The organism is Streptomyces sp. NPDC059142 (assembly GCF_042755665.1).
Lineage (GTDB): Bacteria > Actinomycetota > Actinomycetes > Streptomycetales > Streptomycetaceae > Streptomyces.
On sequence record NZ_JBHZDA010000029.1, the window covers coordinates 1 to 47,125 of the forward strand.

Sequence of the window (47,125 nt, forward strand, 5' to 3'; positions counted from 1 at the left end):
GGTCACGACCTGCCCGGCGATCCGCCCTTACGCGCGTCCCCTGCCGTAAGGGAGGGCCGTCAGTCCGCGGTGGACTCGCGCCGTACCGACAGCAGATCCTCCAACTGCTCCTCGCGCGCCTGCGCCGCCACGAACAGCAGCTCGTCGCCGGCCTCCAGCGTCTCCTCCGGATGGGGCGTCAGCACCCGCGTCCCCCGGATGATCGTCACCAACGAGGTGTCCTCCGGCCAGTTCACCGCACCGACCTGGGTCCCCGTCACCGCGGACTCCGGCGGCAGGGTCAGCTCGACGAGGTTGGCGTCGCCGTGGCTGAAACGCAGCAGCCGTACGAGATCACCGACGCTCACCGCCTCCTCCACCAGGGCCGACATCAGCCGCGGCGTCGAGACGGCGACGTCCACGCCCCACGCCTCGTTGAAGAGCCACTCGTTCTTGGGGTTGTTGACCCGGGCGACCACCCGCGGCACCCCGTACTCCGTCTTGGCGAGCAGCGACACGACCAGATTGACCTTGTCGTCACCGGTCGCCGCGATCACCACGTTGCAGCGCTGGAGCGCCGCCTCGTCCAGTGAGGTGATCTCGCAGGCGTCCGCCAGCAGCCACTCGGCGAGCGGCACCCGCTCCACCGAGATGGCGGTGGGCGCCTTGTCGATCAGCAGCACCTCGTGCCCGTTCTCCAGCAGCTCCGCCGCGATGGAACGGCCCACCGCGCCTGCCCCGGCAATCGCGACCCGCATCAGTTCCCGCCTCCGTCCGGGCCCTCGGCGAACGCCGCCTCGACCTTCCCTATGTCGTCCGTACGCATCATCACGTGGACGAGATCGCCCTCCTGGAGCACCGTCTGCGAGGTCGGCAGCATCGCTTCGCCCAACCGGGTGAGGAAGGCCACGCGGACGCCCGTCTCCTCCTGGAGCGTGCTGATCTTGTGACCGATCCAGCTCTCCGACGTATGGACCTCGGCGAGCTGCACCCCACCGCTCGGATCGCGCCACAACGGCTCCGCGCCGGACGGCAGCAGACGGCGCATCATCTGGTCGGCGGTCCAGCGGACCGTGGCCACGGTCGGGATCCCGAGCCGCTGGTAGACCTCGGCGCGGCGCGGGTCGTAGATCCGGGCCGCGACGTTCTCGATGCCGAACATCTCGCGCGCCACCCGGGCGGCGATGATGTTGGAGTTGTCACCGCTGCTCACCGCGGCGAACGCGCCCGCGTCCTCGATCCCCGCCTCGCGCAGGGTGTCCTGGTCGAAGCCGACACCGCTGACGCGACGCCCGCCGAAGCCGGAGCCGAGCCGGCGGAACGCCGTGGGGTCCTGGTCGATGACGGCGACCGTGTGCCCTTGCTGCTCCAGGGTCTGCGCCAGTGCGGCGCCCACCCGGCCGCAGCCCATGATGACGATATGCACGGCGTTACACCACACTCCCCGCAGGCCATCTGACCTGCGTAAATGTCCTGCTCATGTCTCTCTTTCGGCTCGCCGGGCTACACGGGGACCGGTTCACGGTCCGCCAGGCACCATCATGCCGGTGGTCCCCGGCGCGCTCCCCTCCCGGGGACCTCGACGGCGCCCGCGGCAGCCCGGGTCCAACGTATCGGTAAGCACCGACGGACCGACGCCGGGCCGGTGGCCGACGCGGGCCGCGGAGCCCGGCGGGAGGCGACACCGTACGGCGCCGTACGGCCGCCGGACCCCGGGCGGAGGACCGCCCGGACACCCCGCGCGGCGCCGCGCACCGGATGGGGGTGGTGCCCGCACACGTCACTGTTCGAACGCATACGATCCCTTCGTGTCCAAACTGACCGACGTGCCCAAACGCATCCTGATCGGGCGGGCGCTGCGCAGCGACAGGCTGGGGGAGACCCTTCTCCCCAAGCGCATCGCCCTGCCCGTCTTCGCCTCCGACCCGCTGTCCTCGGTGGCGTACGCGCCGGGAGAAGTCCTCCTGGTCCTCTCCATCGCGGGGGTGTCGGCGTACCACTTCAGCCCGTGGATCGCCCTGGCCGTCGTCGTCCTCATGTTCACGGTCGTGGCCTCGTACCGGCAGAACGTGCACGCCTACCCGAGCGGAGGCGGCGACTACGAGGTCGCCACCACCAACCTCGGCCCCAAGGCCGGCCTCACCGTCGCGAGCGCCCTGCTCGTCGACTACGTGCTGACCGTCGCCGTGTCGATCTCCTCCGGCATCGAGAACCTCGGCTCCGCGATCCCCTTCGTCGTCGAGCACAAGGTGCTCTGCGCCGTCGCGGTCATCGTGCTGCTCACCCTGATGAACCTGCGCGGCGTACGCGAGTCGGGCAAGCTCTTCGCGATCCCCACCTACGTCTTCGTCGGCGGCGTCTTCATCATGATCGCCTGGGGCGCCTTCCGCGGGCTCGTCCTCGGCGAGTCCATGCAGGCCCCCACCGCCGACTACCAGATCAAGCCCGAGCACCAGGGTCTCGCCGGGTTCGCGCTCGTCTTCCTGCTGCTGCGGGCCTTCTCCTCCGGCTGCGCCGCGCTGACCGGCGTCGAGGCCATCAGCAACGGAGTCCCCGCCTTCCGCAAGCCCAAGAGCCGGAACGCGGCGACCACGCTCGCCCTGATGGGCGCCCTCGCCGTCACCATGTTCTGCGGCATCATCGGGCTGGCCATGGCCACCGGCGTGAAGATGGCCGAGAACCCGGCCACCGACCTGTTCAACGGCGGGGTCCCGGTCGGCTCCGGCTATGTGCAGAACCCGGTGATCTCCCAGGTCGCCGCCGCGGTCTTCGGCAGCGGGACGTTCTTCTTCGTCCTCCTCGCCGCCGCCACCGCGCTCGTCCTCTTCCTGGCCGCGAACACCGCGTACAACGGCTTCCCGCTGCTCGGCTCGATCCTGGCCCAGGACCGCTATCTGCCGCGCCAGCTCCACACCCGCGGCGACCGGCTCGCCTTCTCCAACGGCATCGTGCTGCTGGCCGGGGCCGCCGCCCTGCTCGTCGGGGTGTACGGGGCCGACTCGACCCGGCTGATCCAGCTCTACATCGTCGGGGTGTTCGTCTCGTTCACGCTGAGCCAGACCGGCATGGTCCGGCACTGGAACCGCCATCTGCGCACCGAGCGGAACATCGCCAAGCGCCGCCACATGATCCGCTCCCGGGCGATCAACACCTTCGGGGCGTTCTTCACCGGACTGGTGCTGATCGTCGTCCTCGCCACCAAGTTCACCCACGGCGCCTGGGTCGCCCTGCTCGGGATGGTGATCTTCTACGGGACGATGACCGCGATCCGCCGGCACTACGACCGGGTCGCCGCGGAGATCGCCGCCTCCGAGGACTCGGCCGCCGACACCGTACGGCCCTCGCGCGTCCACTCCATCGTGCTCGTCTCCAAGCTCCACAAGCCGACGCTGCGCGCCCTCGGCTACGCCAAGCTGATGCGCTCGGACACCCTGGAGGCGCTGTCGATCAACGTCGACGCGGCCGAGACGAAGGTGCTCAAGGACGAGTGGGAGCGGCGCGGCATCAACGTACCGCTGAAGATCCTCGACTCCCCGTACCGGGAGATCACCCGGCCGGTCATCGAGTACGTACGCGGACTGCGCACCGAGAACCCGCGCGACGCGATCAGCATCTACATCCCCGAGTACGTCGTCGGGCGCTGGTACGAGCACCTGCTGCACAACCAGAGCGCCCTGCGGCTCAAGGGACGGCTGCTCTTCACGCCGGGCGTGATGGTCACCTCGGTGCCGTACCAGCTCGAATCCTCGGAGCTGGCGAAGCAGCGGGCGAAGCGGCGCGGGGTGTACAACGCGCCGGGCGCCGTCCGCCGCGGTCCGGTCGACGCGCGGCCGAAGGGCCCCGGCGCGGGGGAGTGAGGCGGGCGGTCCCGGCCGGACACGGGGGCCGGGACCGCCACGTAGACTGGTGGGCTGTCGTCCGGTCGGCCGGCCCGTACCCCCTTGATCTTTTGGAGCCACCCCGTCATGAGCACAGAACCGCAGGCTTCGCTGATCGGGGAGGAGTACGAGGTCGAGGTGGGCCCCGTCGCCCATGGCGGCCACTGCATCGCCCGTACCGACGAGGGCCGGGTGCTCTTCGTACGGCACGCGCTGCCCGGCGAGCGGATCCGCGCCCGGGTGACGGAGGGCGAGGCGGACTCGCGCTACCTGCGCGCCGACGCCGTGGAGATCCTGGACGCCTCCAAGGACCGCGTCGAGGCCCCCTGCCGCTACGCGGGCCCCGGCCGGTGCGGCGGCTGCGATTGGCAGCACGCGAAGCCGGGCGCGCAGCGCCGCTTCAAGGGCGAGGTCATCGCCGAGCAGCTCCAGCGGCTCGCCGGACTCACTCCGGAGGAGGCGGGCTGGGACGGTACGGTCATGCCCGCGCCCGGTGACAAGCTCCCGGCGGGCGAGGTGCCGGCGTGGCGCTCGCGCGTGCAGTACGCGGTCGACGAGAAGGGCCGCGCGGGACTGCGCAAGCACCGCTCGCACGACGTGGAGCCGGTCGACCACTGCCTGATCGCCACGGAGGGCGTCAGCGAACTGGGCATCGAGAGCCGGGAATGGCCGCAGATCGCCACGGTCGAGGCCATCGCCGCCTCGGGCTCCGGCGACCGCCAGGTCGTCCTCACCCCGCGCGAGGGCGGCCGGCTCCCGCTGGTGGAGCTGGACAAGCCGGTCTCCGTCCTGCGCGTCGAGGAGCACGACGGCGGCGTGCACCGCGTCCACGGCCGCGCCTTCGTCCGCGAACGCGCCGACGGCCGTACGTACCGCGTCGGCATGGGCGGCTTCTGGCAGGTCCACCCGCAGGCCCCCCAACTCCTGGTGGAGGCCGTGATGCAGGGCCTGATGCCGCGCAAGGGCGAGACCGCGCTCGACCTGTACTGCGGGGTCGGCCTCTTCGCCGGGGCGATCGCGGAACGCGTCGGCGAGAGCGGCGCGGTCCTCGGCATCGAATCCGGCAAGCGCGCGGTCGAGGACGCCCGCCACAACCTGAAGGACCTCCCGAGGGTCCGCGTCGAACAGGGCAAGGTCGACCAGGTCCTCCCGCGCACCCGCATCACGGAAACGGACCTGATCGTCCTGGACCCGCCCCGCGCGGGCGCGGGCAAGCAGACCGTCAAACACCTGACGGGGCTGGGCGCCCGCCGCATCGCCTACGTCGCCTGCGACCCGGCGGCGCTGGCGCGGGACCTGGCGTACTTCCGGGAGGGCGGGTACAAGCCGCGGACGCTGCGGGCGTTCGACCTGTTCCCGATGACGCATCACGTGGAGTGCGTGGCGATTCTTGAGCCTGCTGTAAAGGGCGTCTGACCTGCGGTTTCGTGAGCGGGAGGCTTCCGCGGGCGACGTTTTCTGAGGGGCGTTCGGAGATAGTTGACGCTCGCAGTGGAAGCCTCAGGCGCACCTCCGCAGACGCCGCAAGCCGCCATCCTTGGCCCACATTGCCAGGGGCGAGGATTGACCGCGACCGAAGTGATACCGGCCTGGTATCATGACTGTATGGCGATGACACTCCGACTCCCCGACGACCTTGACGCGAAGCTGTCCGAGAGGGCTCGTCGGGAGGGCCGCAGCAAGCAGGAACTTGCCATCGAGGCCATTCGTGATGCCCAGGACCGGGCCGAGCTGAAGGTCGACGACGTTCTGGCCGAGTTGATGGACAGCGATGCGGAGATTCTGGACTATCTGAAGTGACGGACGTGCGCTACCTCCAGATCGACGAGATCCTGGCCATCGCCCGCACGGTCAACGGCACCGAACACAGTGTGCGTGACATGGGCCTTCTGGTGTCGGCGATCGAGCGGCCCCGGACGAACGTGTTCGGGGCCGAGTTGTATCCCACTCTGCACGAAAAGGCTGCGGCACTGCTGCACTCCGTCGCTCGCAATCACGCGCTGATCGACGGCAACAAGCGCACCGCCTGGCTCGCGATGCGTGTCTTCCTGCGGTTCAACGGCGTGAGCGCCGGTGCTGTTCCGCCACCCGTCTCTGTGGCCGGCCCGTTCGTCGAGGATGTCGCACAGGACAACATCGAGGTACCAGCCATCGCCAAGCGTCTTTCGACATGGTTCCCCGTTTCCTGAGGTTCGACGAGGTGAGGGCGCATCATGTGGATTGCGTAGCCATGCTGGAGCTGGCTGCAAAGGGAATCCGACCTGCGGGTTTGCAGGGGTTGCTCGGGCGTAGCCGGGCGTGCTCACACTTGCTTCCTGATGTGCGCGAAGTGGAGCACGCCGCTGCCGGACCAACGTCCCTGGCCTTCGGTTCCGATTTGTGACGGGAAGACAAGGGAGTGTCGCCACTGGTCTTCGTAGAATCGCGGAAGGTGGCCCTGACACTCGCGTGATCACCGCTTTGATGCAGTGTCATCTTGTGCTTGAGGTCGGTATGCGGCCTGTGCGTCGAGATGCACGGAGCGCGGCAACGGGCGCCCACATCAGGAACGGCCTGGTGCGGGGCCGACTGGCTCGTCCCGGGTGGTAGGAGCTTCACCGCTGCGGCAGGTGGCGGCGCTGGTGCATCGCTCCGGCCGGGCCGTGATCGCGGCGTTAGCGCTCCGGTTCTACGGTATCCGCCAACGCGTTGGGCGGGTTCGATCGTCGTGGGCCTTCACGAAGTGACGAAAGTGCCACAGGAAACCCAAGGATGGGCATATTCTGCGGGAATCACCGCAGTTGGGCCGAGGCGACCTGTAGGCGGCGGAGGTGTCATGGGTGGGGACTTGTATGTGTCAGCAAGAGGGGTCGGAGGACGTGAGTGGACGGGGGTGCCGGATCCGTACGGTGACCAGGCTCTCCTGACCTCTGCCATGACGGAGGGTTACGGCGCCGTCCCCGGTCATGAACGTAGTCGCCTGCAAAGCTATCTCGAAGTTGTTGTCGCGACCCGCACGGCGCCGGTGCACTCCGCGGTCGCCTTCAACGCCGTGTACTTCGGGTACGAGCTCGGTGGCGACGGTTATGGCGGAAGCCCGCTGTGCCTCGATGACTTCCCCGTCATCACCTCCGGTGAGTGCGCTCCCGTGCTCCCGGTCGGTGCCATGGTGTGTGTCGCCACCGGGTCGGACCCGCTGTACGCCGAAATCGTCTATCGAGAGGGCGCGCACCCGGAGGTGGGCGCGCTCGGTGACGTACCGGCTTGGGTGTCGGGGGCTCCCGCGGGTGCCGAGGGCTCGGGCAGGCTGGGTGCAGACACCGAACCACGGCGCAGGGAGCTGCTGATCCCGGACCTCCACGCCTTCGGACCGGCACTGAGTCTGTCACCGGCCCAGCTTCATCGCTTACGCACGCGCGGGCGATGGATCAATGAGGACGGGCATGTCGTCGTCGAGGTGTGCTATCCGTCCTCGCAAGCCGCCCAGGGCGACGATCTGACGGCCTACGCGGATCATCTCCTGACGACGGCTCGGAAGCAGCTTCTCAGCCCTTTCGTTCCTGTTTCCCTTGCATCCCTGGTGGGCAGCACGCACGACGATGATCTGCGGGCGGGACTGCTCGGGCTCCTCGACACGGTGCGGGGCGTCCTCAACTCCAGCGCAGTGTTGCGCACCTGGGGCCACTACGCCATGACCCGTACCTCCCTCGCGGACTGCTGGCGGGACACCGGACCGCTGGGTGGCGACGACCTCAGGTCTCTCGTGGCCGCGGTCGAGCGCGCGGCCACCCCGGCGAGGCGGCGACACGGCCTCATCGCTCCGAGCACTGTTTACACAGCGGTCGGACCACGGCTTCGCGATTTCCCGGGGGCTGCGGAGCGGCTCAGGGGAGCGGGGTATGCCGCTGCGGTGTGTCGGGCGAACGTGGCGCTCGCCGACGTGGTCCAAGGGGACAGTGACCATGGTCTGTTCGGCAATGGCTCCCGGATCACGCTTGACGATGCCTTCGAGGGGGGAGGGGTGTGGCGGTCCCACCATCCCGGTGACGCAGAGGCACCCGGAGACCCCTTGGTCCCGGCCGGGCGCGGATGGAACTCCACTCTGGACGCACTGCCGGGGCCAGAAACGGAAGTGGAGCTGGAACCGGTAGATGCGCCTCTCGCCGACGAAGACGGCCTCGGCACCGGCGATCTCCTGCGAAGCGACGCCCAGGAGATCGTCTGGCGGGCTCCCCTGCGGCTGGCCCATCTCATCGGAGGCTGGTTTCCCCTGCACCAGTTCGTCGCGGAGGAGCTTCGCCGGCCCCACAGCGCGCACCCCACGCTTCACCTTGAACTTGATCACGCTGGTGAGACGTTGAGTGCGAAGGAGGCGGTGCAGGAAGTCGCGGTCGAACTCGGGGACGACTCAGGTCGGTTGACGGGAGTCGCCTGGCCCCGCGACTTCTTTCCCGGCCTGATGCTGGAGCTGCGCCGACTTCGGGGCGACACCGTGATCCGCCTCGCTACGACACGGCTGCAGGAACGCGTACAGGCCGGTGACCGTGAGACGGGCCACTGTTACGACCCTCGTGTGCTCACTAGGGAGGACGTGCCGGGCAGCAGCCGTCACGGTGACAGCGCGATCGGGCTGGGTCCCCGGCAACTGGTGATACGCACAGTGCGCCGTTGCGGTCTGCTCACCCTGGACGGTCATGCCCTGATGGATCGGTCGGTCCTGCCGAGCGCGGTCTATGGGTGCCGGCCCGCCCGGTCGCAGGCCGCCGCCCTGGACTCAGCCGTCGCGGAACTGCTCGCGGAACGTCTTTTGGAGCGGGCCCTCGGCAGCCGCGATGCCTGGGGGCAGCCGCACTTCCCGTCGCGTCACGGACAGCGGACCATTCCCCTCATCGGCTACCGCCCGGCCAGGCCGCGGGTGATACGTCCGTGGGGCGGTGGCGAACCGGGCGGTGAGGGACTGCGCGGCGCTCAGTTCGTCGCAGGTCATCTTCGTCGCCTGCGGCCGGGGTGCCTGCCCAGCGACGTTCAGCGCGCGGCCTTCCAGGAGTACTGCCGCAGGCTCGGCAAGGCGGACGGCTGGGAACTGCCGTACGGCTACACGTTCGTGACCGAGCACACGCGCGGCCGCTGACCTTTCACTGCCTAGCGTGTCCATTGCTCCGGCCTCTCTCTTCTTCCCGTCATCCACAGGCTTCTTTCCGTCACCCATTGAAACGGAGTGCGTGTACATGCAGGACCGCTACCGCGTCACAGGGCCGCCGTGGTCCCCGCCGAGCGTCTCGGCCGAGGACTTGGAATGCCTGGCCGCCGCGCTCAACGCCTTGGAATTCCCGGCCGCAGCCGCCCTGAACGACCTGACGGCGGACATGGTGGAACTCGCCTTCAACTCCCTGCGGCCCAAGCAACGTCAGGAGCTGCTCACCAGTCTGGGCATCCGCATGTCGGCTCCTCGACGGGTGAGCAGTGCCCTGTGCCGGGACGTCCTCACCAGGCTGCGACGCGAGTCGCGGCAGCACACCTGCACATGCGGAATCAAGGGACTCACGGTCACCGTGATGAACCAGGTGGGCGCCTTCGTCCTGGCGCACGACGGGGAGCCGGTTCCCGACCCTGTTGCCCGGTGGGGCGCCACGCTGGTCCGGGCCACCGTGTTCGCGTGGTGCAACGCCTCCGTCGCTGACGCCCACATCCTTGCCTGGGCGGCGGACCAGGAGTGGTTCGGCGCGACGGCTGACGACGAGGAGACGGCCCGGCTCGCCGCCGTCGCTGCCGCGGCGCGGCCTCTCGTGGAGGCGTACCCGGATTTCACCTTTGGAGCGGCGGAAGACGACGGGCTGGCGCTCGCGGAGGACAGTGAACCAGGGGGCGTTGCCGTCGCCAATCGGCCGGGCATCAGCGCCCCTGCACCGGAGACCGCGGTAGCGGACCCCGGCACTTCGCATCAGAAGACCGCTGCCGCGTCCGACAACACCGGGACCAACGCGGGAACAGCTCCCGAGGAGGCATGTCGGCAGCTGGAGTCCGCCCTGGTGGGGGCCCGCCAGGCCGCGGAGAAGGTCACCAACGCGGTCATGGACGGCCGCCCTCCGCAAGACGCGGACCTCGCTCTGCTCGCTGCTCTGAGCGCTGTTTTCAACGACGTGGAGGTGGTGTTCCAGACCGCTGGGATCGAGGGGGTGTCTCGTCGCCTGGAGGACATGACGCGCGCCGCATGCGCACACCGGGTAGCGCGGGAGCGAGACCTCCAGGCCCGCGAGCCGCTGCGGGAACTGCTGGGTGTCGCCTGTTGCCCGGACAGCTCCGCCGATGCCGCCGCTGCCGCTGAGGCCGTGCGCGGTGCGGCCCGCCGCCTACTGGACGTGCCGGTGTGGGCGGAGCCGCATCGGGAGGAGAGCGCCGCGCTCGCCGCCCTGGCCCGGCTCATTAGATTGGGACGACAGACCGATGCCGCGACGGAGATTCTGGCACTGCAGACGCAGGTTGTACGGGTCCTGCCCACCTTCGCCATGGCGGTGCTCATCGCTCCCGAGCTGACGCTGGACCAGCCATTGGACGGTGACCCGCACCCTGCCGGGACCGACAAGGCGCACGGCACCGCCGAGCCCGCCGACGCCGAGACGACAGCAGAACACGGGACCGTACAGCCGACCGCACCGACCGAGGGGATCGAGCCCCAGACCGCCGCCGAGCCGAAAGCCACGACGACCGCCGAGCTGGTCCACGCCCCCGACGCGGGCGCCGCGCCGGCCGCCGACGGTGGCTCGGCGCCCTCCACGTCCGCTGACGCGTCTGTTCGGGAACCCGCCGCACTCACGTTCTCTCCTGTGCAGGACATGCCCGTCCGCGAAGCGGGCCCGGCGACGGACGACGCAACCGATGAGGCCACGGTCGAGGGGGCCCTGGCGCAGCTGGTCCTGGAGCGGCGCTTCGGACTCGCCCACCATGTGGCGAAAGCCGCTGGCCACCCCGAGCCCCAGGCGGCGGCGATCCGCCTGGCTGGTGCCGCCGCGCTGCTCATCCCCGGGGACAGCCAGAGTGCCCGGCTGACGGCGGACCTGCTCCAGGAGTACGGCGGATACGCGGGCCAGGACAGTGAGGGCAGCGAACTCCTCCTGCTCCCTGCTCTGCTGCGCGCCGCGCTGATCACCGGCGACCATGCTGCGGGCGCTCAGCTCAAGGCACTGGTGCCCCGGCTCCCGGTCCGGCTGGGGGAGGCGGCGGCCGCCGTTGCCGACCGTGCCCTCAGCGGCGCCTTGTTGATCGCCTCGCCGCTCGTCGCCGACGTCTCCGAAACGGAGGCCCGGCTGCGGGAGCTGCGCGAGCAGAGCCGTCTCCTGCTCGCGCCGCAACGGCTGCGGTTCGCACGGGCGACGGAGATCGCCAAGCGTTGGCTTGCCCCCGACGACGGGATGCTCGGGTCGCTGCTCAGGACCGTCGTCGGTGACGACCACCACGCGCTGCAGCAGGTGCGGGAGCAGGCCGATCGGCTGTCGAAACTGGCCGAGGTCAACAGCGAGATCGACCGCATGGACCGCAAGTACCGCTCGTCCAGCGGCAAGCCGCTTCAGGGCTCCGGGCGGCAGGACCTGGTGCATCTCGTGGAGCGGGCCGTCAGCCTGGTCAAGGAGTGGTGCCTGGCGGTTGACGGCACCCGTCGCGGCGACCGTTCCGACGGCAACCGGGCGGTCAAGGAGATCTCCTCACTGCGACAGTCCCTGCTGGAGGGCAGGGAAGCGGCGCTGGACGAACTGGAGCGGTTGGCGCAGCGCCCGGACACTCCCTCGGGCGCGATGGCCTGGGCGGCCCACGCCTCGATGCAGGAGCTGTTCACTTTGCTGGCCGGTGACACCGTGACCGCGCGTTCCGGCGTTCCCGTCGACCCAGCGCTCGTGCTGGACGCGGAGCTGCTGAAGGTGTGTGACACCCGCGACGAGCGGCTGTCGTCCGCCGAACTGCTGACCGCGGTTGACCGGAGTTGGCAGGAGGCTTTGGGGGAGCGGCTCTCCCACGACGCGTTCACCGCGGCCCGTGACATCGTCGAGCTGGCCGGACGAGGGTTGCTGCCTGCCGTCGGGGCGGGGGAGTTCGTCCCGCCCACGGAAGTCGAAATCAACGACAGGGAGAACGCCCGGCGTGCACAGCTGCGGAAGGCACACGACGCACTCGTCGCCGAGCTGCACCGCGCGCAGGCCGATGGCGCCGTGACCGAGGACCAGGACCTCGGTCTTCAGGAGTTGCTTGCCGACGCCCACAACCGCCTCGAAAGCGCCGACCGAGATGACCTGCTGCATGTGCGGCGGGCGCTCGACACGGTACGGAGTGGCCTGCCAACCTTCCGGGAGCAGGCGGCGGACCGGATCCGGGCTCGGCTCGACGCCCTGGACCCCTCCGTGGACGAGCGGGCCCAGGTCCTGCGGCGTTTGGAGACGAACGACCTGGCCACCGCAGCTGACCTCGTCTACTTCCTGGAGATCGGCGAACCGGTCCCCGAGATCGAGGGTGGCGAGTCTCATCTGACCGAGTTCTTCCTGGCTGTGCCCGATGGCTTGCCTGGAGGAATCGACCACGAGCTCGTCGAGCTGGTCCGATCCGGCGGCAAGCATCCGATGGTCCCCATCCTTGACTACGGCGGCCTGTCCACCGACGAGGCGGCACTCGCGGCCGACGCGCTCGACGAGTGGCGCGCGCTTGCCGCCACCGAGCGGAAGGACCGGCTCCAGGTGGCTCCGACGCGCCAGGTGCCGCCTCTACTCAAACTCCTCGGCTACGACGCCAAGAGCGCCAGGCCGCTCGACGACCGATCCCAGCACCGGCAGGAATACCGTCTCTTCGAAGCGACCGGAGTGGAGATCAACGGCAGGGCGAAGGCGCCCGCGTTCGGCTCGCAGATCAAGGAGCAGGGCGGCAACCTGAGGGTGATGATGGTCTGGGGTAGACCGCCCGCCAAGGTCGTCATGAGTTGGGCGGAGCGGGATACCAGCGGAGCGAGCCTTCTCGTGGTCTACTTCGGCACGCTGAGTCGTGAGGCCCGTGTCGAACTCGCCGCCGGTTCCGACCGGTTGCAGCCGCTGCTCGTGGTGGACGACGCGGCCCTCGCCTATCTCGCGGCACGCGGCAACCGCCAGGTCAGCGCCGCTACGCAGACCCTGCTGCCCTTTTCCGGCGTCAACCCGTACATCAGGGAGAAGCGCGGCCGGATCGGCGGCGAGATGTTCTACGGCCGCGACGCAGAACGCAAGAGCATCCTCGACCCGCGCGGCACTCAGGTCATCTACGGCGGTCGGGGCCTGGGCAAGTCGGCGCTGCTCGCCGACGCCGGGGAACTGTTCATGGAGCAGCGCCCCGGCTATCACCAAACGGTGTACGTCAACCTCGACCAGGAGAACATCGGCAAGGGCAGCTCGCGCGGGCCGGAGGCGCTGTGGAGCGTTCTGCTGAGGGAGCTGACCGTGGCTCAGGTGGTCGATGACCGGCCGCAGGGGCGCGGAAAACGACAGGAGGCTTCCGAGCGGGTGCGTGCCGGTATCCGGACCTGGCTGGTCGGGGACTCTCGTCGACGACTGCTGATCCTGCTCGACGAGTGCGACCAGTTCTTCGAGGCCGACGCCCCGCGGTTCGACCAGACCAAGAAGCTCAAGGGCCTCGGGTCCGACACCAAGGACGCGGCGAAGGTCGTCTTCGCAGGACTTCACTCCGTGCAGCGCTTCTCGAAGCTCGCAAGCAACGGGCCGTTCGGCCACCTCGCTCAGACCCCGAAGGTGATCGGCCCGCTGGCTCCTCAGTCGGCTGCGGAACTGCTGGTCGAGCCGATGCGGGCGCTCGGGTTCGAGTTCAAGGATCTGGATCTCGTCAACCGTGTGCTCGGCTACTGCTCGTATCAGCCCTTCCTGCTGCAGATGTTCGGGCATCGGCTGGTCGAGCTGATGCACCGGAAGCGGACGCGGCGCGGTGCCGGGGAACCCCCTTACGAGGTGAAGGTGACCGACATCGAGGTTGTGGTGTCGGACGCCGCGCTCCGGGACGGCATCTCGGCGGCCTTCAAGGACACGCTGAGCCTCGACCACCGCTACGACGTCATCGCCAACGTGCTGGCGTATCACGCCCGCCATCACGGCCTGGAGGTGCGGCTGAGCGACACCGAGTTGCGCGAGGAGTGCGAGACGTACTGGCGCAAGGGGTTCGAACAGCTCGACACCGAGGGTTTCCGCGCCTATCTCTCCGAGATGGTGGGTCTCGGTATCCTCGCGCCCAACCACGACGGACTGGGCTGGCATCTGCGCGGTCCCAACGCCCTGCGCATGATCGGTACGTCCCACGAGGTGGAGGCACGGCTGCTCAGGGCCGAACAGGATTGTGAATTGCAGGAAAGCATCGTGCAGGAGGGCCGCCCCGAGCTGCCCGACGGGCGGCCGGCTCCGTTGACCAACACCCAGCTCGACGACCTCTTGGGCGAGCGGTCCAACCGGACCCGAGTCGTGCTCGGCAGCACTGCCACCGGAGTCACCGACGTCGCCCCGACCTTGCGCACAATCGCCGGACCGATCGACGGCTGGACACTGCCACCCGTGGGCAAGCCCAGCGTCTACAAACAGGAACTCACCGGCGGACGCCCCCGAGAACGACGGGTCGTCATCAGCGACTTCGTCAACTACCGGGAGCCGGTCCGGCCCGAGACCTGCCGCGAAGCCGTCGACCTGGCCGAGACGCTGCTGCCCGCCACTCCGGGAGTCACCCGCGCGGTCGTCCTCGTCACCGACCCCGCTCAGCTCGCCCTGTGGCGTCCCCTGCTGACGGGAACCGAACCCACCTCGGCCGCCCCGGTGGTGCTGCGTAGGCATGACCACCGCAGCCTGCGTGGTTGGGTCCAGCGCGTCAACATGTTCCATACGGAGGGCCGCCTGGACCGTCTCCACGAACTGACCGGCGGCTGGCCGCTTCTGGTGGACCGGGCCCACCGCCTGCACGAGGAATTGGGGGACCCTGACGAGGTGTTGCGACGCCTGGCCGGCCTTCGCGCGGACCGGGCTCAGGCCCGCGCGTTCGCCGAGGCGACGGGCGTGTACGCGGACCAGCTGCTAGCCGCCGGATACCGAGCCCTCACCGAGGAGTTCAAGGACGACCTCTTCGACCTGGAAGGCGCGGTGACCGCGGTCGCGCTCAAGATCGATGACGAGGACGAGGACGAGGCACGGTGGATCGTCGACTTCCTCGACGCCCTCCAGGTCTTCGATCGCGAGGAGGCCCAGCTGCGCCTGGAGCCGGTGCTGCGGGAGTGCATGGCGCTCAACGGGTGACAGAGCGGCTCCTGCATCGTGACCGGACATGACCGTGGCGATCGCGGGCATTCCGGTCACGGTTCCGCAGTGGGCGGAGGACCTGTTGCGCCGACGAGATTGCAACGTGTCCAGGCGAGTTCAGGAATCCTGGTAGACCGTGCGTTCTCCTCCGTGCTGCTCGGGGCTGAACAGACTGCGGCAACCGGACCACCCGAGGGATCGCACTCGCTGGTCCGCGAGGCCGGGTGGCTCGACATCGACCTGGCACTGGCCGCCGTGACGCTCTGGCCCCTTCAAGCTGCACATGCAACCGAGGTAGCGGCTCCGACCTGGTCCTTTCAGAGAATCAATCAGGCCGACATCTTCCCGATGACGCACCATGTGGAGTGCCTCGCGATTCTGGAGCCGGTGGGGAAGGGCGCCTGACCTGCGGGTTCGAGTGGTGTGTGTGATGTGCGGTGTGCCCGTCCCGGGTATCCCGCGCGACTCCCCGCACATCCTGGACGCGCTGCTGAGCCTGACGGAGGGGGTGGGCAGTGTCGGGCCCGTGAGGGGGAGAAGCGCGGTGTCCGCGTAGCGCGTCGCGGTCCCACCGGCTCGCGGAACTGTACGTCGACGGCTCAGTTGTGGTTCTCGTCGATGGTGACGGCGATGCCGCGGTCGACCTTGACGACGATGTCGATGCTCTTCTTGGCGGCGGCTTCGAGCTCGTCCTCGCTGCACTGCTCCATCTGTTCACGGTCGCCGCAGATCAAGCCGGCTCCGTTGATGACGGTTTCGGTGGAGGTGACGAAGGCCCGCTCGCCCTCGTCGTTCACGACGGTGTACTTCCCCGGAGCCAGGTACGCGAGCTTGCCGCTCCAGAGGCCGGACGTCTTGTCCTGGTCGTTGCCGGAGCGGTCCTCGACGACGCTGACGGCGATACCGTTCTTGAGCTTGACGGTGGCGGAGACGCCGTCCTTGGCGGCCGCTTCGAGCTCGTCCTCGTCGCAGGGCGTGGCGGCCTGGCCGGCCGCGTCGCCGCAGATCTTTCCGGCGCCCTGGATGCTGGTGTCGGTCGAGGTGAAGAACTGCTGCTCGGTGTCCTTGAGATCGGAGACGGTGTACTTGCCGGGGGCGAGATAGGAGACCGTACCGAACCAGGTGCCGGTCACCTTCTTGCCGTCGGACTTGCTCCCCGCGGTGTTGTCGGACGGTGCTTCCTCACCGCCGGAAGCCTGGTTGTCGCCGCCGGACATCTTCTTCGCGTCCGAGGCCGAGTCCGAGGCCGAGGCTGAAGAATTGGACGCGTTGGTCTTGTTGCCTTCCGAGTCGCCGTTCTGGCAGGCCGTGAGCAGTGTGGTCGTCGCAATCAGGGCGGCGGCGGTGAGGACGGTCTTGCGCCGGCTGTGAAGCATGTGGGATCTCCCCGTGGGTGTGTTCCTGGTGTCTGGTCGGCCGGTTGGTCCGGCTCTCTGCTCGGTCGATCAACACCCTGCCTGCCGCCGTGATCGCGATGGAAGAGCAGTTACGAGCTGATGACATGCCTGATGTACGCACGGGACGCACGGGCACAAGCAGGTCACAACCCGACCTGCCCGGGCACACTTTCCACTGGAATTCCGTCACGGGGCCCGGCGGCCCCTGCTCCTGCGCGCCCAACGGGAGAACGCGGTGCAGTTGCTGACGGGCGTATGGTCCGGCCGGCTCCATCCGGTTTCCGAGACGAACAGTCGGCCCACTCGGGCACCGGAAATCGCTGTCGGATGTCTGCGTGCGGCCGGTGCGGCGGTCCCGCCCCCTCCTGCGTGACCTGGGGGGGCGAGGGTGTGTCGCCGTCGGATCATGTCCGGGCCGGCACCCGCGAGGCCCGCGCCGGGCAGGTCAGAAACCGTCGATGACGGCGTTGGCATGGAATGCCTCGGGAGGCTCCGTGAAGAAGGGCGCCATCGCGCCGGCGAACTTGACGAACCCCTCGGTCTTCGTGAACACCTCGGTGTGGTGCTCCATCGACTCCCACTGAACGCACAGCAGGATGGCTCCCTCCTTGTCGATGGCTCGGAACATTTTCACGTCCAGACAGCCGCTGTCCTCCTTGAGGAGCGGCAGATACGACCGGACGACCGATGCGAATTCGTCCTGCTTGCCTTCGGAGACCGTTATCCGGACGATTTCCCAGACTGCCATGTGACTACCTCCTGAAGTGAGTTCATTGGCTTCCCTGCCCTCGATCAGGCGCTCCAAGGGGGTGCCGTAGGGATACGCGACCTGGTCGTGCTGCTCCGGCAGGAGGACGTGGGGGAGCCGCCGGGCAGAGTGAGGAATACGCGGGCGTTGCTGACTCCGCGCGAGCGAATGCCGGCTTCGGCCGAGGAACCGTCCGCCCCTGTGGTCACGTCTTTCCCGCCGATAGGTAAAACATGCTCACATTCGTGAAGCCGGGTGTTTAACACCACCCGGGAAGGGGATATATGAGTGCCGCACAGCCGCTCGACAATCTGGCCCGGGGCCTTGCCCAACGGCTGGGAAGCGACCGCGTGTTCCGGCAGGGCGACGGCCCCTACGCCGATGCCTCGAATGTGTGGAACGGTGCGGTGGCCGTGCGCCCCGCCTTGGTCGTACGACCGCACAGCGATGAGGAGGTCGCCGCTGCCGTGACCATGGCCCAGCAGTGTGGAGTGGGCTTGTCCGTACGCGGCGGAGGACACGACTGGGCCGGCAGGTCCCTGTGCGACGGACTGGTGATCGACCTCGAAGCGATGCGTGAGGTGAGCGTCGTCGACGGCACCGCGGTGGCGGGAGGCGGAAGCCGCGCCGGTGACGTCGTCGCGGCCGCCGCACCGCACCGCATGAACGTCGCCACGGGAACCGCCGGGGTCGTCGGTATGGCGGGCCTCACCCTCGGCGGCGGCTACGGCCCCTTGCTGGGCACCACCGGTCTGGCCGCCGACAACCTGCTCGGTGCCCGGGTCGTACGCGCGGACGGTCAGGTCGTCTCGACCGACGACGACCCCGAACTGCTGTGGGCGCTGCGCGGCGGAGGCGGAAACTTCGGTGTCGTGACGTCCATGCGCATCCGGCTGCACCCGGACCGCGGCCTCACCGGCGGAATGGTGCTCTTCCCCTGGGAAGAAGCGGCGACGGTTCTCGCGGGCTGCGCTGAACTGTTCGCCGGTGCGCCGGACGGCCTGGGGCTCCTCTTCGAGATGACCGTGGTACCCGATGTCGGGCCGTGCCTGCTGGCCGTCCCGGTCTGGTCGGGTGAGCCGCATCGCGCCGAGGCCGCCCTTGACGAGGTGATGCGGCTCGGCACGCCGCTGATGAGCACCGTGGCTCCCACGACGCTCAAGGACCTGCTCGCCCAGTTCGACCAGAGCGTGCCCCACGGCATGCACTGGGACCTGCGCACCCGTACCGTCCCCGCGCTCACGCCCGAGATCATCGACGTACTGAAGGACGCCGCCGAGGCACGCCCCGGCCCGGGGGCCGGTATCGGGCTGCGCCGGTTCCACGGCGCGGCCACCCGCGTGGGAGCGGACGACACCGCCTTCGGCCTGCGCACCGCACACATGGTCGTCGAGATCTCCGCCGGCCGCGGACCGCACGAGCCGTCCGGGGCCTACCGGGACTGGGCCGATGCCGTCAGCACCGCGTTGACGCCCTACGCCCTGCCCGGCGGCTACCCCAACTTTCTGGCGCCCGGCCAGGACGAACAGATCGCACACGCCTATGGCACACACGCGCCTCGCCTGGTCGCGGCGAAGCGGACCTACGATCCCCAGGGCATTTTCACGGCCACGCCGATCCCGAACCGCGAACTGCTGGAGACGTATCCGGCGTGAGCCGGACGTCAGCCTTTGCTCAATTCGGCTGCGTGGAGGGCGACTTGGCTGTCATGTGAGGGATCGGGGGATCGGGCGACATCCGTCTCGATCGCCCGGACGGGTGACTCGGGCGAGGTGTGGTGCGGTGTCCACCCGAACGGTCGCGGACCTTCGCCGGGGGCCGGGGAAGGCATAGTCCTCATGAGCGAACGAACGATTGCGCTGGTCACCGGCGCGAACAAGGGAATCGGCTACGAGATCGCCGCGGGCCTGGGCGCGCTCGGCTGGAGTGTCGGCGTCGGCGCCCGCGACGATCGGCGCCGTACGGACGCGGTGGAGAGACTGCGCTCGGCCGGCGTCGACGCGTTCGGTGTACCGCTGGACGTGACCGACGAGGCGAGCGTCACCGCCGCGGCACGGCTGATCGAGGAACGGGCCGGCCACCTCGACGTGCTCGTGAACAACGCGGGCGTCACCGGCGGAATGCCGCAGGAGCCCACCCGGGTCGATCCCGCCACCATCCGAACGGTCGTGGAGACCAATGTGATCGGTGTCATCCGCGTCACCAACGCGATGATGCCGCTGCTGCGCCGGTCCGCCTCGCCGCGGATCGTGAACATGTCCAGCAGTGTCGGTTCCCTCACCCGGCAGTCGGGGACGACCGCCGAGCAGGCGACGGGCCCGGTGTCCGTGGCGTACGCGCCGTCGAAGACGTTCCTGAACGCCGTCACCCTCCAGTACGCCAGGGAGCTGAGCGGCACGAACATCCTGATCAACGCCGGCTGCCCCGGCTACGTCGCGACCGACCTGAACGGCTTCCGGGGCGTGCGCACCCCCGAACAGGGCGCGGCGATCGCCATCGAGCTCGCGACCTTGCCCGACGACGGCCCGACCGGCCAGTTCTTCGAGGACGCAGGCGTCGTGCCCTGGTGACGCGTACGGGGGCCGTCACCCGACCCGTACGGATCCCGGTACTGCTCCGCGCGGTCCGGCCGGAGGACCGGGCATGCCGCCTTACACCCGGCGGTAGCCTCCTCCCATGACCGCACAGAGCAACCCCGCACAGGGCGGCGAGCCGGTGCCCGGCCCCCCGGGGGTCGATGAGGGGCCGCAGATCACCTATGCCGAATGCCGGCGGTGCGGTACGCAGATCGCCGGGCTGGACGGCCGCTACAGCTGCGGGGTGTGCGGCTGGGTCAACCACCACTCCGAAGGCCACCGCGCACTGCCCACCGCCGAGGACGACACCGACGCCGTCAACCGTCTGGCCTGACCCGCCGCGGCCGAATCCCGCCGGGTCAGGCGCTGAGGGGGTGTCCGGTCGTCGAGTCCACGTGGCCCGGGATCTCGTCGTGGCGATCGCCCACGGTCGGTGTCCCGGTGGGTTCGAACATGAGGATGGCGGCGCCGGTCGGGGCGTACGGCTTGTGCTCGATGCCCCGGGGGACGGTGAAGGCCGTCCCCCGGGGGAGCCGGACCGTACGCTCCCCGTCGGGCTCGCGCAGGGAGATCCGCAGCTCGCCGTCGAGTACCAGGAAGAATTCGTCGGTGTCGTCGTGCACGTGCCAGATGTGTTCGCCCTCGACCTTGGCGACGCGCACGTCGTAGTCGTTGACGCGCGTGACGATGCGGGGGCTCCACAGGGCGTCGAAGGAGGCCAGAGCCTCCTTGAGGGAGATGGGTTCGCTGCTCATGGGCTCATCCTGAGCCGTTCCGCACGGTCGGTGTGAGTGCTAGGAATCGCATATGACGAAAGAATCCTCGCACCCGGTTCGCGGGGCGGGCGTGCACCGGGTCGTGGTGATCGTGGACGAGAACTCGAACCCCTTCGAGCTCGGCTGCGCGACCGAGGTCTTCGGTCTGCGCAGACCGGAGATCGGCCGTGAACTCTACGACTTCCGACTCTGCTCGCCCGAGCCCCGCACCCTGATGAGAGACGGATTCTTCACGCTCACGGGAGTCGCCGACCTGGCGACGGCCGACGCGGCGGACACCTTGATCGTCCCCAACCGCCCGGACATCGAAGTGCCCCGCCGCCCCGCCGTACTCGATGCCGTGCGCCGGGCACACGCCCGCGGTGCGCGCCTGGTCGGCTTCTGCAGCGGCGCCTTCACCCTGGCCGAGGCCGGGGTCCTCGACGGGCGGCGGGCCACCGCGCACTGGCAGTGGGCGGACTCCTTCCGGGCCCGCTTCCCTTCCGTCCAGCTCGAATCGGACGTGCTGTTCGTGGACGACGGCGACATCCTCACCGCCGCGGGCAGCGCGGCCGCGCTCGATCTCGGGCTGCATGTGGTCCGCCGCGACCACGGCGCGGAGATCGCCAACGCGGTGAGCCGGCGCCTGGTCTTCGCCGCGCACCGGGACGGCGGACAGCGGCAGTTCGTGGAGCGCCCCGTCCCCGACCTGCCGGACGAGTCCCTGGCCCCGGTCCTGGCCTGGGCCCAGGAACAGTTGGGCTCGCCACTCACCGTCGCCGACCTCGCGGCACGTGCGGCGGTCAGTCCGGCGACGCTGCACCGCCGCTTCCAGGCGCAACTGGGCACGACGCCGCTGGCCTGGCTGACGGGGGAACGGCTCGCCCTGGCCTGCCGGTTGATCGAACGAGGTGAGCCCCGGTTCGAGGTGGTCGCGCGCCGCAGCGGGCTGGGCACCGCCGCCAATCTGCGCACACTGATGCGCCGCCGGACCGGGATCACCCCCTCGGCGTACCGGCACCGGTTCGGGCCACGGGCGGAGTGACGCCGGGTGCCGCGGCCCCTCGAACACCGCCCGCTCTTCCGTTCCGTGGGGTCGTAGGCGGCGGCCGACAGGCCGCCGCTCCTCAGCCGTGAAGTCCTGGCCGCAGGACCGCCGACCGGCTGCTTTACTCTTCTGCCGTGGCGAAATGGTGGCGGTCTCCGGCTGATGCGTTCTGGATGCTCGACAAAGCTCTGGGCGGGCAGCAGCGTCCGACTCGCTTCCAGAAATGGATGGGCCGACACCCGGTCAAAGCCGGTCTGTCCGTGGCCCTGTCCACAGGGATCTTCTTCGCGCTCTTCTTCTGGGTGCTGTCGGACGACGAGGAGCCCGACAGCTTCCTGTTCGCCGCGATCATCGGGCTGCTCCTGGGGCTGGTCCTCGGCTTCTTCACCGTCGTTCCGGAGCGGCTCCGGCAGCGTCGGCTCAAGCGTCTGGGGATCTGGGACGGATCATGAGGGGCCCGGGCCCGAGGTCCGGGGCCCGAGGTCCGGGAGCCCGAAGGGTTCGTCGGTCCGCGTTCGGCCGGCCGGTCGCAGCCCGCGTATCACTTCACCGTGATCCGTGATCCGTGATCCGTGATCCGTGATCCTCCTCCGTGATCTGTCAGCGCGGATCCTTCAGGTCCTCGTGTGCGTCGCGGTCCGCGGTCACCGGCCCGGGAAGCGGGCGCCCCAGGGTTCCTCTTCCAGGAGGAGGCCGTTGGCGAGGTAGCTGATGGTGCGGTACCAGCCGGCCAGCACGAGGAGTTCGAGAAGCTGGCCGTCCTCGTAGTGCACACGCAGGGCGTCCCAGGCGGTCTGCGAGAGCCGCGCCGTGTCGTGCAGTTCGTCGACCGCGCCGAGGAGTGCCGCGTGGTGGGGCGGCCAGGAGACGTCCGCTGCCGGATCGGGTCCGGTCGTCGCCTGGAGCTGTTCGGGCCGGAGTCCGGCCTGCGGGGCGAGGCTTGCGGCGTGCACGCCCCACTCGTAGGAACAGCCGGTGCGCGCGGTGACGCGGGCGATGACGAGCTCCCGGTCGACGGCGGGGAGACTGCCGTGCCTCAGGAGCCCGGCGCCCAGGGCGAACATGCGCGAGGCCAGGTCGGGGTTGCGGTGCAGGACGCGGAAGAGTGTGAGCGGCTCATGCGGTACGCCGGGGGGCATCCACCGGCGGAGTGCCTGGGCGACAGGGGCCGGGTACGGCGGGGCGAGCGGTTCGATGCGCGGCATGGAACACCCCTTGCTTCGATTTTCGAATCAGTATCATGCTTCGAGAAGCGAAGCACAAGGAGTGGGTGAGGAGTGCGTGATGGGAGCCGTAACGCCACGGCCCGGTGTGCCGGTGCGGGGGTCCGCGTCGGGCCGCCCGGTCATGGCCGCGCTCGATCTGCTGGGACGGCGCTGGACGATGCGCATCCTGTGGGAGCTGCACCGGACACCGGCAGGCTTCCGTGAACTGCAACGCCGATGCGAGCGCATGTCCTCCAGCGTGCTCAGCACCCGCCTCGACGAGCTGACCGGCGCCCGCCTGCTCACCCTGCACAGCGACGGCTACCACCTCACGCCGCTCGGTGCGGATCTTGTCGAGGCACTGAGTCCGTTGGACGCCTGGAGCCGGCGATGGGCAAGGGAGACGGACACGGACACGGAGACGGAGACGGACACCGCCGCGGCCGAGGACTGAGATCGCCGAGCGGGCGGCGGGGCGATCCGGCGTACGCGGAGAGCCGCGCCCCGGGGCCGGAGCCGCGACGCGTACTCAGCCGGTGTGCGCCACCACGGCGTCGATGAGCAGGGGCCAGAGCGCGCGGGGGCGGTCGTGGCCCATGTCGGGGACCAGCAGGAGTTCGGCACCGGGCACCAGCTCCGCGGTGCGCCTGCCGCCGCTGGGGTCGATCAGCGTGTCGTCCAGGCCGTGGATCACCAGGGTCGGTACCCGCAGTTCACGCAGCGCGTCCGCGCGGGAACCGCTGAGGATCATCGCACCGAGCTGTCGTCCGATCCCCGCGGGACGGTAGGCGCGGTCGTAGCTCGCGGCGGCCAGTTCGCGCAGCACGGCGGCGTCACCGTACCGCTGGGAGGCCCACACCAGTTCCTTCTCCGCCGCCGCGACATACCCCGCCCGGTCGGCGGGCTTCGGGCCGAACAGCACGGCCTGGGCCTGCGGGCTGGGCCGGCCGTACGCGCTCTCGCCGGTCGAGGACATCATCGACGTCAGGGTCAGCACCCGCTCCGGGGCGGAGACGGCCATCGTCTGGGCGATCATTCCTCCCATCGAGGCGCCGACCACATGGGCGCGTTCGACACCGAGCGCGGTGAGCAGGCCGAGGCCGTCCCCGGCCATGTCGGAGAGCCGGTACGGGACCATCGCGAGCGCGGCGGGCAGGTCGCCCGAGCTGACGGCGGCGATGAACTCGCCCATGTCGACGGGGTGGTCGTCGAACGTGGTGGACAGCCCGCAGTCGCGGTTGTCGTACCGGATGACGTAGCGGCCGCGGTCGGCCAGCGCCCGGCAGAAACCCTCGTGCCAGGCGAGCATCTGCGCGCCGAAACCCATCACGAGCAGGACCGGGGGGTCGCCGGGGTCGCCGAAGGTCTCGTACGCGAGGGACACGTCGGGAGACACACCGATGATCGACATGCGGGGAGCCTGCCACGGCGGGGCCATGGCGCGCACCCGGAATTCCGGCGGGGGGTCAGTCCGGCCGCAGGGCCTCGGCCCGCGCCTGGAGGGCTTCGAGCAGGGCGTGTACGGGTGGCGTGGACGGCGCGTCCGGTGCGGTGCAGAGGCCGATGCGCCGCCTGGCGGTGGGGGTGACGGGAAGGGTGCGGGTGTCGTCCCGGTCCTCGACGGCCAGGAGGGGGATGAGGGCGATGCCGACCCCCGCCGCGACGAGCGCCTGCATGAAGCGGTAGTCGCTGGAGCGGCAGACGACCTCGGGTGTCAGGCCGTGCGCGGAGGTGAGGGCGTCGACCGCCTTTCCCGGCAGGTCCCATCCGTGGATCCACGGTTCGTCGGCGACGTCTTCGAGGCGGGCCGTCCGGCAGGAGGCGAGCCGGTGGCCGGCGGGGACGACCAGGTGCAGGTCGTCGTGGAGGAGCGGGTGGTAGGTGCAGCGGGCTGCGGCGTCCTTCCAGCTCGACGGTGGTTGCCGGGTGTTGAAGTGGTAGACGAGGGCCGCGTCGGCGCGGCCGTCGCCGAGGGCGGCCAGGGCCTCGGCGGGCTCGGATTCGATCACCGTGGTGTCGACGTGGGCCTCGCGCCGCGCCTCCAGCGCGGCGAGTGCGGGCGCGAGCAGGAAGGCGCCGGCGCTGGGGAAGGTGGCGACGGTCACCGAGGGCGGTCCTTGGTCCCGCAGTTGGTCCAGCGTCCGCTGGGCCCGGTGCAGTTCGCCGTGGACGGTGTCGGCGGTGCGCGCGAGGGCCCGGCCCGCCGGGGTGAGGGTGACGCCCCGGGTGCTGCGCTCGAAGAGCGTCGATCCGGCGGCTCGTTCGAGAGCCGCCATCTGCTGCGAGACGGCCGAGGGAGTCATGTGCAGCGCGCGGGCCGCGCGGGCGAAGCTCCCCCGGTGGGCCACCTCGCGGAACAGGGCGAGCCACCGTACATCGATCATCAGTTCCCCTTACCGCCCGGTGAGCAATACCGTACTTCTGCTTACGACGCGCCGCTGCCAGCCTGGCCGCATGATGCTCGACGCACGGGAGCGCTCCGGGGCCGCCCTGGCTCTGGGGGCGGTATGCCTCATCGGCGGGTCCGTCGCCGCCGCCACCCGCCTTCACGGCTACCCGCTCCTCGGTGGGCAGGCCGTCCGCTACGGGCTGGCGACCGTGTTCCTGCTGATCTGGGCTCGCGTACGCCGGCACACCTTTCCACGGCCCTCCCCGGCCCAGACGGCACGGGTCTTCCTGCTGGCCGCGACCGGGATGGCCGGGTACGGCGCCGTGCTCGTCCACGCCACCTCGATGACCTCGCCGGGCGATGTCGGTGTCACGCTGGGCGCCGCGCCACTGGTCATCGTCCTGGTCCAGTCCCTGCTCGTACGGGTCCGCCCCTCCGGGAATCTGATCGGCGGGGCGCTGTGCGTGGCCGGCGGGTCCGCCGTGGCACAGCTCTCCACCAGCGGCACAGCGCAGTGGAACGCCCAGGGCCTCGCGTGGTCGTGTCTCGCCCTCACCGGGGTGTGCGCGGTCACCCTGCTCGGCGCGCCCGCCACCCGGGCGCTCGGATCGCTGACCGCCACCACCTACGCGTGCGCACTCGCCTCGGGCATGCTCTTCCTGGCCGCCGTGATCAACGGCCGGGTCACCGGCGCGCCCGTACTGCGGCGGCCGAGCGGCGCCGAACTCCCGGCACTGGTCTTCCTCGCCCTCGGCGTGACCACGGTCGTCTTCCTGATGTGGTACGGAGCCGTCGAGCGGCTCGGCGCCGGCCGGACCGGCCTCTTCAACGGCCTGGTGCCCCTCGCCTCACTTCTGGCCCTGGCCGTGACCGGCACGACGACCACCTCTCTCCACCAGATCGCGGGAGCCGTACTCGTCCTCGTCGGAGTCGCCTTCGGACTCCGGGGCGGGAGAGGGGGCACCCCACCACCACGGCGGTCGCGGCCGGCTGGATGACGGGCGCCCGCGCTCGGACGGGCGGCCCCGACCGGCCCCGGTCGCTCACCGGGACCCGCTGGGTAGGCTGTGGCCATGGTCGGGTTTCGGGTCACCTGCACGGTCGAGCGCACGGAGACAGCCGCGCGGTTATCCCTTGAGCCGTGCGTTCTTCTCCGTCACGGCCTCGCGGTCCTCACGGTCTTCGCCGAACTCCCGTACCACCAGGCCGCCGTGGTCAGCGGTGCCGGCCAGAGCGGGCGGAGGCCCTAGGCCGACCACGGGGACGCTGGTGGAGTACGTGGTGGGCCACGCCGCGAGGGCCGTGATCCTCAGGCGGTTCGAGGCATGCCCGCACCCGCTCGCCGACGACGAGTCCGATGGTCACGGGGGCTCCTCATCACGCCCGGTCCGCTGCGCACGCGCCGGCCGGCAGGCACTTCTGCCCGCGCCCGCCGGTGGTCCGGGCGCGATCGCTCCGTGTCCCTGACGGGTGTGGCGCGGCTTCGCCCGTTCCGGACCGAGGGGCGGGGCGTCCTCGTGGCAGGTGCCGTCATACACCGAAGAAGGGGGAGAAAGTGCTGGTCGAGTCGGTCTACAGAAGTGAGGATGTGCCGGTCGCGGACAGGTTCGACCGCTGGCGTGCGCTGGTCGGCGAAACACACGCGCCCGTCGATGTGGACAGCGATCATCGGAAGGATTTCCGTGTCCACCAACGCAATCTGAGCCTCGGCCCCGTATCGGTATGGCCGTCGTCCTTCCAGCCGGTGGTGTTCCGCCGTACTCGTCAACTGATCCGGGAATCGGACCCCGAGGGGCTGCATGTCACGCTTCCGCTCAAGGGGGCGCTGTGCGTCAGCAGTGGACGGAACGAGGCACTGTACGGACCGGATCGCCTGAACGTACTCGATACGTCCCATCCGTTCGAGGTCCGCTCCATCGGTGGCGGTGACGGCCGGCACACCGGGGTCGGAGTGGAGGTTCCGGCGGCGCTGCTGTCCGTTCCGGGACACCGGATCGACCGGCTGGCCGGGCTGCGGGTGTCGGCGCGGGAGGGATACGGGGCGCTGCTGGCGCAGTTGCTCACCCAGCTCGCGACCCACGACAACGCGTACAACCCCGCTGACGGCCCCCGTCTGGGGACGGTCGTGGTCGATCTGCTCTCCGCGTTGTTCGCCCAAGCCCTCGACGCCGGCTCCTCCCTGCCCGAGGAGACCCACCGGCGGGCGCTGGAGCTGCGTATCCGGGCCTTCATCCAGGCGAACCTGCACGATCCGCAGCTCTCCCCGCGCACCGTCGCCGCCGCACACCACATCTCCGTCAGCTACCTCCACCGCCTGTTCCAGCAGGAGGACCACACGGTCGCCTCCTGGATCCGGGGCCAGCGGCTGGACCGGGCGCGCCACGCGCTCGCCGACCCCATGTCGTACGCCACCCCGGTCCACGCCATCGGCGCCCGCTGCGGATTCCCCCGCGCCTCCGACTTCACCCGGGCCTTCCGCACGGCCTACGGCGTCCCGCCCACGGAATACCGTCAGCTGTCCCGGCACATCGCCGGGTAGACGCGTTGCCAAGTAAGTGTGCACGCAGTGCTAACGACCGCCGAGCCGTCGCGGCATACCGTGAGAGACGCAGAAAGGGAGACCTGGACGGCACGGCCGGAACCACTGCTCCACGACCCGAGGGGGGAGATCGTGGCAGTGGTTGCTCGGACGTGTCCGGTGCACCTCCGGATCCAGCCTCCTACGCGTCAAGGAAGAAAACGGGGCATGAACCGCATCAGGCAAACCCTCACCACGCGCACCATCGCGGCCGCCACGAGCGGTGCAGCTCGCCGCCCCGGGGGCGCAGGGTAGGAGAGGCCGAAAGCGGATTCCGGGCGGACACAAGCTCCGCCTGGATGGCCAGGTGAACCTGACCCCCGCGAACTTCGCCGAGGACGGCGGCATCCACCACGCCGCCGTCCGTATCCGTCACGACGGCGAATTCCGGAACGGGGCAGGCATCTCACGGCCCCGCATCAGCGAGTGCCAGGGGCTCGCACAGAGCGCGCCCGGGCCCGGCACAGGGCCCGGAGACGCGGAACGGGCGGCACGGGAGACCTCCGGGCCTTGTCCGGCAGGCGGCGCCACGGGGGGCATCGTCTGCCGCACGGCACGGAGGTCTGCCCGCGCCGCCCGCCGGGGAACCATCCCCCGATCGACATCACACGACGTGACCGACCACGATCCGGGCCGCGAACGCCGCCCCGGGCAGATGCCTGCGCGGGCGCAGGGCCCTCGACGACGCCATGACCGGGCGCACCATGATGCTCACCGGGCGCTGCACGGCCGTCAGGCGACGGTCCGGGCAGCCGCCGTCATGCCGGTGAATGGGTGAGGGCGTGGGCGCGCTGCCACAGGTGGGCCGCTAGGTCCGGGTCCGTGGCCGGGGCGCGCAGGGGTTCCGGGGTGAGGCGGTTGTAGAAGACGTTCCTCAGTTCGCCGCGGTCGGTGGTGGCGATCCTGAGGATCGGCTCCGCGCCCTCCTCCGGTGACCGTGTCAGGCGTCGGCCGAGCAGGCTCGCCTTGGCCGCCGTGACGAGTGTGGAGTCGCGGTCGAAGCCGGAGCGGACGGTGCCGGGGTGGAACGCGACAGCGGTCATCGTGTCCGGTGTCCGGCGGTTGATCTCGGCGGCGTGGAGGACGCCTGCCAGTTTCGAGGCGTTGTACGTGCGCATCTGCGCGTAGCGGCTGCCCGCGCGGTCCAGGTCGTCCGGGTCGAGTCTGCCGAACCGGTAGAGGCTGGAACCGGTGTTGATGACAAGGGGAGAGGGGGCCTGCGCGAGCTTTTCCCGGAGGAGCGATGTCAGGAGGAAGGGGGAGAGGAAATTGACCTGCATGGTCAGCTCATGACCGTCCGGGGTCGTCTGCCGCTCGGGCGAGACGACCCCGGCGTTGTTGACCAGGATGTCTATCCGCGGTACGCGGGAGATCAGGTGCTGGGCGAGTTCGCGCACTTCGCTGAAGCGCGCGAAGTCCGTGGGAAGGGCGGTGCCGCCGATTTCGTCGGCGACGGCGCGGGTTCTGCCCGCCGCGCGGCCCACGACGACGACCGAGGCGCCCATCGCGGCCATGCGCCGTGCGGCGGCCGCGCCGACGCCGGAACTGGCGCCGGTGACGACGGCGATCAGGCCGTCCAGTGTTTCTGCTGCCATGGCTCCGACGCTAGGCGCCGTGCCGAGGCCGAGGAAGTGAGCCGTGATCCTGGTGACGGCGGCACCAGGGTCCGCCGGCCGTCCCCGCCTACGCTTGTCCTCATGGACGACCGCACCGTGAATCCGCTGGGCGATTATCTGCGGGCTCGCCGTGGTCTGCTCCGTCCCTCGGATGTCGGCTTTCCCGCGACCGCGCGCCGGCGCGTGCCCGGTCTGCGCCGCGAGGAGGTCGCGACGCTCTCCGGGATCAGCGTGGACTACTACCTCGGCCTGGAACAGGGACGTGACCGGCGGCCGTCCCCGGAGATCCTCCGGGCACTCGCTCGGGCTCTGCGGCTCGACGAGCCCGCGACCGCCCACCTGTTCGGGCTCGCCCACGGCGTACCGCGTCCGCGCGGGCGCACCCACCGCCACCGGGTGTCTCCCAGCCTGGCCCGGCTGATCGACTCCTGGCCGGTGACGCCCGCGTTCGTACAGACCCGTACGTTCCTGGTGCTGGCGGCGAATCCGCTGGCCCAGGCCCTCTCGCCCGCGCACACCCCGGGGACCAACCTCGTACGGACCGTGTTTCTGGACCCGGACAGCTTCCCGGTCGCACCGGATCCGCGGCCGGACTTCGTGGCCTGTCTGCGCGGGCTGGCCGGTACGGAGGTCGACGATCCCGAACTGATGGAACTGGTGGGCGAGTTGTCGGCGCGCAGCGAGAGCTTCCGGCGCCTCTGGGCCAGGCACGATGTCCGGGGCCGCACCGAGGGCAGGACGACGATCGCTCACCCGCGGGTCGGGACCCTCACACTCGATCTCGAACGGTTTCTCGTGTCCTCCGCGCCGGACCAGCACCTGGTGGTCTACTCCGCGGAGCCGGACAGCCGGTCGTCCGAGGCGCTGCGTCAGCTCGCGGAACCGGCCGACCGGACCGGTACGCCCGCACCCCGGCGGCCGGGGGCCTGAGCCGGGGTACGCCCCCCCGGCCCCGGCCCGTACCGCTACGGGAGGTACACGAGGCCGTCGGTGGTGATGGTCGGGCGTCCCGCGGTGCCGACGACGACGATCTTGACGGTGTGTTTGGCGCTGGTGGCCCAGCTCTTGGTCCAGATGGCGTGCCGGTAGGTGGTGGTGGCGGACTTGAGGTCGACCGTGGTCGCCTTGACCCCGTCGACATAGACATGGGCCTGGCCGGAGGTGGCGGCGCGGGAGACCACCCAGGCCGCGGACCTGCCGGTGAACGTCCAGGTCAGAGCGGCGTTCTTGGAGGAGCTTGCGTAGGACTTCCCGCCGAGGTAGTTCGTGGAGGACTTGGTGGTCCAGGTGCCCGACCTGGTGGCGGCGGTCTCCTGGAGGATGGTCGGCCTTCCGGCCACGGACGCGGCGGCCGTGTTGCCGGCCTGGTCGCGGGCCGTCATGTTCCAGGTGGTCGAGGCGCCGGACTTGGCCGTGTGCGCGGCGCTGGTGGTGGTCGGTCCGTACGTCTTGGCCAGAGGAGCGGTGAGCAGGACGTCCTTGAGCGCCGTCTTGTCGGTGGCCTTCCACCCCAGGGTGAGCGGTACGGCGGTGGTGTTGACGACGCCGGTGCGCAGCGTGAGGTTGGGCTTGGTGGTGAAGGCGGGGGCGGTGGTGTCCGCGATGACGGTGGTGGCCGTCGTGGTGGCGGTCCTGCCGGACTGGTGCACCGCTCGTACGCTGATCTGGTGGCTGCCGGGTGTGAGCGTCACCCTGGCCGTGGACGCGGTGCCCGCGGTCTTGGCGGCCGCGGCCCCGTCGACCAGGACCTCGTACTGGCGGATGAGCGAACCCGGCGTCTTGGAGGACCAGTTCACGGTGACGGTGGACTTCGTGTAGTAGGCCGTCCCGGACTTCGTGGCCCCGGTGAGGGAGGTGAGGGCCAGCCCGGTGACCGGGCCCGCGGCCAGGGTGCGCAGGGCGGGCAGTTGGTTGTGGAAGGCGTCGCCGGGGCACTGCGTGTTGTAGCCGTCGCGGTGTCCGTGGACCGTGGGGAAGGAGAGCTTGGCGCCCTTGGCCCAGGTCCTGCCCGTGAAGCTGCGGCCGTTGTCACCGGCGGTGAGTGTGGTGGTGCCCGCCGGATCGACACCGTACTGCCCGAGCTTCCAGGCGGCGACACGGGCGACGGAGGTCATCGCGGCCTGCGCGGGCGCGGTGTCGGTGTAGGTGCCCAGGACGGCGATTCCGGCGGTCTCGGCGTTGAAACCGTAGGCGTGCGCGCCCTGTACGGGCCGGCCGATGCCGCCCTTGCGGCCCTCGTAGACGGTGCCGCACTTGTCGACGAGGAAGTTGTAGCCGATGTCCTTCCAGCCCAACTGCTCGACGTGGTAGGCGTAGATGCCGCGTACGACGGCGGGCGCCTGGGCGCAGGTGTACGTGTTGGACTCGGCGGTGTGGTGCACCACCACGGCCTTGACCTTGCCGTCGGGGAGGTAGCCGGGCTCCTCCGGGCTGATCGACTCGTCCGCTCCCCAGGCCGCCCGGGACGTCACGGGCGGCTGCGGCACGGTGGAAGGCAGGTCGGGCGGCACCGAGGCCGTCGGCGCGGTGCCGGTCGGTACCGGGGCGGACGTGTCAGGGGCGGACGGCGTCGGCGTGTCCGCGGACGGCGCGTCGGACGGCGGTACTTCGGCCGACGGAGACGAGCCCGGTGTGCCGTCCGCCGTCTCCTGCGGGGTCCCGGGGCCCGGGGGCTCCTCCGACGCCTGCTCCGAGGGGTCGGCCGTCGGCGGGGCTTCGCCGGGCAGCGGGGTGGTGCCGGAGGACGGCGGCTCCTCGTCGCCGTCGACGGTGAAGGACGCCGGATCCATCGAGGTCACCGAGGCTGTGCCCGGGTCGACCATGTCCAGCCGCAGACCGGCGGGCAGCCCCGCGGCCGTCCCCGCCCCCGAACGCACCCGCGCCTCGACACTGTCGGACGGGCCCACCCAGGCGGGTTCCGTACCGCCCCGGGCCGCCCCCTGCTCACCCTGCCCGCTGTCCCCGTCCAGCCGCAGCCACGGCGACCACTTCCCGGAACCGGCCGCCCGTGTCCGGACCTCCACCGTTGCGGTGGCCCGCGCGGCGGGATCGGTCCATGTCACGCCCACCATGCTGAACGGCGCGGTCTCCCGCCGCGCCAGCGACGCGCCGCGGCCACCGTCCTCGCTCGTCAGCTCGGCCGTACGCGCCTGCGCCCTGACCGGTCCGGCCTTGCCCTCCGCCGTGTCGCGCGTCCCCGCGTCGCCGGGCAGTGCCTGGAACACCAGCACCCCTGTCACGCCGGCCACCGCCGTCGCCGCGGTCATCCAGATCCGTCTTCGCGTCACGCGCCCCACCCCTTTTCATCCGACGTGCCCACCGGTGTCCGGTGATCGGATGCACCCAACAGCACACTTTCGGCGCACCCCCGGCGAGAACGTACACCGTGAGGGGCAGCCGGGCCTCATCTCCAGCGCAGCAGGTCGCCCGTCTCGTTGCGGGCCAGGAACAGGGTGAGATACGTCTGCCCCGCCATGACGCCGACGCGGTGCTCCCGCCCGTAGTAGGTGTTCTCCCCGGCGGCGCCGTAGGTCCGGCCGTCGGGGAAGCGGGCCATGAGGGAGAGCTGCGCTTCGTTGTGCCGTTGCTCCCACACGGCGGCGGAGGGGGAGATGCCGCGGTCCTGTCCGGTGAGGGAGACCAGAAGGTCGAAGTTGCCGAAGTAGAAGGGGAAGTGCGTGCCCCAGTCGTTGCCCTCGGGGTAGTGGATCTCCGCCGAGTCCACGCGGTAGATCGGGCTGGTGCCCCCGCCGGGCAGCGGGAAGGGTTTGTCGACGAGGGCCGCGTAGGTCCGGTCGATGTTGTGCAGCGCGGCCCGTGGGGCGGCCCGGTTCGCCAGGCCGAAGACGAAGCCCTGGTAGAGGCTCTGGTCGAAGGCCACCATGTACAGCGGGTGCAGCCGTGCGTGGTTCTCCAGTGTGCCGTCGTCGGCGATGTTCGTCCCCTGGAGCCAGGAGGCCGGCCGGATGCCGTTGATGCGCCTACCGCTGGTGAGGTCGGCCGGCCTGGCCGCCGCGGCCAGCAGGAGTTCGATGTTGCGGCGCGTCCAGCGGGCGGTGTGCGGGTGGCACGGCATCATCGCGGCGGCCAGCGAGAGGGCGGCGGCGCTCCAGTTGTCCTCCTCGGCCTTGCTGTCACCGGGGGTGACGACGGTGCCGTCGCGGCGGGTCATGTAGAGCTGATCACCACCGGTGCCGATGAGGTGGACCCCGTCGCCGGTGGTGAGCCGGTCCGCCTCCCACACCAGCATCGCGACGAGATGACCCTGTGCCGTGGTGTCCAGCCGGTCCCAGAAGAGCCAGCCCGCCAGGGCCGTGTAGTACGCCCACAGCGCGGTCTGCCAGCCGCCGCCCCAACGGGTCCCGGGGTCCGGGTTGTTGGCCAGGTGGCGGGCGGCGAGGGTGCGGATCAGGTTGCGGGTACGGACGGTGGCGTTCGCGGCGGAGAGCGTCCGCGGGTCGTACACGTCCGTGACCAGGGCCGTGGCGGCGGCGACCGCCGCCATGGCGGGCAGCCGGACGGCCCGTTCGTCGGTGCCCCGGAGATCGATGTGGCCGTCGGGAAGGTAGTGGGTGTAGGTGGCGGCGTACCAGGGTCCGATCAGATACCGGGCGCTCCCGGCGAGGACGGCGGTCACCCGTGTTCCGGCGGCGTCCGCCCCTGAATAGGAGCCCAGTGCGGGCCAGTTGACCGGTACCACGCCCTGGCCGTCCGCTGCCAGGGCGGTGCCCGTCGCCCCGGCTCCGAACGCACCGGCGAGTCCGAGCGAGCCCGCCGCTCCGAGGAGACGGCGTCGGGAGAGTGCCGGCGGGTCGGACATGGATGCTCCTCCTGGCGGGGGTCGCGGTGTGCCCTGGGCGGTACGCACGGGGACCGGCCCCGGGCGGTGCTCACTCGAAGAACTTGAGGCTGTACCCGACGTCGGTGGGGGAGCCGGGGACGTTGGCCCGGCGGTAGGTGGTGTTGCTCCACCAGACGGCCGTGCCGGTGTACCAGTACCGGTTGGACCATGAGTACGGGGTGCCCTTGGCGACCGCGTGGAACATGGTCGGGAACCGGTTGCCGGACGGCGGGCCGGAGGCGACGTCGCCGCGCGGCAGGACGAAGGTGTGGTGGCCGGGGCCGTCGACGTTCAGTGTGGGGTCCCAGCCCGCCATCATGGTCGCGGCGTGCGAGCCGAACAGGCAGCCGTTGCTCTTGTACCAGTCCCAGACGTACGTCGGATCTCCGCCGGCCCGCAGCCGCAGATCGGCGATGCAGTACTGGTTGCTCCAACTGCCGTTCGCGGAGTACGTGATGTGCAACTGGCCGCTGGGGTCGACGACCGGCTGAGGCGCTTCGTTGATGTACGGGTTGCCCACGACCCGCTCCCACGGCTCGCGTGGCTGGGAGATGACGTAACGTCCGCCCGTGGTCGTGGTGGGACCGCTCATCCGGGCGATGTACAGGTTCTGTTCGACGTTGGTGTCGCCGGACCAGCCGGACCACACGAACCAGCGCTGGCCGCCGAAGGTGAGGGGCACCCCGTCGATGGCCCACTTGTCGGCGGGCAGGGCGACCTTCGTCGCGGCGGAGTAGCCGGAGTCCGGGCTGGCGGAGCTGATGTGGTACATCCGGTGGGCCGCGCCGCCGCCGGCCGCGAAGTAGATGCGGTACTGCCCGTCGTGGTGCACGATCTCCGGGGCCCAGACCTCGCCGAGGCCGCCGGTGTCCTGCCACACCTGGTGCTTGGGCGCGGTGGCGACTGCCTCCAGGGTGGTCGCCGTCCGCACCGCGATGCCGCCGTCCACGGACTTGGCGGAGACATAGAGGTCACCGACCTTGATGATGCTCGGGTCGGCGCCGCCCACGAGGGGGCGGCCGAGCGTGGACGGCGGTTGGTCCGTCGCCCCGGTGACGGTCCCGGCGGGTCCGGTGAGCGCCCCGCCGGGTCCGGCGGCGGTCCCGGTGGGTCCGGCGGCGGTCGCGGTGTGCCCGAGGAGCAGCGTGGCGACGAGTCCGAGGGGAACGAGGCCGGCGGACCAACGGGTGGGGCGCATCAGGTTCCTCTCGATCATGTGCACGACAGATAGCGCTTTCATCTCACCACCCCGAGGTGAGTGGCTGTCAAGAGGGAGGGCGCGGGGTCAGCGGTCGGTTCCGAAGTAGCGGTCGCCGAAGTCGCCTATGCCCGGCATCATGTACGCGTTCTCGTTGAGCCCCTCCTCGATGGCGGAGGTCACGATCCGCACCCCGGGGTAGCGGTCGCAGACCGCGGCGATGCCCTCGGGGCAGGTGATGAAGTTGACGAAGACGATGTGCTCCTCGGGGACGCCGAGGTCGCGCAGGACCTCGATGGCCGCGAGGGCGGTGCCGCCGGTGGCCAGCATCGGGTCGAGGAGGAGGACCTGGCGGGAGGCGATGTCCTCGGGGAACGCCGTGTAGTACAGGCGCGGCTGCTTGGTCGTCTTGTCACGCTGGATGAGGACCTTGCCGATCCTGATACCGGGGACGACGGCGCGCAGTTCGGCCTCCATGCTCTCCCCGGCGCGGACGATCGGCACCCCCACCAGGTTCTCCGCGAAGCGCAGACCGCGGTAGGTCCGGCCGACGGGGGTCGTGATGTCGCAGGGCTCGAAGGGCAGCAGGTTCAGCGCCGCCTCGGTGAGCAGGCGGATGATCCGGCCCGCGTAGAAGACGAAGTCCTCGCGGTCGGCGTCGCGGTCGCGGACCATGGTGTGCAGGGCGCGCAACTGGTCGGTCTGCGGGAGCAGATGGACGCTGGTGCCGAGACGGTGGTGGTACGACGTGGCGGTGGTGGCGGTGGTGGCGGTGGCCGGCTGCATGACGGTGGTCATCGGGGGCTCCTCTGAATCCGAAGGGGGAAGGGCGGGGGGGGGAAGGGCGAAGAGCGGTCAGTCGACCGGGGGCTGCTCGAAGGTGTGGGGGAGTTCCGGGGTGGTGGTGAACTGCCCGGCGGAGACGCGGTAGACGGACCGGCCGCCCGACCGGCGCCACAACTCGCGCATCACGTACACGAGTTTGGCGTTGTGCTCCTCTTCCTCCTCGACGGCCCGTGCGATGTGCCAGTCCCACTCCCGGGCCCAGCGCGGGTCGTCCTGGTCGTCCATCGCCGTGTCGAAGAGGCCGTCGATCGCCGTCAGCTTCGACGGGGTGACGAAGTGGCCCCGGGAGAAGAGCACCCCGAGGATGCCGGTCCAGTAGCAGGCGACCGCGCGGCGCTGCTCCTCGGCGGGCAGGGCGTCCGCGATGTGCCGCATCGCGTGGAGCGCGGTGACCAGGTGCAGCAGGAGGAAGTCGCCCGGTTCGGTCAGGTAGAGCACGGTGACGAGATGGGCGAGCTGTTCCCAACTGGCGTCGGGGTCCTGTGTGTCGACCCAGGAGGGGGTCTCGTACATCAGCGGGTGGCCCTCGCCGAGCATCCGGGCGATCCGGTACTGCAACCCGGACCGCATCAGTTCGGGGTGGATGCCGTCGCCCGTACCGCCGACCAGGTCCTCGACCCACGGGCCGAGCCGGGCTCCGTTCTCCTCCCAGTGGCGGGCGATCTCCAGCATCGAGTCCCGGGGCCCCGCGGTGACGGACCCCGCGGTGACGGGCGCTCCGGAGGGCCGGGCACGCTCGGGGTGGCAGTCGACGTACGCGAAGGCCAGGTAGGCGATGCCCTCGATGGCCATCCGGCGGTTGCCCGCGTCCAGGGCCCAGCCCAGGTGGATGGTCGCGTGCTGGAGCGCGCCGACCCAGCCGGGGAGCAGCCGCGGTACGTACTCCCGCAGCAGGCCCGCCATGCCCAGTTCCCGTTCGCGCCGGTCGAAGAACGCGCAGTAGGCGGCGAAGTCCTGGCGCCGGCCGAGGAGTTCGAGCCAGTTGCTGTCGTCGATCACCCGCTGGGGGGACCGGGCCGGCTCCACGCGGCAGCCGTACGGGGTGAGGGCGATGTAGTTGTCGTGGTACGCCCTGATCCGGGCGGGATCGACACCGAGCCCGGAGAGGGCGACGACGGCGTGCTTGATGTGGTTGGTGAGATGGCCGTTGAACTCGATGTGGTACGTGCTGTCGTCGAGCAGGCTCTCGACGGTACGGGCATCGCCGTCGGCCGGCAGCACGGTCAGGATCTGCTCCACGGCCTGGGCGAACGTGTCGGCGACATGGGTCGGTGAGACCGACTCCAGCTCCGCCCGCTCGTGCACCCCGTAGGTGACCGCCACCGACGCCAGACCGGCCGCCGCCGCCATGTTCAGGTCGTGGGTGGTGTCGCCGACCATCACGGCGTGCTCGGGCCGGGCGCCGAGCCGTCCGAGGATCAGCAGCCCCGACTCGGGGTGCGGCTTGGGGTGGGTGACGTCGTCGGCGCCGACCAGTTCGGTGATGTGGTCGCGCAGGCCCGCGGCGGTGAGCAGGGCTTCGGCGCTGGCGTGGAACTTGCTGGTGGCCACCGTCACCACGATGCCCCGCCGGCGCAGTTCGGCCAGGCCCTCGGGGACGCCGGGGAAGACCAGCGAGCGGGCGCGCGGCAGGATGACGGTGCGGAACGCCTCCTGGTAGCGCGCCACGCCCTCGGCGACCGAGGGGTCGTCCTGCGGCACCCCCAGCAGTTTCCCGAACGCCTGCTCAAGGGGCAGGCCGATCGTGGCCCGGATGTCCGCCGGGTCCCGGGGCGCGAGGCCCATCGCCCAGAAGGCGGCGTCGAACGTCTCCACGATCGCCCGCGGCGAGTCGACGAGCGTGCCGTCCAGGTCGAACATCGCGACCCGGGCGGTCCCGGTGTCCTCCGTACCGGCCGGGACCGGGACGGTCTGTGCCGGGGCGTCCTGCGTCGGGGCGTTGTGCGGGGCCGGGGCGGTGTGCAGGGAGGTCGTGGTCACGGTCACTGGTCTTCCTCTCGTCGGAGCAGGGAGTGGGCCGCCGCGAGCCGGCCGCCGATCCGCGCGGTGTGGATGAGCACGGCGGTGTTGGCCCGTGCGGAGCGTCCTTCGGTGGCGCGGTCGACCGCGCGCATGACGTACTTGGTGACGGCGCCGCCCCGGACCCCGTCCGCCGCCGCGCCGCGCAGGGCGTCGGTGATGGCGGCCTCGACGTCCGCCTCGTCGATGGCGTCCTCCGGCCGGGTCGGGCTGGTGATGAGGACGCCGCCGGGATTGCCCAGCGCCCAGTGGTTCTCGACGGTGCGGGCGATCAGGGCCTCGTCGTCCAGCCGCTGCGGGGCGCGCAGCCCGCTGGAGCGGCAGTAGAAGGCGGGGAAGTCGTCGGAGCCGTGGGCGATGACGGGCACGCAGTGGGTCTCCAGGAACTCCAGGGTCAGACCGAGGTCCAGGATCTTCTTCGCCCCGGCGCAGACCACCGCCACCCTGGAGCGGGTGAACTGGATCAGGTCGGAGGAGATGTCCATGGTGGTCTCGGCGCCCCGGTGGACCCCGCCGATCCCGGCGGAGGAGAAGAACGGGATACCGGCCAGTTCCGCGGCGACCAGCGAGGAGGCGACCGTGGTGGCCCCGGTGCCGCCCGAGGCGAGGACGGCCGCCAGGTCCCTGCTGCTGACCTTGGGTATGCCCGGGGTGGAGGCGAAGCGCTCGATGTCGGCGTCGCCCATCCCGATCATGATGCGGCCGCCGTCGATGCCGATGGTGGCGGGCACGGCCCCGCCGTCCCGTACCGCGTCCTCGACCTTGCGGGCGGTGGCGGCGTTGTCGGGGTAGGGGAGTCCGTGGGTGATGACGTTCGATTCCAGGGCGACCACGGGGTCGCCTGCGGCGAGCGCGGTGGCCACCTCGTCGGTGAACACCAGGGGCACCGGACGGTGGCGCCGGGGGGCGGGGATCGTCATGGGAGGGGTCCTTCTCGTCGGCTGCGGGCGGCGGTCAGTAGTTGGGCGTCTTGCGCAGCAACTCCTGCCGGGCGACGATCTCGGGTATGTAGACCCGCTCGTTCCACACGTCCTGGGCGACGGGCTCCAGGGCGATGGAGACGACCTCCTCGGTGCAGCCGAAGGCGTTGCGTACGGCCGTGGTGACCGCGGCGACCAGCTCCAGCTCCTTCTCCTCGGTGATGGGCACCGGGAAGTGCTTGATGTTGATGTGGGGCACTCCGACCTCCTGGACGGTGGCTTGCGCCGGCTGGCTGGGGCGGGGGGACGTGGTGGGACCGGCGGGGAGCCGGTCGTTGAGGACGGCGGCGAGCCCGGCGACATGCGGCTCGCGCAGCAGTTCGTAGTGGCCGGCCCGCATCTGGTGGACGGCGGGCGGGCGGGCGGAGTAGCCGCCCTCGTTCTCGATGAAGGAGTAGTTGTCGTCGTCGGCCCTGACCAGGGTCACGGGGGCGTCGAGGCGGCGTCCGCGCAGCTCGTGGAAGTCGTACGTGAGGGAGTACGTACGCCGTACGATCCCGGTGACCGCCCGTACCAGCTCCTCGCCGAGGCCGGGGAAGACCGCGGTGACGTACGCGACGAAGCCGTCCTCGTCGGTGACGGTGCGCAGGCATTCGTCCAGCCGCGGGCCGCTGAGCGTGCCGGCGAAGACGGAGAAGAGCAGGGCGAGGAAGGCGCGGTCCCCGAAGTCGGCCCGCCCGGTGGCGCCGACGGCGTCCTCGGGGCGCAGCCGGGGCTGGCCGGGGGCCACCAGGAAGAGCTGCTCCACCTGCTCGCCGGCCTGTTCCAGTTGGCGCGCCGCCTCGAAGGCCACCCGGGCGCCGAAGGAGTAACCGCACAGCAGGTAGGGGCCGTTCGGCTGGATCTCCCGGATCGCCGCGACATCGGCGGCGGCCATGGCGCGGACATCGTCGTACGGGCGCTCGCCGGGGTTGATGCCGTGGGCCTGGACCCCGTGGACGGGCCGCTCGGTGCCGAGGGCCGCGGCCAGCGGGCGCAGGTTCATCGGATAGCCGCCGAGACCGGGCCAGCAGTACAGCGGGGTGCCCCTGCCCTCGGGCTGGAGCGGCACCAGGCGGGAGGCGGGCCGGGGCGAAGTGGCGTCCAGGGCGGCGGCGAGCCGTTCCACGGTGGGGGCCTCGAAGAGGATCTGCAGCGGGATCGCGCCGCCGAAGTCCGCGTTGAGCCGGCTGACCAGGGCCACGGCGAGCAGGGAGTTCCCGCCCAGCTCGAAGAAGTCGTCGGTGACGGAGACCTGGTCGCGTTTGAGGACGGCCTGCCAGACATCGCGGATCCGCCGCTCCAGGGGGGTGCGGGGGGCGACGAAAGCGCGGTCGCCGACGGTCAGTTCGGTCTCCTGGGCGGCTTGCAGGGCCTTCAGGTCGATCTTGCCGTTGGCGGTCTGGGGCAGCCGGTCCAGGACGACGATCCGGTTGGGCAGCATGTAGCGGGGCAGCAGCGCGGCCAGATCCTCCTTGATCAGCTCGGCGGGCCCCTGCATGTGGACCACGTCCTCCTTCATGTCCTCGCCGTGCCACTGCGCTTCGCTGACCCGTCCGCCGACGGAGAAGTACGAGGGTCCCGCGGGCAGCCCGTGGTCGGCGAGGATCCGGCCCAGCCGCTTGGCCGACGGCAGGTCGTTGCCGGACTTCGAGCTGTAGCCCGAGGACATGAGGCCGAGGCGCAGATCGTTCATCTGGAGGCGCTGGAGCCCCCGGCCCAGGTCGAGGTAGTGCCGCCAGGGGGCGGAGCCGGTGGCGACCATGCTGATGCCGAAGTCGGAACGCTCGTAGACCCGCTGGTTGATGGCGATGACGTGCTTCTTGAGGATCACGTCGTCGCCGACGCGTACGAGTCCGGCGCCGGTGTAGCGGTACTGGCCCGGCGCCAGGCCCTCGATCCGGGAGGAGTGGGCCTGGACGTACAGGTCGAGTCCGCCGGTGTCCTCGGACGCGTCCCGCTCCAGCGGCAGGAGGTCGAAGCTGCCCAGGTAGTGGTCCTCGGGCGCGCAGTCGAGCCGCTGGGCGACGGCGGGGGTGTACGCGGCCCCGGCGATCCGCAGTCCGTGGGCCGGCAGCACCTCGTCGAAGAGGCCGAGCATGTGGCCCGCCTCGATCTCCAGGACCTCGCGGACGTTGTTGCGGTAGACCGGCTCGATGGCACCGTGCTTGCCGAGGAAGTGGACCCGTACCCCGGAGGCCGTGGTCTCGGCGGCGGGGCCGACGAGGACCAGCCGGTGGTGGAGCGGGTGGTAGTAGTACACGCCCGCCGGGAGGCCGTGTTCCCCACCGGTCTCGATGTAGAGCTGGGTGGCGTACAGGGAGCCGGGGGAGGCGTAGGCGTACTTGGGCAGCAGCCGCTGGTCGCTGAGGTGGCGGCCGAAGTTCCGCAGGATCGTGCCGAGTTCGCCGAGACCGACGGGTTCCGAGCCGCGGGCGGGCGGCCGGGGCCTGGTCCGGGGGGCGAGCAGGCGCAGGACGTCGTCCCGGGTCACCGCGGCGCCTTCGTAGAAGCGGTACGTCTTGCGGGAGAAGGCGAGGGCCCGCTGCGCGGGGGTGGCCTCGGCGCCGGGCAGGTCCACGGACGCGCGGCCGGCCAGGTCGGCGTCGGTGCGGCAGCCGGGGTGCGCGAGCTGGGCCCTGACCTGGAGCCTGCTGTGCTTGGACTGGTGGTGGGAGCCGTGGTTGCCCTGGTCCATCAGGGCGGCTTCCTTGGGGTTGAGCTCGACGAAGGCGACGAGGTTCTGGAAGCCCGTGGTGGCGTCGTCGCGGAGCAGGACGGCGGCGGCGCGTACCCAGTCGTGGGTCTCGACGGTCTGGCGTATCTCGTCCAGCTCGACGCGGTAGCCGCGCAGCTTGACCTGGTTGTCGGCGCGTCCGACGAACTGCACCGTGCCGTCGGCGTTGACATGGGCGAGGTCGCCGGTCCGGTAGAGACGGGAGCCGGGCGCGTCGGAGAAGGGGTCGGCCAGGAACCGGTCGCCGGTCAGGTCGGGGCGGCCGAGGTAGCCGCGCGCCACCTGCACCCCGCCGATGTACAGCTCGCCGATCTCACCGGCGGAGACCGGCTCGCCGTCCTCCTTCAGGACGTGCAGGGAGGTGTCGTTCACCGGGGTGCCGATCGGCATGACGAGCGGGCCGTCCTCCAGCGCCGCGCGGTCCACCACGAAGGACGAGGCGTTGATGGTGCACTCGGTGGGGCCGTAGAGGTTGACCAGCCGGGCGTCCGGCATGGTGTCCAGGCACTGCGCGGCGAGGCTGCGGGAGAGCGCCTCGCCCCCGCTGAAGATACGGCGCAGGGACCGGCAGGCGGGGAACTTCTCGGTGTCCAGGAGCGCCTGGAGCAGGGTGGGGACGCACTGGAGGATGGTCACGCCGTGCCGCTCGACCGTGGCGATGATCGCCTCGGGGTCGCGGTAGATACCGGCGGATCCCATCACCACGGTGCTGCCGCAGGCCGGAGCGAGTAATTCCCACTGAGCGGCGTCGAAGCTCATGGGGGTCTTCTGGAGCACCGTTTCGTTTTCGTCGACACCGCACTCGTCGTGCAGCCAGCGCATTTGGCTCACGATGCTCCGGTGCTCGATCATGACGCCCTTGGGCTTTCCGGTGCTGCCGGAGGTGTAGATGACATAGGCGAGGTCGTCGGGTCGTACCTCCGGTTCCGGCAGTCCTGACGGGCGGCCGTATTTCTCGGTCGACTTCGGCACCTCGTCGAGAGTGAGTACGGTGACACCGGCCGGGGCCAATTCCCGAAGGGCCGGCCGCAGGAATTCCTGGGTGAGCACGATGTCGACGCCGGCGTCGAGCAGCATGTACGCGATTCTCTCCTCCGGGTATTCCGGCGACAGGGGTACGTAGCTGGCGCCGGCCCACAGGATCCCCCAGACGCCCTTCAGCAGGTCGAGCGACGGCTCCATGAACACGCCGACCCGGCTGTCCCGGCCCACTCCGGCCTGTCGTAGCAGCTCTCCCACACGGGAGCTGCACTCCGTCAACTGGGCGAAGGTCAGGCTCTGGTCCTCGTGGACGGCGGCGGTCCTGTCGGGAGTGGCCTGTGCTCGTTCGCGCAACAGGCCGGGCAGGCCGAGGGTGGCACGACGAGAGCAGGGGGCGGTCTCTACGCTCATGGGGGAGTCTTCCTTTTTCCGCGTCTCGGGAGGGTGGCGTCCACGGTGAGGACGGGACGCCGTGTCGAACTCTTCGTTCTTTTCCAGGGGCGGTACTCGGAATTGCTCGTCGGCCAGTGCGGTGGCGACCTGTGCAGAATGCGAGCGGAACGTCTGCGGAACGGACCGGAATTCCTGGGGAAGTTCTGAACGGGCGTCGCGCAGTTCGTCAAAAATTACCACGAAGAACCGATGCGCGCCAGATCCGTGCGTTACCGCATGCTATCTCCCCGGTCATTTCCCTGCGGATATCAAGAGAAATGAAAGGTGAAATGCGGGAGATGGTTCGTTTCTGTGGAGCGTTTTTCTGCCGTGCTGGTCCGTTCTAGCCGATCTGACGGTCGCGGCCCGCGGGCACGGCGGCCGCGATCTGGACCAGCGTCAGCACCAGGACGAAGGCGAGGGGGAGCCGCCAGTCGCCGGCGTGGTCGTAGAGGACACCGACGACGAGAGGGCCGGGAATGGAGAGGGCGTAGCCGTAACTCTGCACGAAGCCGGAGAGCCGGGCGACGGTGGTGCTGTCGCGGCCCCGCATGCCGATCATCGTCAGGGCCAGTGGGAAGGAACAGTTGGCGACGCCCAGGAGGACCGCCCAGAGCCAGGGTGCGACGGCGGGGTCGAACCACAGTCCGGCGTACCCGGCGAAGCCGCACGCGCCGATCGCCACGGCGATCCCGCTCTGGTGGCGCAGCCGGCCCGCCACGGCCGACAGCGCGAGGGACAGGGGAACCCCCAGCAGCGACGACACGGAGAACAACAGCCCGGCGGTGCCGGCGGACAGGCCCGCGTCCCGGTAGATCTGGGGCAGCCAGCCGATGATGATGTAGGCGGAACTGGCCTGGAGTCCGAAGTACGCGGTGAGCGCCCAGGCCGTGGGGTCGCGGGTGAGCCGGATCGCGGTCGGGGGCGGGGGCGGGGGGCCGACCGCGCCGCCGAGATGGCCCGCGGGCCGCTTCGTCCGGCGGCGCGCCAGGGCGAGCCAGGGAGGGACGGCCAGCGCCGCCAGCACCGACCAGGCGCCCAGCCCGTACCGCCAGTCGCCGCCGAACGCCTGCGTCAGGGGCACGGTCAGCGCCGCCGCCGAGGAGGCGCCGGCGTTCAGCGCCATGGAGTACAGGCCGGTCATCGCGCCCACCCGGTCGGGGAAGCGCTGTTTGACGACCATCGGCAACAGCACGTTGGCCACGGCGATCCCGGCCAGCGACAGCGCCGTCAGGACGACGAACAGCACCGGGTCGAGGGCGAACGACCGCAGCGCCAGCCCCGCGGCGAGCACCGCGGCGGCGACCGCGATGACACCGCTCGCCCCGAAGCGCCGGGCCAGCAGGGGGGCGGTCGAGCCGACCACCGCGAAACACACCGCGGGGATGGAGGTCACGACCCCCGTCACCGAGCCGCTCATGTCGAGGCTGTCCCTGACCTCCTCCAGGACGGGGCCGAGGCTGGTGACGCCGGGGCGCAGATTGAGGGCGGCCAGGACCAGTGCCACCACGGCCATCCGGCGCACGCCGCGCGGCGTGCCGCGGGGCGGGGCCGTGGTGGAACGAGGGGTGCTCTCGTTGACCTCATCCGTTGTCATAGACCCCATCATAGAGTCATCCCATGACTGAATGTCCAGTGATTCTCGTAGAGTCATGGGATGACTGTAGGTCTGACGTAGGCTGTGCGGCATGAACATGGATCCCGTACGCCGCCAAGCCCTGGGCGACCAAGTGATCGCCCGGCTCCGCGAGCAGATCACCTCAGGCGCCTGGCCCGTCGGCAGCCGCATCCCCACCGAGACCGAACTCGTCGAACAGCTCGGCGTCGCCCGGAACACGGTGCGCGAGGCCATCCGGGCCCTGGCGCACACCGGGCTGCTGGACATCCGCCACGGCTCCGGCTCCTACGTCCAGGCGACCAGCGAACTCGCGGGCATGATGCGCAACCGCTTCCAGAAGGCCAGGACGGAGGACATCGCCGACGTCCGCAGCGCCCTTGAGGTGCGCGCCGCCCGGCTCGCCTGCCGGCGCCGTACCGACGACGACCTGGAACGGCTCGACCACGCGCTCCAGCAGCGCCAGGACGCGTGGGTCGCGGGCGACCGGGTGGCCTTCGTCAACGCCGATGTGGCCTTCCACCTGGCCGTCGTCACCGCGTCCAGGAACTCGGTGCTCGCGGGGCTCCACGCCGACCTCGGCGAGGTCATCCGCGACTCGCTCCTGGACCACTTCGGCGACGCGCTGCGCTCCGAGCAGTTCCAGGACCACGCCACCCTGGTCGACGCCATCCGCGACCGCGACGCCGACCGCGCGGCGCGCGAGGCGGGCTCCTACATGGACTGAGACCGGCGCCCCTGAGGGGCGCCGGTCCCTTATCGCCGGTCCCTTATCGCCGGTCCGGTATTCCGGTCTCGTATCGCCGGTCCCGTATCCCGGTCTCGTATCGCCGGTTCCGTATCTCCGGTCCGGCATCTCCGACCCTGTATCTCCGGTCGCGGGTCAACCGCGTCCCGGCCCGCTCGTCATGGCTGCGAGCGGCGCAGCGGCACCACGTTCCACCAGGTCAGGCAGCGCAGCACCCACTCCAGCGGACCGTACCGGAAGCGGGCCAGCCACCAGCGGCTGAAGAGGGTCTGCGCCGCGATCACCGCCGCCGCCAGCACCATGGCGGTGACCCAGCGGGAGGAGTGCCGCAGACCCAGCGGACCCGCCGCGGCGAGCACGACGAGCGTCGCGGTGAGGTAGTTGGTCAGCGCCGTCCTGCCGAGCGGTTCGAGGACCGCAGACAGCGGCCGGCCCAGCCGGGTGCGCAGCACGAGCAGCAGCCCGGCGGCGTACGCGGCGGCGCCCAGCAGACCGGCCGCCGCCGCGATCCGGGTGGCGTACGGTCCCGCGGACGGATGGACGTGCTCCAGCCAGGTGGCGGCGACCGCCCCCACGACGGCGAGTACGAGCACGACGGTGAGCTGCCCGGTACGGCGGTCCAGCGTGCGGGCGACACCGAGTCGCGCGACGGCGAGCCCGAGCAGGAACAGCCCCGGGATGCTCGCCATTCCGCCCCCGGCGAGGGTGACCGAGGCGACGGACCCGAGCAGCCCCGCCGTCAGCACCACCCGGGTCGGCAGCCAGGAGGCGGGCAACAGGATCAGCAGCCCGAAGACCGCGTACGGCAGCAGCGCCTCCCCGGGGTGCAACTGCTGGTGCGCGAGGCCCAGCACCCCCAGCACCACCAGCCGGCGGGCCAGCAGCAGCCGGGGGCGCGGCGAACGGCGCGCCGCGCTCTCCAGGAAGAGCGCGAAGCTCAGTCCGAAGAGGAACGCGAAGACGGGGAAGAACCGTTGATGGACGAAGAGGTCCAGGAACGCGGGGACCGGGTGGACGGGGGAGTCGCCGTCACGCTTGGGCATCTCCATCAACTGGTACGGGATGTTGACCAGAAGGATGCCGCAGAGGGCGAAGCCGCGCAGCGCGTCCAGCGAGGTGATCCGGCGTGGTGCCCGCGCGGCGGACTCCCGGGCGGTGCCCTGGTCCGTCGAGTTCGTGGTGTTCATGGCCACCACGGTGCGGCAGCGGCACCGTACGGCACGTCGGGGGGCCGGCCCGTGCCCCCCCGCCCGGCGCGCCCACACACGGACGCCCCCCCCCGCCCCCCCCCCCCCCCCCCCCCGC

General features: G+C 70.6%; 37 protein-coding genes. 18 read left to right on the forward strand and 19 right to left on the reverse strand.

Annotated features, from left to right (window positions below):
• Positions 1 to 59 precede the first annotated feature (59 nt).
• Positions 60 to 737, reverse strand: coding sequence for a potassium channel family protein (locus ACFXPK_RS13660; RefSeq protein WP_384991842.1), 678 nt, complete (start codon positions 735 to 737; stop codon positions 60 to 62).
• Positions 737 to 1,405 carry a potassium channel family protein gene (locus tag ACFXPK_RS13665; RefSeq protein WP_384916894.1) on the reverse strand — a complete coding sequence of 223 codons (669 nt, stop codon included), beginning with the start codon at positions 1,403 to 1,405 and terminating at the stop codon, positions 737 to 739. The genes ACFXPK_RS13660 and ACFXPK_RS13665 overlap by 1 nt, the downstream gene beginning before the upstream one ends.
• 382 nt (positions 1,406 to 1,787) lie before the next feature.
• Here ACFXPK_RS13665 and ACFXPK_RS13670 point away from each other — a divergent pair, with 382 nt between their 5' ends.
• From ACFXPK_RS13670 to ACFXPK_RS13700, 7 genes are all read left to right on the forward strand, one after another.
• Entirely contained in the window at positions 1,788 to 3,836 is a 2,049-nt protein-coding gene (locus ACFXPK_RS13670; RefSeq protein ID WP_384991839.1) for an APC family permease, read from the forward strand.
• A gap of 108 nt (positions 3,837 to 3,944) precedes the next feature.
• Positions 3,945 to 5,273, forward strand: a complete 1,329-nt coding sequence (locus ACFXPK_RS13675; protein WP_385074917.1) for a class I SAM-dependent RNA methyltransferase — start codon at positions 3,945 to 3,947, stop codon at positions 5,271 to 5,273.
• Between the two features lie 189 nt (positions 5,274 to 5,462).
• The gene (locus tag ACFXPK_RS13680) at positions 5,463 to 5,657 is read left to right on the forward strand and encodes a ribbon-helix-helix protein, CopG family (RefSeq protein ID WP_125490113.1); all 195 of its coding nucleotides are present in this window, start codon (positions 5,463 to 5,465) and stop codon (positions 5,655 to 5,657) included.
• Positions 5,654 to 6,046, forward strand: coding sequence for a type II toxin-antitoxin system death-on-curing family toxin (locus tag ACFXPK_RS13685; RefSeq protein WP_385074922.1), 393 nt, complete (start codon positions 5,654 to 5,656; stop codon positions 6,044 to 6,046). Before ACFXPK_RS13680 ends, ACFXPK_RS13685 begins: the two co-directional genes overlap by 4 nt.
• Before the next feature lie 725 nt (positions 6,047 to 6,771).
• A complete protein-coding gene (locus ACFXPK_RS13690) occupies positions 6,772 to 8,967 on the forward strand; it encodes a hypothetical protein (protein WP_385074925.1) in 2,196 nt (731 codons plus the stop codon).
• 97 nt (positions 8,968 to 9,064) lie between these two features.
• On the forward strand, positions 9,065 to 15,130 hold the full coding sequence (locus tag ACFXPK_RS13695; RefSeq protein ID WP_385074927.1) for a hypothetical protein: 6,066 nt from the start codon (positions 9,065 to 9,067) through the stop codon (positions 15,128 to 15,130).
• 153 nt (positions 15,131 to 15,283) lie between these two features.
• Positions 15,284 to 15,538: a hypothetical protein gene (locus ACFXPK_RS13700; protein ID WP_385074930.1), complete on the forward strand. Its 255-nt coding sequence runs from the start codon at positions 15,284 to 15,286 to the stop codon at positions 15,536 to 15,538.
• 194 nt (positions 15,539 to 15,732) lie between these two features.
• Here the strand turns inward: ACFXPK_RS13700 and ACFXPK_RS13705 are convergent, their stop codons facing one another.
• Together ACFXPK_RS13705 and ACFXPK_RS13710 are read right to left on the reverse strand one after the other, a co-directional pair.
• On the reverse strand, positions 15,733 to 16,509 hold the full coding sequence (locus ACFXPK_RS13705; protein ID WP_385074932.1) for a hypothetical protein: 777 nt from the start codon (positions 16,507 to 16,509) through the stop codon (positions 15,733 to 15,735).
• A 466-nt stretch (positions 16,510 to 16,975) separates the two neighbouring features.
• A complete protein-coding gene (locus ACFXPK_RS13710; RefSeq protein WP_384991831.1) occupies positions 16,976 to 17,278 on the reverse strand; it encodes a putative quinol monooxygenase in 303 nt (100 codons plus the stop codon).
• A 284-nt stretch (positions 17,279 to 17,562) separates the two neighbouring features.
• On the opposite strand from ACFXPK_RS13710, the gene ACFXPK_RS13715 reads away from it, so the two are divergent.
• The 3 genes from ACFXPK_RS13715 to ACFXPK_RS13725 all read left to right on the forward strand — a co-directional run bounded on the left by ACFXPK_RS13715 (position 17,563) and on the right by ACFXPK_RS13725 (position 20,188).
• On the forward strand, positions 17,563 to 18,933 hold the full coding sequence (locus tag ACFXPK_RS13715) for an FAD-binding oxidoreductase (protein WP_385074934.1): 1,371 nt from the start codon (positions 17,563 to 17,565) through the stop codon (positions 18,931 to 18,933).
• 183 nt (positions 18,934 to 19,116) lie between these two features.
• Complete coding sequence (locus ACFXPK_RS13720) at positions 19,117 to 19,848, forward strand: SDR family oxidoreductase (protein ID WP_384991826.1); 732 nt, start codon at positions 19,117 to 19,119, stop codon at positions 19,846 to 19,848.
• Positions 19,849 to 19,954: 106 nt separating this feature from the next.
• Complete coding sequence (locus ACFXPK_RS13725; protein ID WP_384991823.1) at positions 19,955 to 20,188, forward strand: hypothetical protein; 234 nt, start codon at positions 19,955 to 19,957, stop codon at positions 20,186 to 20,188.
• Positions 20,189 to 20,213: 25 nt separating this feature from the next.
• On the opposite strand, the gene ACFXPK_RS13730 is transcribed toward ACFXPK_RS13725, so the two are convergent.
• Complete coding sequence (locus ACFXPK_RS13730) at positions 20,214 to 20,609, reverse strand: cupin domain-containing protein (protein WP_385074937.1); 396 nt, start codon at positions 20,607 to 20,609, stop codon at positions 20,214 to 20,216.
• Positions 20,610 to 20,661: 52 nt separating this feature from the next.
• Here ACFXPK_RS13730 and ACFXPK_RS13735 point away from each other — a divergent pair, with 52 nt between their 5' ends.
• Both ACFXPK_RS13735 and ACFXPK_RS13740 read left to right on the forward strand, forming a co-directional pair.
• Positions 20,662 to 21,654 (forward strand): GlxA family transcriptional regulator, encoded by a 993-nt coding sequence (locus ACFXPK_RS13735; protein WP_385074940.1) that lies wholly within the window; start codon positions 20,662 to 20,664, stop codon positions 21,652 to 21,654.
• A gap of 263 nt (positions 21,655 to 21,917) precedes the next feature.
• Positions 21,918 to 22,109 (forward strand): hypothetical protein, encoded by a 192-nt coding sequence (locus ACFXPK_RS13740; RefSeq protein WP_385074942.1) that lies wholly within the window; start codon positions 21,918 to 21,920, stop codon positions 22,107 to 22,109.
• A gap of 192 nt (positions 22,110 to 22,301) precedes the next feature.
• Here ACFXPK_RS13740 and ACFXPK_RS13745 read toward each other — a convergent pair whose 3' ends face one another.
• Positions 22,302 to 22,862 (reverse strand): carboxymuconolactone decarboxylase family protein, encoded by a 561-nt coding sequence (locus tag ACFXPK_RS13745; RefSeq protein ID WP_385074944.1) that lies wholly within the window; start codon positions 22,860 to 22,862, stop codon positions 22,302 to 22,304.
• 79 nt (positions 22,863 to 22,941) lie between these two features.
• Between ACFXPK_RS13745 and ACFXPK_RS13750 the strand changes: the two genes are divergently transcribed.
• Positions 22,942 to 23,316 carry a winged helix-turn-helix transcriptional regulator gene (locus ACFXPK_RS13750; RefSeq protein ID WP_385074947.1) on the forward strand — a complete coding sequence of 125 codons (375 nt, stop codon included), beginning with the start codon at positions 22,942 to 22,944 and terminating at the stop codon, positions 23,314 to 23,316.
• Between the two features lie 75 nt (positions 23,317 to 23,391).
• On the opposite strand, the gene ACFXPK_RS13755 is transcribed toward ACFXPK_RS13750, so the two are convergent.
• Positions 23,392 to 24,273 (reverse strand): alpha/beta fold hydrolase, encoded by an 882-nt coding sequence (locus ACFXPK_RS13755; protein ID WP_385074950.1) that lies wholly within the window; start codon positions 24,271 to 24,273, stop codon positions 23,392 to 23,394.
• A 55-nt stretch (positions 24,274 to 24,328) separates the two neighbouring features.
• The gene (locus ACFXPK_RS13760) at positions 24,329 to 25,246 is read right to left on the reverse strand and encodes a LysR family transcriptional regulator (protein ID WP_385074952.1); all 918 of its coding nucleotides are present in this window, start codon (positions 25,244 to 25,246) and stop codon (positions 24,329 to 24,331) included.
• 70 nt (positions 25,247 to 25,316) lie between these two features.
• On the opposite strand from ACFXPK_RS13760, the gene ACFXPK_RS13765 reads away from it, so the two are divergent.
• The 3 genes from ACFXPK_RS13765 (at position 25,317) to ACFXPK_RS13775 (ending at position 27,790) form a co-directional block, all read left to right on the forward strand.
• Positions 25,317 to 26,249, forward strand: coding sequence for a DMT family transporter (locus ACFXPK_RS13765; RefSeq protein ID WP_385074955.1), 933 nt, complete (start codon positions 25,317 to 25,319; stop codon positions 26,247 to 26,249).
• 75 nt (positions 26,250 to 26,324) lie between these two features.
• Positions 26,325 to 26,501: a hypothetical protein gene (locus ACFXPK_RS13770; protein ID WP_385074958.1), complete on the forward strand. Its 177-nt coding sequence runs from the start codon at positions 26,325 to 26,327 to the stop codon at positions 26,499 to 26,501.
• 305 nt (positions 26,502 to 26,806) lie between these two features.
• Positions 26,807 to 27,790: an AraC family transcriptional regulator gene (locus tag ACFXPK_RS13775; RefSeq protein ID WP_385074961.1), complete on the forward strand. Its 984-nt coding sequence runs from the start codon at positions 26,807 to 26,809 to the stop codon at positions 27,788 to 27,790.
• 643 nt (positions 27,791 to 28,433) lie between these two features.
• On the opposite strand, the gene ACFXPK_RS13780 is transcribed toward ACFXPK_RS13775, so the two are convergent.
• The gene (locus tag ACFXPK_RS13780; RefSeq protein WP_385074963.1) at positions 28,434 to 28,556 is read right to left on the reverse strand and encodes a hypothetical protein; all 123 of its coding nucleotides are present in this window, start codon (positions 28,554 to 28,556) and stop codon (positions 28,434 to 28,436) included.
• 31 nt (positions 28,557 to 28,587) lie between these two features.
• The gene (locus ACFXPK_RS13785) at positions 28,588 to 29,424 is read right to left on the reverse strand and encodes an SDR family NAD(P)-dependent oxidoreductase (RefSeq protein ID WP_385074965.1); all 837 of its coding nucleotides are present in this window, start codon (positions 29,422 to 29,424) and stop codon (positions 28,588 to 28,590) included.
• 102 nt (positions 29,425 to 29,526) lie between these two features.
• On the opposite strand from ACFXPK_RS13785, the gene ACFXPK_RS13790 reads away from it, so the two are divergent.
• Positions 29,527 to 30,375, forward strand: coding sequence for a helix-turn-helix domain-containing protein (locus tag ACFXPK_RS13790; RefSeq protein ID WP_385074968.1), 849 nt, complete (start codon positions 29,527 to 29,529; stop codon positions 30,373 to 30,375).
• Positions 30,376 to 30,410: 35 nt separating this feature from the next.
• Here the strand turns inward: ACFXPK_RS13790 and ACFXPK_RS13795 are convergent, their stop codons facing one another.
• The 8 genes from ACFXPK_RS13795 to ACFXPK_RS13830 all read right to left on the reverse strand — a co-directional run bounded on the left by ACFXPK_RS13795 (position 30,411) and on the right by ACFXPK_RS13830 (position 45,054).
• A complete protein-coding gene (locus ACFXPK_RS13795) occupies positions 30,411 to 32,711 on the reverse strand; it encodes an N-acetylmuramoyl-L-alanine amidase (protein WP_385075013.1) in 2,301 nt (766 codons plus the stop codon).
• Positions 32,712 to 32,848: 137 nt separating this feature from the next.
• Positions 32,849 to 34,264 carry a hypothetical protein gene (locus ACFXPK_RS13800; RefSeq protein WP_385074971.1) on the reverse strand — a complete coding sequence of 472 codons (1,416 nt, stop codon included), beginning with the start codon at positions 34,262 to 34,264 and terminating at the stop codon, positions 32,849 to 32,851.
• Positions 34,265 to 34,334: 70 nt separating this feature from the next.
• Entirely contained in the window at positions 34,335 to 35,294 is a 960-nt protein-coding gene (locus ACFXPK_RS13805) for a glycoside hydrolase family 43 protein (protein ID WP_385075015.1), read from the reverse strand.
• Positions 35,295 to 35,570: 276 nt separating this feature from the next.
• The gene (gene upp, locus ACFXPK_RS13810; RefSeq protein ID WP_384991788.1) at positions 35,571 to 36,281 is read right to left on the reverse strand and encodes a uracil phosphoribosyltransferase; all 711 of its coding nucleotides are present in this window, start codon (positions 36,279 to 36,281) and stop codon (positions 35,571 to 35,573) included.
• Positions 36,282 to 36,338: 57 nt separating this feature from the next.
• Positions 36,339 to 38,309: an HAD-IA family hydrolase gene (locus tag ACFXPK_RS13815; protein ID WP_385074973.1), complete on the reverse strand. Its 1,971-nt coding sequence runs from the start codon at positions 38,307 to 38,309 to the stop codon at positions 36,339 to 36,341.
• A 2-nt stretch (positions 38,310 to 38,311) separates the two neighbouring features.
• A complete protein-coding gene (locus ACFXPK_RS13820; RefSeq protein WP_384991784.1) occupies positions 38,312 to 39,268 on the reverse strand; it encodes a pseudouridine-5'-phosphate glycosidase in 957 nt (318 codons plus the stop codon).
• 34 nt (positions 39,269 to 39,302) lie between these two features.
• Positions 39,303 to 43,436: an amino acid adenylation domain-containing protein gene (locus ACFXPK_RS13825; protein ID WP_385074975.1), complete on the reverse strand. Its 4,134-nt coding sequence runs from the start codon at positions 43,434 to 43,436 to the stop codon at positions 39,303 to 39,305.
• A gap of 364 nt (positions 43,437 to 43,800) precedes the next feature.
• The gene (locus ACFXPK_RS13830) at positions 43,801 to 45,054 is read right to left on the reverse strand and encodes a CynX/NimT family MFS transporter (protein WP_384991778.1); all 1,254 of its coding nucleotides are present in this window, start codon (positions 45,052 to 45,054) and stop codon (positions 43,801 to 43,803) included.
• Positions 45,055 to 45,145: 91 nt separating this feature from the next.
• Between ACFXPK_RS13830 and ACFXPK_RS13835 the strand changes: the two genes are divergently transcribed.
• Positions 45,146 to 45,799 carry a FadR/GntR family transcriptional regulator gene (locus ACFXPK_RS13835; RefSeq protein ID WP_384991775.1) on the forward strand — a complete coding sequence of 218 codons (654 nt, stop codon included), beginning with the start codon at positions 45,146 to 45,148 and terminating at the stop codon, positions 45,797 to 45,799.
• Between the two features lie 179 nt (positions 45,800 to 45,978).
• Here ACFXPK_RS13835 and ACFXPK_RS13840 read toward each other — a convergent pair whose 3' ends face one another.
• Positions 45,979 to 47,007 carry a DUF418 domain-containing protein gene (locus ACFXPK_RS13840; protein WP_385074979.1) on the reverse strand — a complete coding sequence of 343 codons (1,029 nt, stop codon included), beginning with the start codon at positions 47,005 to 47,007 and terminating at the stop codon, positions 45,979 to 45,981.
• Positions 47,008 to 47,125 lie beyond the last annotated feature (118 nt).

What these genes read in the sequence shown, in the direction of transcription:
- ACFXPK_RS13660 (WP_384991842.1), bottom strand. Translation starts at nt 737, where the DNA reads ATGCGGGTCGCGATTGCCGGGGCAGGCGCGGTGGGCCGTTCCATCGCG.
- ACFXPK_RS13675 (WP_385074917.1), top strand. Translation starts at nt 3,945, where the DNA reads ATGAGCACAGAACCGCAGGCTTCGCTGATCGGGGAGGAGTACGAGGTC.
- ACFXPK_RS13680 (WP_125490113.1), top strand. Translation starts at nt 5,463, where the DNA reads ATGGCGATGACACTCCGACTCCCCGACGACCTTGACGCGAAGCTGTCC.
- ACFXPK_RS13690 (WP_385074925.1), top strand. Translation starts at nt 6,772, where the DNA reads ATGACGGAGGGTTACGGCGCCGTCCCCGGTCATGAACGTAGTCGCCTG.
- ACFXPK_RS13695 (WP_385074927.1), top strand. Translation starts at nt 9,065, where the DNA reads ATGCAGGACCGCTACCGCGTCACAGGGCCGCCGTGGTCCCCGCCGAGC.
- ACFXPK_RS13705 (WP_385074932.1), bottom strand. Translation starts at nt 16,509, where the DNA reads ATGCTTCACAGCCGGCGCAAGACCGTCCTCACCGCCGCCGCCCTGATT.
- ACFXPK_RS13710 (WP_384991831.1), bottom strand. Translation starts at nt 17,278, where the DNA reads ATGGCAGTCTGGGAAATCGTCCGGATAACGGTCTCCGAAGGCAAGCAG.
- ACFXPK_RS13715 (WP_385074934.1), top strand. Translation starts at nt 17,563, where the DNA reads ATGAGTGCCGCACAGCCGCTCGACAATCTGGCCCGGGGCCTTGCCCAA.
- ACFXPK_RS13720 (WP_384991826.1), top strand. Translation starts at nt 19,117, where the DNA reads ATGAGCGAACGAACGATTGCGCTGGTCACCGGCGCGAACAAGGGAATC.
- ACFXPK_RS13725 (WP_384991823.1), top strand. Translation starts at nt 19,955, where the DNA reads ATGACCGCACAGAGCAACCCCGCACAGGGCGGCGAGCCGGTGCCCGGC.
- ACFXPK_RS13730 (WP_385074937.1), bottom strand. Translation starts at nt 20,609, where the DNA reads ATGAGCAGCGAACCCATCTCCCTCAAGGAGGCTCTGGCCTCCTTCGAC.
- ACFXPK_RS13735 (WP_385074940.1), top strand. Translation starts at nt 20,662, where the DNA reads ATGACGAAAGAATCCTCGCACCCGGTTCGCGGGGCGGGCGTGCACCGG.
- ACFXPK_RS13745 (WP_385074944.1), bottom strand. Translation starts at nt 22,862, where the DNA reads ATGCCGCGCATCGAACCGCTCGCCCCGCCGTACCCGGCCCCTGTCGCC.
- ACFXPK_RS13750 (WP_385074947.1), top strand. Translation starts at nt 22,942, where the DNA reads ATGGGAGCCGTAACGCCACGGCCCGGTGTGCCGGTGCGGGGGTCCGCG.
- ACFXPK_RS13755 (WP_385074950.1), bottom strand. Translation starts at nt 24,273, where the DNA reads ATGTCGATCATCGGTGTGTCTCCCGACGTGTCCCTCGCGTACGAGACC.
- ACFXPK_RS13760 (WP_385074952.1), bottom strand. Translation starts at nt 25,246, where the DNA reads ATGATCGATGTACGGTGGCTCGCCCTGTTCCGCGAGGTGGCCCACCGG.
- ACFXPK_RS13765 (WP_385074955.1), top strand. Translation starts at nt 25,317, where the DNA reads ATGATGCTCGACGCACGGGAGCGCTCCGGGGCCGCCCTGGCTCTGGGG.
- ACFXPK_RS13770 (WP_385074958.1), top strand. Translation starts at nt 26,325, where the DNA reads ATGGTCGGGTTTCGGGTCACCTGCACGGTCGAGCGCACGGAGACAGCC.
- ACFXPK_RS13785 (WP_385074965.1), bottom strand. Translation starts at nt 29,424, where the DNA reads ATGGCAGCAGAAACACTGGACGGCCTGATCGCCGTCGTCACCGGCGCC.
- ACFXPK_RS13790 (WP_385074968.1), top strand. Translation starts at nt 29,527, where the DNA reads ATGGACGACCGCACCGTGAATCCGCTGGGCGATTATCTGCGGGCTCGC.
- ACFXPK_RS13795 (WP_385075013.1), bottom strand. Translation starts at nt 32,711, where the DNA reads ATGACCGCGGCGACGGCGGTGGCCGGCGTGACAGGGGTGCTGGTGTTC.
- ACFXPK_RS13800 (WP_385074971.1), bottom strand. Translation starts at nt 34,264, where the DNA reads ATGTCCGACCCGCCGGCACTCTCCCGACGCCGTCTCCTCGGAGCGGCG.
- upp (WP_384991788.1), bottom strand. Translation starts at nt 36,281, where the DNA reads ATGACCACCGTCATGCAGCCGGCCACCGCCACCACCGCCACCACCGCC.
- ACFXPK_RS13820 (WP_384991784.1), bottom strand. Translation starts at nt 39,268, where the DNA reads ATGACGATCCCCGCCCCCCGGCGCCACCGTCCGGTGCCCCTGGTGTTC.
- ACFXPK_RS13825 (WP_385074975.1), bottom strand. Translation starts at nt 43,436, where the DNA reads ATGAGCGTAGAGACCGCCCCCTGCTCTCGTCGTGCCACCCTCGGCCTG.
- ACFXPK_RS13830 (WP_384991778.1), bottom strand. Translation starts at nt 45,054, where the DNA reads ATGACAACGGATGAGGTCAACGAGAGCACCCCTCGTTCCACCACGGCC.
- ACFXPK_RS13835 (WP_384991775.1), top strand. Translation starts at nt 45,146, where the DNA reads ATGAACATGGATCCCGTACGCCGCCAAGCCCTGGGCGACCAAGTGATC.
- ACFXPK_RS13840 (WP_385074979.1), bottom strand. Translation starts at nt 47,007, where the DNA reads ATGAACACCACGAACTCGACGGACCAGGGCACCGCCCGGGAGTCCGCC.